General features: G+C 67.4%; 50 protein-coding genes (1 of these 50 only partly in view). 24 read left to right on the forward strand and 26 right to left on the reverse strand.

The features are described from left to right. Both MRBLWO12_RS06430 and zapE read right to left on the reverse strand, forming a co-directional pair. Nucleotides 1–79 carry the 5' portion of an ammonium transporter gene (locus tag MRBLWO12_RS06430; RefSeq protein WP_363553788.1) on the reverse strand. It extends 1,160 nt beyond the left edge of the window, so the window shows 79 of its 1,239 coding nt (coding positions 1–79); its start codon is at nt 77–79; its stop codon lies beyond the left edge, outside the window. Between the two features lie 134 nt (nt 80–213). Continuing rightward, nucleotides 214–1,251 (reverse strand): cell division protein ZapE, encoded by a 1,038-nt coding sequence (gene zapE / locus MRBLWO12_RS06435; RefSeq protein WP_363553790.1) that lies wholly within the window; start codon nt 1,249–1,251, stop codon nt 214–216. Nucleotides 1,252–1,396: 145 nt separating this feature from the next. Here zapE and MRBLWO12_RS06440 point away from each other — a divergent pair, with 145 nt between their 5' ends. After that, the gene (locus tag MRBLWO12_RS06440) at nt 1,397–2,290 is read left to right on the forward strand and encodes a sulfurtransferase (protein WP_363553792.1); all 894 of its coding nucleotides are present in this window, start codon (nt 1,397–1,399) and stop codon (nt 2,288–2,290) included. An 18-nt stretch (nt 2,291–2,308) separates the two neighbouring features. Continuing rightward, complete coding sequence (locus MRBLWO12_RS06445) at nt 2,309–2,740, forward strand: SufE family protein (protein WP_363553794.1); 432 nt, start codon at nt 2,309–2,311, stop codon at nt 2,738–2,740. Here the strand turns inward: MRBLWO12_RS06445 and MRBLWO12_RS06450 are convergent. After that, nucleotides 2,724–3,878, reverse strand: coding sequence for an alpha/beta hydrolase family protein (locus MRBLWO12_RS06450; protein WP_363553796.1), 1,155 nt, complete (start codon nt 3,876–3,878; stop codon nt 2,724–2,726). The genes MRBLWO12_RS06445 and MRBLWO12_RS06450 overlap by 17 nt on opposite strands. Before the next feature lie 25 nt (nt 3,879–3,903). On the opposite strand from MRBLWO12_RS06450, the gene MRBLWO12_RS06455 reads away from it, so the two are divergent. The 4 genes from MRBLWO12_RS06455 (at nt 3,904) to MRBLWO12_RS06470 (ending at nt 9,100) form a co-directional block, all read left to right on the forward strand. Then, the gene (locus MRBLWO12_RS06455) at nt 3,904–4,485 is read left to right on the forward strand and encodes a DUF3000 domain-containing protein (RefSeq protein ID WP_363553798.1); all 582 of its coding nucleotides are present in this window, start codon (nt 3,904–3,906) and stop codon (nt 4,483–4,485) included. Next, nucleotides 4,478–5,671, forward strand: a complete 1,194-nt coding sequence (locus tag MRBLWO12_RS06460; protein WP_363553800.1) for a ribonuclease D — start codon at nt 4,478–4,480, stop codon at nt 5,669–5,671. The genes MRBLWO12_RS06455 and MRBLWO12_RS06460 overlap by 8 nt, the downstream gene beginning before the upstream one ends. 73 nt (nt 5,672–5,744) lie before the next feature. Beyond that, nucleotides 5,745–6,947: a thiolase family protein gene (locus MRBLWO12_RS06465; RefSeq protein ID WP_363553802.1), complete on the forward strand. Its 1,203-nt coding sequence runs from the start codon at nt 5,745–5,747 to the stop codon at nt 6,945–6,947. Between the two features lie 8 nt (nt 6,948–6,955). Next, entirely contained in the window at nt 6,956–9,100 is a 2,145-nt protein-coding gene (locus MRBLWO12_RS06470) for a 3-hydroxyacyl-CoA dehydrogenase NAD-binding domain-containing protein (protein WP_363558548.1), read from the forward strand. 66 nt (nt 9,101–9,166) lie between these two features. Here MRBLWO12_RS06470 and MRBLWO12_RS06475 read toward each other — a convergent pair whose 3' ends face one another. The 3 genes from MRBLWO12_RS06475 to MRBLWO12_RS06485 are packed head-to-tail and all read right to left on the reverse strand — an operon-like array spanning nt 9,167 to nt 13,338. Continuing rightward, nucleotides 9,167–10,798, reverse strand: coding sequence for a GMC family oxidoreductase (locus MRBLWO12_RS06475; RefSeq protein WP_363553804.1), 1,632 nt, complete (start codon nt 10,796–10,798; stop codon nt 9,167–9,169). Next, entirely contained in the window at nt 10,782–11,702 is a 921-nt protein-coding gene (locus MRBLWO12_RS06480; protein WP_363553806.1) for a YegS/Rv2252/BmrU family lipid kinase, read from the reverse strand. Before MRBLWO12_RS06480 ends, MRBLWO12_RS06475 begins: the two co-directional genes overlap by 17 nt. Nucleotide 11,703: 1 nt before the next feature. After that, nucleotides 11,704–13,338, reverse strand: a complete 1,635-nt coding sequence (locus tag MRBLWO12_RS06485; protein WP_363553808.1) for an FAD-binding oxidoreductase — start codon at nt 13,336–13,338, stop codon at nt 11,704–11,706. Nucleotides 13,339–13,358: 20 nt separating this feature from the next. On the opposite strand from MRBLWO12_RS06485, the gene MRBLWO12_RS06490 reads away from it, so the two are divergent. The 6 genes from MRBLWO12_RS06490 (at nt 13,359) to MRBLWO12_RS06515 (ending at nt 18,030) form a co-directional block, all read left to right on the forward strand. Then, entirely contained in the window at nt 13,359–13,955 is a 597-nt protein-coding gene (locus MRBLWO12_RS06490) for a TetR/AcrR family transcriptional regulator (RefSeq protein ID WP_363553810.1), read from the forward strand. Beyond that, a complete protein-coding gene (locus MRBLWO12_RS06495; protein WP_363553812.1) occupies nt 13,952–15,424 on the forward strand; it encodes a glycerol-3-phosphate dehydrogenase/oxidase in 1,473 nt (490 codons plus the stop codon). Before MRBLWO12_RS06490 ends, MRBLWO12_RS06495 begins: the two co-directional genes overlap by 4 nt. Before the next feature lie 91 nt (nt 15,425–15,515). Continuing rightward, the gene (locus MRBLWO12_RS06500; RefSeq protein WP_363553814.1) at nt 15,516–16,211 is read left to right on the forward strand and encodes an SPFH domain-containing protein; all 696 of its coding nucleotides are present in this window, start codon (nt 15,516–15,518) and stop codon (nt 16,209–16,211) included. A 45-nt stretch (nt 16,212–16,256) separates the two neighbouring features. Continuing rightward, nucleotides 16,257–16,931 (forward strand): TetR/AcrR family transcriptional regulator, encoded by a 675-nt coding sequence (locus MRBLWO12_RS06505; protein ID WP_363553816.1) that lies wholly within the window; start codon nt 16,257–16,259, stop codon nt 16,929–16,931. Further along, complete coding sequence (locus MRBLWO12_RS06510; RefSeq protein WP_363553818.1) at nt 16,928–17,539, forward strand: hypothetical protein; 612 nt, start codon at nt 16,928–16,930, stop codon at nt 17,537–17,539. The genes MRBLWO12_RS06505 and MRBLWO12_RS06510 overlap by 4 nt, the downstream gene beginning before the upstream one ends. Further along, nucleotides 17,539–18,030: a hypothetical protein gene (locus tag MRBLWO12_RS06515; RefSeq protein WP_363553820.1), complete on the forward strand. Its 492-nt coding sequence runs from the start codon at nt 17,539–17,541 to the stop codon at nt 18,028–18,030. Before MRBLWO12_RS06510 ends, MRBLWO12_RS06515 begins: the two co-directional genes overlap by 1 nt. 6 nt (nt 18,031–18,036) lie before the next feature. On the opposite strand, the gene dxs is transcribed toward MRBLWO12_RS06515, so the two are convergent. The 5 genes from dxs to dut all read right to left on the reverse strand — a co-directional run bounded on the left by dxs (nt 18,037) and on the right by dut (nt 24,885). Beyond that, nucleotides 18,037–19,977 carry a 1-deoxy-D-xylulose-5-phosphate synthase gene (dxs, locus tag MRBLWO12_RS06520; RefSeq protein WP_363553822.1) on the reverse strand — a complete coding sequence of 647 codons (1,941 nt, stop codon included), beginning with the start codon at nt 19,975–19,977 and terminating at the stop codon, nt 18,037–18,039. A gap of 156 nt (nt 19,978–20,133) precedes the next feature. Further along, the gene (locus MRBLWO12_RS06525; protein ID WP_363553824.1) at nt 20,134–22,968 is read right to left on the reverse strand and encodes an aconitate hydratase; all 2,835 of its coding nucleotides are present in this window, start codon (nt 22,966–22,968) and stop codon (nt 20,134–20,136) included. A 153-nt stretch (nt 22,969–23,121) separates the two neighbouring features. Next, nucleotides 23,122–23,856, reverse strand: coding sequence for a DUF3159 domain-containing protein (locus tag MRBLWO12_RS06530; protein ID WP_363553826.1), 735 nt, complete (start codon nt 23,854–23,856; stop codon nt 23,122–23,124). Further along, on the reverse strand, nt 23,853–24,440 hold the full coding sequence (locus MRBLWO12_RS06535) for a DUF3710 domain-containing protein (RefSeq protein ID WP_363553828.1): 588 nt from the start codon (nt 24,438–24,440) through the stop codon (nt 23,853–23,855). Before MRBLWO12_RS06535 ends, MRBLWO12_RS06530 begins: the two co-directional genes overlap by 4 nt. Further along, complete coding sequence (gene dut, locus MRBLWO12_RS06540) at nt 24,433–24,885, reverse strand: dUTP diphosphatase (RefSeq protein WP_363553830.1); 453 nt, start codon at nt 24,883–24,885, stop codon at nt 24,433–24,435. The genes MRBLWO12_RS06535 and dut overlap by 8 nt, the downstream gene beginning before the upstream one ends. A gap of 12 nt (nt 24,886–24,897) precedes the next feature. On the opposite strand from dut, the gene MRBLWO12_RS06545 reads away from it, so the two are divergent. Next, the gene (locus tag MRBLWO12_RS06545; protein WP_363553832.1) at nt 24,898–25,362 is read left to right on the forward strand and encodes a DUF3093 domain-containing protein; all 465 of its coding nucleotides are present in this window, start codon (nt 24,898–24,900) and stop codon (nt 25,360–25,362) included. A 102-nt stretch (nt 25,363–25,464) separates the two neighbouring features. On the opposite strand, the gene MRBLWO12_RS06550 is transcribed toward MRBLWO12_RS06545, so the two are convergent. After that, entirely contained in the window at nt 25,465–25,758 is a 294-nt protein-coding gene (locus MRBLWO12_RS06550) for a DUF4193 domain-containing protein (RefSeq protein ID WP_141871913.1), read from the reverse strand. Between the two features lie 198 nt (nt 25,759–25,956). Between MRBLWO12_RS06550 and sepH the strand changes: the two genes are divergently transcribed. Further along, nucleotides 25,957–27,006: a septation protein SepH gene (sepH, locus tag MRBLWO12_RS06555; protein WP_363553834.1), complete on the forward strand. Its 1,050-nt coding sequence runs from the start codon at nt 25,957–25,959 to the stop codon at nt 27,004–27,006. A gap of 24 nt (nt 27,007–27,030) precedes the next feature. On the opposite strand, the gene MRBLWO12_RS06560 is transcribed toward sepH, so the two are convergent. Next, nucleotides 27,031–28,152, reverse strand: coding sequence for an alkaline phosphatase family protein (locus MRBLWO12_RS06560; protein WP_363553836.1), 1,122 nt, complete (start codon nt 28,150–28,152; stop codon nt 27,031–27,033). Between the two features lie 44 nt (nt 28,153–28,196). On the opposite strand from MRBLWO12_RS06560, the gene MRBLWO12_RS06565 reads away from it, so the two are divergent. Then, on the forward strand, nt 28,197–30,638 hold the full coding sequence (locus MRBLWO12_RS06565; protein WP_363553838.1) for a DNA gyrase/topoisomerase IV subunit A: 2,442 nt from the start codon (nt 28,197–28,199) through the stop codon (nt 30,636–30,638). A 68-nt stretch (nt 30,639–30,706) separates the two neighbouring features. Here MRBLWO12_RS06565 and MRBLWO12_RS06570 read toward each other — a convergent pair whose 3' ends face one another. Then, nucleotides 30,707–32,785 (reverse strand): DNA gyrase/topoisomerase IV subunit B, encoded by a 2,079-nt coding sequence (locus tag MRBLWO12_RS06570; protein ID WP_363553840.1) that lies wholly within the window; start codon nt 32,783–32,785, stop codon nt 30,707–30,709. Between the two features lie 181 nt (nt 32,786–32,966). On the opposite strand from MRBLWO12_RS06570, the gene MRBLWO12_RS06575 reads away from it, so the two are divergent. Beyond that, nucleotides 32,967–33,185, forward strand: a complete 219-nt coding sequence (locus MRBLWO12_RS06575) for a DUF7455 domain-containing protein (protein ID WP_141871909.1) — start codon at nt 32,967–32,969, stop codon at nt 33,183–33,185. A 71-nt stretch (nt 33,186–33,256) separates the two neighbouring features. Here MRBLWO12_RS06575 and MRBLWO12_RS06580 read toward each other — a convergent pair whose 3' ends face one another. Together MRBLWO12_RS06580 and MRBLWO12_RS06585 are read right to left on the reverse strand one after the other, a co-directional pair. Beyond that, complete coding sequence (locus tag MRBLWO12_RS06580; RefSeq protein ID WP_363553842.1) at nt 33,257–34,297, reverse strand: alanine racemase; 1,041 nt, start codon at nt 34,295–34,297, stop codon at nt 33,257–33,259. Further along, a complete protein-coding gene (locus MRBLWO12_RS06585) occupies nt 34,294–34,998 on the reverse strand; it encodes an alanine racemase (protein WP_363553844.1) in 705 nt (234 codons plus the stop codon). Before MRBLWO12_RS06585 ends, MRBLWO12_RS06580 begins: the two co-directional genes overlap by 4 nt. A gap of 83 nt (nt 34,999–35,081) precedes the next feature. Between MRBLWO12_RS06585 and MRBLWO12_RS06590 the strand changes: the two genes are divergently transcribed. Continuing rightward, nucleotides 35,082–36,098 carry a sugar-transfer associated ATP-grasp domain-containing protein gene (locus MRBLWO12_RS06590; RefSeq protein ID WP_363553846.1) on the forward strand — a complete coding sequence of 339 codons (1,017 nt, stop codon included), beginning with the start codon at nt 35,082–35,084 and terminating at the stop codon, nt 36,096–36,098. Between the two features lie 63 nt (nt 36,099–36,161). On the opposite strand, the gene MRBLWO12_RS06595 is transcribed toward MRBLWO12_RS06590, so the two are convergent. The 3 genes from MRBLWO12_RS06595 to MRBLWO12_RS06605 all read right to left on the reverse strand — a co-directional run bounded on the left by MRBLWO12_RS06595 (nt 36,162) and on the right by MRBLWO12_RS06605 (nt 39,203). Then, entirely contained in the window at nt 36,162–36,854 is a 693-nt protein-coding gene (locus tag MRBLWO12_RS06595) for a coenzyme F420-0:L-glutamate ligase (RefSeq protein WP_363553848.1), read from the reverse strand. Further along, nucleotides 36,854–38,095 (reverse strand): RNA polymerase sigma factor, encoded by a 1,242-nt coding sequence (locus MRBLWO12_RS06600; protein WP_363553850.1) that lies wholly within the window; start codon nt 38,093–38,095, stop codon nt 36,854–36,856. The genes MRBLWO12_RS06595 and MRBLWO12_RS06600 overlap by 1 nt, the downstream gene beginning before the upstream one ends. Before the next feature lie 166 nt (nt 38,096–38,261). Then, complete coding sequence (locus tag MRBLWO12_RS06605; protein WP_363553852.1) at nt 38,262–39,203, reverse strand: proteasome assembly chaperone family protein; 942 nt, start codon at nt 39,201–39,203, stop codon at nt 38,262–38,264. Nucleotides 39,204–39,316: 113 nt separating this feature from the next. On the opposite strand from MRBLWO12_RS06605, the gene MRBLWO12_RS06610 reads away from it, so the two are divergent. From MRBLWO12_RS06610 to sucB, 3 genes are all read left to right on the forward strand, one after another. Next, on the forward strand, nt 39,317–40,789 hold the full coding sequence (locus MRBLWO12_RS06610) for a leucyl aminopeptidase (protein WP_363553854.1): 1,473 nt from the start codon (nt 39,317–39,319) through the stop codon (nt 40,787–40,789). Between the two features lie 3 nt (nt 40,790–40,792). After that, nucleotides 40,793–42,166: a dihydrolipoyl dehydrogenase gene (gene lpdA, locus MRBLWO12_RS06615; RefSeq protein ID WP_363553856.1), complete on the forward strand. Its 1,374-nt coding sequence runs from the start codon at nt 40,793–40,795 to the stop codon at nt 42,164–42,166. A gap of 67 nt (nt 42,167–42,233) precedes the next feature. After that, nucleotides 42,234–43,949: a 2-oxoglutarate dehydrogenase, E2 component, dihydrolipoamide succinyltransferase gene (gene sucB, locus MRBLWO12_RS06620; RefSeq protein ID WP_363553858.1), complete on the forward strand. Its 1,716-nt coding sequence runs from the start codon at nt 42,234–42,236 to the stop codon at nt 43,947–43,949. A gap of 9 nt (nt 43,950–43,958) precedes the next feature. On the opposite strand, the gene MRBLWO12_RS06625 is transcribed toward sucB, so the two are convergent. After that, nucleotides 43,959–45,488, reverse strand: a complete 1,530-nt coding sequence (locus MRBLWO12_RS06625; RefSeq protein ID WP_363553860.1) for a hypothetical protein — start codon at nt 45,486–45,488, stop codon at nt 43,959–43,961. A 173-nt stretch (nt 45,489–45,661) separates the two neighbouring features. Between MRBLWO12_RS06625 and MRBLWO12_RS06630 the strand changes: the two genes are divergently transcribed. Then, nucleotides 45,662–46,372, forward strand: a complete 711-nt coding sequence (locus MRBLWO12_RS06630; protein ID WP_363553862.1) for a DUF4191 family protein — start codon at nt 45,662–45,664, stop codon at nt 46,370–46,372. A gap of 62 nt (nt 46,373–46,434) precedes the next feature. On the opposite strand, the gene MRBLWO12_RS06635 is transcribed toward MRBLWO12_RS06630, so the two are convergent. Next, nucleotides 46,435–47,622 (reverse strand): RimK family alpha-L-glutamate ligase, encoded by a 1,188-nt coding sequence (locus MRBLWO12_RS06635; protein ID WP_363553864.1) that lies wholly within the window; start codon nt 47,620–47,622, stop codon nt 46,435–46,437. A 25-nt stretch (nt 47,623–47,647) separates the two neighbouring features. Between MRBLWO12_RS06635 and MRBLWO12_RS06640 the strand changes: the two genes are divergently transcribed. Then, nucleotides 47,648–48,127 carry an ATP-dependent zinc protease gene (locus MRBLWO12_RS06640; protein ID WP_363553866.1) on the forward strand — a complete coding sequence of 160 codons (480 nt, stop codon included), beginning with the start codon at nt 47,648–47,650 and terminating at the stop codon, nt 48,125–48,127. A 13-nt stretch (nt 48,128–48,140) separates the two neighbouring features. Here MRBLWO12_RS06640 and MRBLWO12_RS06645 read toward each other — a convergent pair whose 3' ends face one another. Next, nucleotides 48,141–48,551, reverse strand: a complete 411-nt coding sequence (locus MRBLWO12_RS06645; RefSeq protein ID WP_414685511.1) for an RDD family protein — start codon at nt 48,549–48,551, stop codon at nt 48,141–48,143. A gap of 147 nt (nt 48,552–48,698) precedes the next feature. Here MRBLWO12_RS06645 and glnA point away from each other — a divergent pair, with 147 nt between their 5' ends. Next, the gene (gene glnA / locus MRBLWO12_RS06650) at nt 48,699–50,123 is read left to right on the forward strand and encodes a type I glutamate--ammonia ligase (RefSeq protein WP_363553870.1); all 1,425 of its coding nucleotides are present in this window, start codon (nt 48,699–48,701) and stop codon (nt 50,121–50,123) included. A 252-nt stretch (nt 50,124–50,375) separates the two neighbouring features. On the opposite strand, the gene MRBLWO12_RS06655 is transcribed toward glnA, so the two are convergent. Next, a complete protein-coding gene (locus MRBLWO12_RS06655; protein WP_363553872.1) occupies nt 50,376–50,804 on the reverse strand; it encodes a DUF6855 family protein in 429 nt (142 codons plus the stop codon). 154 nt (nt 50,805–50,958) lie between these two features. On the opposite strand from MRBLWO12_RS06655, the gene MRBLWO12_RS06660 reads away from it, so the two are divergent. Next, entirely contained in the window at nt 50,959–51,930 is a 972-nt protein-coding gene (locus MRBLWO12_RS06660; protein WP_363552899.1) for an IS481 family transposase, read from the forward strand. Nucleotides 51,931–52,043: 113 nt separating this feature from the next. Here the strand turns inward: MRBLWO12_RS06660 and MRBLWO12_RS06665 are convergent, their stop codons facing one another. The 3 genes from MRBLWO12_RS06665 to MRBLWO12_RS06675 are packed head-to-tail and all read right to left on the reverse strand — an operon-like array spanning nt 52,044 to nt 56,160. Further along, nucleotides 52,044–53,825: a SulP family inorganic anion transporter gene (locus tag MRBLWO12_RS06665; protein WP_363553874.1), complete on the reverse strand. Its 1,782-nt coding sequence runs from the start codon at nt 53,823–53,825 to the stop codon at nt 52,044–52,046. Further along, nucleotides 53,822–55,213: a hypothetical protein gene (locus MRBLWO12_RS06670; RefSeq protein ID WP_363553876.1), complete on the reverse strand. Its 1,392-nt coding sequence runs from the start codon at nt 55,211–55,213 to the stop codon at nt 53,822–53,824. The genes MRBLWO12_RS06665 and MRBLWO12_RS06670 overlap by 4 nt, the downstream gene beginning before the upstream one ends. A 5-nt stretch (nt 55,214–55,218) precedes the next feature. After that, complete coding sequence (locus MRBLWO12_RS06675; protein WP_363553878.1) at nt 55,219–56,160, reverse strand: DUF1214 domain-containing protein; 942 nt, start codon at nt 56,158–56,160, stop codon at nt 55,219–55,221. Nucleotides 56,161–56,179: the final 19 nt, after the last annotated feature.

Here is a 56,179-nt window from a genome sequence, read left to right on the forward strand (position 1 = left end):
AGAAGGCGACGCCAGGCGTCATGAGCAGAACCAGCGCTGTCGCGGTGATCGCCCACGAGATGTTGCCGGGAGCATCCATAGGAAAACCTCACATCCGAAGTAATTGAGAGCTTCAGTGTGACCACGCGCGGTTTCGTCAATGCGTGAAGTTTGTTTCTTCCCTGTTACAGCCTGCCCCTGGGTGTGAACATCGCGTTACAGGGGCCTTCGCGGTTACGCAGAATGCGTGAGGGCGTTCAATCGGGAGATGGCGCGGAGGTACTTCTTGCGGTATCCGCCGGACAGCATCTCATCGGAGAAAACGGTGTCCAGACCGGCTCCGGTGGCGATCACCGGGATCTGCGCGTCGTACACCCGGTCGACGAAAGCGACCAGCCGCAGAGCCTCGGACTGGTCCACCAGCTGGTGGACGCCACGCAGGCCGACCACATCGATTCCGGTCAGCAGACGGATGTATCGAGAGGGGTGCACCTGCGCGAGATGGCGGATCAGATCGTCGAATGCATCGTCGGAGGCGCGCTTCGCCGCACCGGCCTCCTCGAGCGCCTCACCGTACTGCGCGTCATCGAGCACCACGGCATGGCCGTCGAGGGCGCGCTGACGGAAGTCGACGCCGTCGATGCGCAGCGTCTGGAAGCTGTCGGACATCGCGTGGATCTCGCGGAGGAAATCCTGCGCGGCGAAGCGTCCCTCGCCCAGTGCGTTCGGCGGAGTGTTCGAGGTGGCGGCCAGCCGGGTTCCGGTGGGGACGAGCTCTCCGAGGAGCCGCGTCATCACCATGGTGTCACCCGGATCATCGAGTTCGAACTCGTCGATGCAGAGCAGATCGGCGCCCTTGAGCAGGTCGACGGTGTTCTTGTAGCCGAGCGCGCCCACCAGGGCGGTGTACTCGATGAACGAGCCGAAGTACTTCCGGCGAGCCGGCATGGCGTGGTATATAGACGCCAGCAGGTGGGTCTTGCCGACGCCGAAACCGCCGTCGAGGTAGACGCCCGGCTTCAGCTCGGGCTCCTTCTTGGCCCGGCTGAAGAACCCTCCGCGTTTCACAGGGGCGCCCCGACCGGCGAAGCGCATCAGCGTCTCCTTGGCCTCCTCCTGAGAGGGGTACGCGGCATCCGCTCGATAGCTCTCGAAGGTCGCGGTGTCGAACTGCGGCGGCGGCACCAGGCTCGCCAACATCTCGGGACCGCTGACGGTGGGCTGGCGCTCGGTGAGGTGCACGATGCCGGTGCGGCTCGTCGTATCGGTCATCACGGTCCTGTATCGGTGCTGGCCTGTGTCGAAGTCTTACGAATCCGGCGCAGGGCGCACAGCGGGGATCTATCGTCGTAGGGGACGGGACAACTTTACGCCGTCCGCACAGCCACATCGTCCGCTCACCGCTTTGGAGATCCCTATGGCCATCGAGTTCGATTCCTCCTCCCCCAAGTTCGCCGAGTATTCGGAACCGGGACGGCTGGTGACGACCGAGTGGCTTGCGGCTCGCCTGGACACTCCTGGGCTGGTGGTCGTCGAGTCCGACGAGGACGTGCTGCTGTACGAGACGGGGCACATCCCCGGCGCGGTGAAAGTCGACTGGCACACCGAGCTCAACGACCCGGTCGTGCGCGACTACGTCGATGGTGAGGGATTCGCCGAGCTGCTGAGCCGCAAGGGCATCGCGCGCGACGACACGGTCGTGATCTACGGCGACAAGAACAACTGGTGGGCCGCCTACGCGCTCTGGGTCTTCTCCCTGTTCGGCCACGAAGACGTCCGGCTGCTCGACGGCGGCCGTGACCGCTGGATCTCGGAGGGTCGCGAGCTGACCCGCGAGGCGACCGTCCGCCCGGCGACCGAGTACCCGATCGTGGAGCGCGACGACTCCGTGATCCGCGCCTACAAAGAGGATGTCCTCTCCCACATCGGCAACCCGCTGATCGACGTCCGCTCTCCCGAGGAGTACAGCGGTGAGCGCACGACGGCCCCCGCGTACCCGGAAGAGGGAACGCTGCGCGCCGGCCACATCCCCACGGCACAGAGCGTGCCGTGGGCGAAGGCTGTGGCGGAAGACGGCGGATTCAAGCCGCGTGCAGAGCTCGATGCGATCTACCGCGACGGCGCGGGTCTCGCCGATGGCGACGATGTCGTGGCGTACTGCCGCATCGGTGAGCGCTCCAGCCACACCTGGTTCGTGCTCAAGCACCTGCTCGGCTTCGAGAACGTGCGCAACTACGACGGCTCGTGGACCGAGTGGGGCAGCGCGGTCCGCGTGCCGATCGTCACCGGCAGCGAGCCCGGTTCCCTCTGATCGTGTGAGAATTCAGGGATGAGCACCACCGACGTCCCCGACATCCTCGCCGAGATCCGCGACGGCTTCCTCGAGACACCGGAGGCCGATCGTCTGCTGCTCCTGCTGGAGTTCGCGGACGAACTTCCTCCGGTGTCCGACGAGGTGGCGAACCATCCGGAGATGTGCGAGCGGGTGGCGGAGTGCCAGTCCCCCGTCTACATCTACGTCGAGGTCATCGATGGAGTCGTGACCATGCACGCCACCGCGCCGCCGGAGGCGCCGACCACGCGCGGCTTCGCGAGCATCCTGGTGCAGGGCATCACGGGCCTCACCCCCGACGAGGTGCTGGCGATCCCCGACGACTACCCGCAGTCGATCGGACTCACCAAGGCCGTGTCTCCGCTGCGCATCGGCGGCATGACCGGCATGCTGATGCGGGCGAAGAAGCAGGTCAGGCAGAAGCGCTGAACCCCTGCGCCTGCAGCCACTCGGTGATCGCCGCGTTCCACCCCGTCTGGTCGTAGTTCCACAGCTTCGTATGACGTGCGACGGTGAATCGCGGCATCGTCACCAGGTCCGGACGCGCGTCATGGAGCGCATGCGAGGCATCGGCGGGAACGAAGCCGTCGTCCTCGCTGTGCAGGATGAGGATCGGCACCGAGAGTTCCTGCGCACGGGCGACCATGTCGAGCCGGTCGAACGGGATCGCGTCGTCGGCGCCGCTCAGCCGGGCCGTGATCGGCATCGACAGCGCCCCCATCGCGAGATCGGGCAACGGCGCGTGCATTCCGGCGGCGTGAGCCTGGAACCGCAGCACGGTACGCCAGTCCACGACGGGAGAATCGAGGATGAGGCCCACGATCCGATCGCGATTCCCCGAGGAGACCGCAGCCTGCAGGGCCACCGCCCCACCCATCGACCACCCCATGAGGATCACACGGTCGGCGCCGTGACGCAGCGCATAGGCGATCGCGGCGTCGACATCGCGCCATTCCGAAGCGCCGAGCGCGTAGGCGCCACCCCGGCTGCGAGGTGCTTCACCGTCGTTCCGGTAGGAGACGACGAGGGTGGGCATCCCCGCCGCGTGCAGCACCGGCACCGCGCGAAGGCACTCGGCACGCATGGCACCGCGTCCATGCACCTGGATGACCCAGGTCCGGGATTCGCCCGGGAAGAACCAGGCAGGGCATGGTCCCGCCGGTGACCCGATGAGGACGTTCTGGCTCGGCAGGTGGAGCTCGCTCGGAGACGCGTAGTACCAGCCGCTGAAGCGCGCATCGCGATCGACCTGCGCGCCCGGTTCGATCTGCGTCAGCAGTTTGCGGCGCACACTGGTGGCATCCGCGCTCAGCACGGCGCCCAGCTTCACGTACCCGTACGTCCCGGAGGTGAACAGACCGTACCGTCCGGGCAGCTCTGTGTCGAGCGTCCGCCGCAGCTCGATGGTCTGCGCACCGGTGTCGACCGCGATGATCTCGGCATCCGGCGCACGACGCGCCGGAGTGACCACTCGACGGGCGACCCGGAACACGATGATCGACAGCACACCCCCGAGTGCGAGCAACGCGGGGACAAGGAGTGCAACGGCGTGCCTGAGACTCTTCATCGCCTCCTGACTCTAGCCTGTTGCCGTGACCGCACACCCCGACGCCGGGTCGCTCTTCGACAACGCCATAGCTGAACTGCGCGAGACCGCGTTCCGCGACGACATCGTCGTTCGCGAGATCGGCACCCCGCAAGGGCTCGCACCGTTCGCCATCGCGCTCGCCGCCGACGTGCGGCCGGGGGACGACGGCGAGTCCGTGTACGGCACCGGACGGTTCGTGCTGCTGCACGATCCCGAAGCGCCGGACGCCTGGGGCGGAGCCTGGCGCATCATCATCTTCGCCCAGGCGCCGCTGGAGACGGAGATCGGAACGGACCCACTGCTGGCCGACGTCACCTGGTCGTGGCTCGTCGACGCCCTCGACTCGCGCGACGCGGTCTATCACGCCGCATCAGGCACCTCGACGAAGACGCTCTCGAAGGGATTCGGAGGTCTCGCCGTCGAAGGCGACGGCGCCCAGATAGAATTGCGGGCGTCCTGGACTCCGGAAGGCCCGTTCCGACCCCACGTCGAAGCATGGGCCGAACTGGTCGGAATGCTGGCGGGTCTTCCGCCTGGTTCCGAGGGCATCGCCGTTCTCGGCGCGCGAAAGGCTGTACGTGACTGAATACTCCGTGATCTCGGATGCCGAAGAGTTCCGTGCGGCCTGCGCCGCACTCGCCGACGGCACAGGTCCGGTCGCGGTGGATGTCGAGCGCGCATCCGGATTCCGCTACTCCCAGCGCGCCTACCTCGTGCAGGTCTTCCGCCGCGGCGCCGGTGTCTTCCTGTTCGACCCGCCCGCGATCGGCGACTTCGCACCGTTGCAGGACGCCATCGGTTCGGTCGAGTGGGTCCTCCATGCAGCCAGCCAAGACCTTCCTTCGCTACGCGAGCTCCACCTCGAGCCGCCGACGATCTTCGACACCGAGCTCGCCTCACGCCTGCTCGGACTCGAGCGGGTCGGACTCGCCGCGGTCGTCGAGCACACCCTCGGCATCACGCTGAAGAAGGAGCACTCGGCGGCGGACTGGTCCACCCGCCCCCTGCCCGATTCGTGGCTCGACTACGCCGCGCTGGATGTGCTGCACCTCGTCGACGTGCGCGACGCACTCGCGGAAGAGCTGGACGAGCAGGACAAGACCTCGTTCGCAGAAGAGGAGTTCGCTGCCACTCTCGCCCGGGCGCCCAAGCCGCCGCGAGAGGACCCGTGGCGCCGTCTCAGCGGACTCCACCAGGTGCGCGGCGCGCGCAACCTCGCCGTGGCCCGCGCCCTCTGGCAGGCGCGCGAATCCTTCGCTCAGGAGCAGGACGTCTCCCCCGGCCGGCTGGTGCCGGACCGGTCGCTGGTCGCCGCGGTCATGGCGAACCCCCAGAGCAAGCAGGCGCTCGCCGGCACCAAGGAGTTCCAGGGACGCGCGAGCCGCACGCAGCTGGACCGCTGGTGGCAGGCGTTCGTCGACGGCCGCGCGACCGAAGAGCTTCCGCGCGAGCGCGTGCCGAGCGACACTCTTCCGCCCCCGCGTGCCTGGGTGGATCGGAATCCCGAGGCCGATGCCCGCCTCAAGGCCGCACGACCCGTGGTCGAGGCCATCGCCGAAGAGCTGTCGATGCCGACGGAGAACCTTCTGACGCCGGAGTTCCTGCGCCGCATCGCCTGGGACCTCCCCGGCGAGAACGCGGAGGACATCGGCAACGCACTCGCGGCTCTCGGAGCACGCTCCTGGCAGATTGAACAGACTGCACAGAAGATCGCAGACGCCTTTGTAGAAGCCGGTCAAACGCCGGACGAGGCCCCCACTCCGGCTTCGTAGGTTCGATCCAACCGATTCCTCCCGGTTTCTGGGCCTCCATAGACTGAGGCCACCGCACAAACTTGGAGGCAGAGTGGCCGAGATCTCGGACGTCTTCTTCGTCGATGGAGTGCGCACCCCTTTCGGGCGCGCCGGCGAAAAAGGCATGTACTGGAACACCCGCGCAGATGACCTCGCCGTCAAGGCGACCATCGGCCTGTTGGAGCGGAACGCGGCCGTGCCGGCCGACCGCATCGATGACGTCGCGATCGCTGCGACGTCGCAGACAGGAGATCAGGGCCTCACGCTCGGCCGCTCTGTGGCGATCCTCGCCGGCCTGCCGCAGACGGTCCCCGGTCTCGCCGTCGAGCGCATGTGCGCCGGCGCCATGACGAGCGTCACGACCATGGGCGCCTCGATCGGCGTGGGCATGTACGACTTCGCCCTCGCCGGTGGCGTCGAGCACATGGGCCACCACCCGATCGGCGGCAACGCCGACCCGAACCCCCGCTTCGTGGCCGAGAAGATGGTCGACCCCGGCGCGCTCAACATGGGCGTGACGGCGGAGCGCATCTTCGACCGGTTCCCCCACCTCACCAAGGAGCGCTCCGACCGCTACGGCATGCTCAGCCAGCACAAGGTGCAGGCGGCCTACGACGCCGGGAAGATCCAGCCGGACCTCGTGTCCGTGGCGATCAAGGACGCGGACGGCGCCTGGGGCCTCGCGTCCGAGGATGAGGGTCGGCGCCCGCAGACCACGATGGAGGATCTCGCGGCTCTCAAGACGCCGTTCCGTCCGCATGGTCGCGTCACCGCAGGCACCTCGTCCCCGCTCACCGACGGTGCGACCATGTCGCTCCTCGCCGGTGGCGGCGCCGTCAAGGAGTTCGGGCTGACCCCGAAGATGCGCATGGTGTCGTTCGCCTTCGCGGGCGTGCAGCCCGAGATCATGGGAATCGGCCCGATCCCCTCGACGGAGAAGGCGCTCAAGAAGGCCGGGCTGACCATCGACGACATCGGTCTGTTCGAGCTCAACGAGGCCTTCGCGATCCAGGTGATCTCCCTTCTCGACCACTTCGGCATCGCGGATGACGACCCCCGGGTGAATCAGTGGGGCGGCGCGATCGCGCTCGGCCACCCGCTGGCCGCGTCGGGTGTGCGACTGATGATCCAGCTCGCGGCGCAGTTCGCCGAACGCCCCGACGTGCGCTACGGCCTGACGGCGATGTGCGTCGGTCTCGGCCAGGGCGGCTCCGTCATCTGGGAGAACCCGCACTACAACGGCAAGAAGAAGTGAGCGCGAACGTGACGAACTACGAAGCCATCGACTTCTCCCCGATCCAGGCGCTCACCGAGGGCGAGGTCATCACGCACTCCCCTGTGCGCGACATCCGTCTCGCCTCCGGCAAGGTGCTCGCGCTCATCACGCTCGACAACGGCCGCGACCACACCCGCCCGAACACGCTCGGACCCGCCACGCTCACCCAACTCGGCGAGACTCTCGACGCGCTGAAGGAGCGCGCGGCATCCGGCGAGATCCAGGCCGTCGGCATCACGGGAAAGCAGTACATCCTCGCCGCCGGTGCCGACCTGTCAGACATCAGCAAGGTCGGCTCGCGCGACAACGCCCGACTGATCGCGCAGTTGGGGCACAAGGTGCTCGGCAAGTTCTCCGAGCTCGGCGTTCCCTCGTTCGCATTCGTCAATGGGCTCGCGCTCGGCGGCGGGCTCGAGATCGCCCTGAACTCCACGTACCGCACAGTCGACGCGTCGGCAGCAGCTGTCGCTCTCCCCGAGGTCTTCCTCGGGATCATTCCCGGCTGGGGCGGCGCGTACCTGCTTCCGAACCTGATCGGCATCGAGAACGCCCTCGAAGTCGTCATCTCGAACCCGCTCAAGCAGAATCGCATGCTCAAGCCGCAGCAGGCGTTCGACCTCGGGATCTTCGACGCGATCTTCCCTGCCGCGAACTACCTCGAGAACTCGCTGACGTGGGCCGACGCGGTTCTGGGCGGCAAGAAGGTCGAGCGCAAGAACGAGCCGGGCAAGATCGAGCGACTCACCAAGTGGCCGATCGCGATCAAGATGGCGCGCGGCATGCTCGAATCGAAGATCGGCACGGTTCCGAAGTCTCCGTACGCGGCACTGGAACTGCTCGACAAGGCGAAGAGCGGCAGCAAGGCCGAGGGCTTCGCCCGTGAAGACGAGGCGCTCGCCGAGCTCGTCACCGGCGACCAGTTCGCCGCATCGATGTACGCGTTCGATCTGGTGCAGAAGCGTGCCAAGCGGCCGGTCGGAGCCCCCGACAAGGCGCTCGCGAAGAAGGTCACCAAGGTCGGCATCATCGGTGCGGGGCTCATGGCCAGCCAATTCGCGCTGCTGTTCGTGCGCAAGCTCCAGGTCCCGGTGCTGATCACCGACCTCGACCAGGCCCGCGTCGACAAGGGCGTGGCATACATCCATGAGGAGATCGGCAAGCTCGAGGCCAAGGGACGGCTCGATTCCGACTCCGCCAACAAACTGCGTGCTCTCGTCACCGGCACCACGGACAAGAGCCTTTACGCGGACTGCGATTTCGTGATCGAGGCCGTGTTCGAAGAGGTCGGCGTCAAGCAGCAGGTGTTCGGGGAGATCGAGAAGATCATCGCCGAAGATGCGATCCTGGCGACGAACACCTCGTCGCTGTCGGTCGAGGAGATCGGCTCGAAGCTCGCACACCCGGAGCGACTGGTCGGGTTCCACTTCTTCAACCCCGTTGCCGTGATGCCGCTGATCGAGATCGTCCGCACTCCGACCACGTCGGATGCCGCGCTCTCCACGGCATTCGTCGTGGCGCGGAGCCTGGGCAAGAGCGCGGTGCTCACCGCCGACGCCCCCGGTTTCGTGGTGAACCGTCTGCTCGCCAAGGTCATGGGCGAGGCCGCACGTGCGGTGTACGAGGGTACCCCGATCGCCGACGTCGAGAAGGCGTTCGGTCCACTCGGGCTGCCGATGGGACCGTTCCAGCTGATCGATCTGGTCGGGTGGAAGGTCGCCGCTCACGTGCAGGACACGATGGTGCACGCGTTCCCCGACCGCTTCTATGCGAACGAGAACTTCCATGCGCTGGCCGCGCTGGACGCCGTCGTCGAGAAGGACAAGGGCGGCCGAGTGACCGGCTGGACCAAGCAGGCCGAGAAACTGCTGAAGCCGGCGGTGGGCTCCGCGCCCGCTTCGGCCAGCACGATCCTCGGGCGCGTGCAGGACGGCCTCGCGCAGGAGATCAAGCTCATGCTCGACGAGGGCGTGGTCCCGGAGGTCGAGGACATCGATCTCTGCCTGATCCTCGGTGCCGGCTGGCCATTCATCGACGGTGGCGCTTCGCCCTACCTCGACCGTGAGGGCGCGTCCGAGCGCGCGTTCGGCGGATCGTTCCACACTCCGCAGATCCGCGGCGTCGAGAACCGCTGACCACAGCAGCAGAGAGGAGCCGGAGGGTGCGCGTCATGACGGGCGCCCTCCGGCTCTTTCGTGCGGTCAGAGCGACTCCTGCGCAGGCCGCTGATCCTCCGCACCGGCGTGCGGCCAGTGCGAGAGCGCGCGCTCTGCGAGTGCGGTGATCGTCAGCGACGGATTCACCCCGGGATTCGCGGGGACCGCGGCGCCGTCGACGACGTGCAGGCCGGGGTGACCCCACACCCGGTGATAGCGGTCGATCACGCCGGTCCGCGGTGAGGACGAGATCACGGCGCCGCCCAGGAAGTGAGCGGTCAACGGGATCCCGAACACCTCGGGCCATGACCCTCTGGCTGCCGAGGAAACCCCTCCGTCCGCCTGCATCCGTGCCGCGATCGCTGCGGCCGCGCGATGCGCCTGTGGCAGATGGCCCGGATTGGGCTCCCCGTGTCCCTGCGCACTGGTGAGACTCAGCCGTCCGAACCGACGGCGCAGCGACAGCGTGAGCGAATTGTCGGCCGTCTGCATCACGAGGGCGATGATGCCGCGTTCGCTCCAGCGTCGGAGCGTGCCGAGCCGCAGCTGTCGGATCGGCGCCCGCAGCGTCTGGGCGATCACGCTGCCCAGCCGTCGCCACAGTCCGCGGTCGCCGGGCACCATCACGGTCGCGAGTGCGCCCATCAGGTTCGAACCGGGACCGTAGCGGACGTTCTCGACGTGCGTCCGCTCGTCGATGTGGAACGACGTCGTGATCGCCACACCGCGCGCCAGCTCCAACGATTCCGGCACCGCGGTCGCGACGGCACCGTCCAGCGCCTCGGAGTTGGTACGCGTGAGTCGGCCGAGCGTCTCGGACACCCGCGGCAGGAGGCCTTCGTGCTTCATCCGATGCAGCAGCTGCTGAGTGCCCCACGTGCCTGCGGCCAGGACGACCTCTCGCGCCGTCACGGTTCTCTGATCGTGGCGCAGCCACGCTCCGCTGCGGCGAGTCGTGATCGCGAAGCCGCCGTCACGGAGTTCGCGGACCTCGGTCACGGTGCGGAGCGCTTCGATCACCACGCCGCGCTTCTCAGCCAAGGGGAGATAGTTCTTCATGAGCGTGTTCTTCGCGCCGACCCGGCAGCCGACCATGCAGTTCCCGCACAGCGTGCACCCCGTGCGATCGGGCCCCTCCCCGCCGAAGAACGGGTCTGCGACGCGCTCCCCCGGCTTGCCGAACCAGACACCGACCGGTGCATGCCGGAACGTCGCGCCGACACCGAGATCATCGGCGGCGCCCGCCATGATGCGTTCGACAGGTCCGGTGTGCGGGTAGTGCTCGACGACGCCGAGCATCCGCTTGGCCGTCGCATAGTGAGGTGCGAGCTCCTTCTCCCATTCCGCGATCGTGCGCCACTGCGGGTCTTCGAAGAACGCAGCTCCCGGCTGGTAGAGCGTATTGGCGTAGTTGAGCGATCCGCCGCCGACACCGGCGCCCGCCAGGATCATGACGTGCGGGAGACGGTGGATGCGCTGCACGCCGAAGCAACCCAGCGCTGGAGCCCACAGGTAGCGGCGCACATTCCAGCTCGTCGTGGCGAAGTCCTCGTCGGCGAACCGGCGCCCGGCCTCGTACACCCGCACGCGATAGCCTTTCTCGCGCAGCCGGAGCGCCGCGACCGAGCCGCCGAAACCGGACCCCACGATCACGACATCCTCATCGAAATCCGTCATCGCCCACTCCTTCCCCTGGCACCATCACCGCGAGAGCGCCCACGCGGAGCTCGATCGTGCACGGCCCCGTCCCCACTCGCTCGCCGTCGGCGTAGACGACCAGCTCCGGTGCCGCGACCTGGACGTGTCGCGCGCGTCGATGACTCACCTCTGGCCGTGCGAGATGTCGTCCCTGCAGCAGCAGGGGGAACAGCCGGATCAACCGCGACCGGGTCAGCGGTTGCACATGCACGATGTCGAGCATCCCGTCATCCGCGGCCGCTCCTGCACAGACAGGCATGCCGCCGCCGTAGCTCGCCGTGTTGCCGACTGCGATCAACGTGCCAGGGGCGTCGTGCAATGTCTCGCCGTCCACCGACACCTGAAAGGCGACAGGGCGGAGGCGGAAGAGCTCGATCACGAGTGCGAGGTAGTAGCGCAGGACGCCGCGCGGCCATCGCAGCCGATTGGTGCGGTCGCTCACCTTCGCGTCGAAACCGAGCGCGGCGACCGTGAGGAACAGTCGGGAACCGAGCTCGCTGCGCACCTCCCCGACGTCCACCACCCGCGGCTTTCCGTGCAGGGCGAGCGCCGCGGCCTCACCTGGATCGTCGCGCGGCAGCTGCAGTGCCCTCGCCAGGTCATTGCCCGTGCCGGCCGCAACCAGCACGACCGGAACGGGCTGCGCCACCACGGCAGGGAGGATGCCCGACAGCGTGCCGTCGCCACCGACGACGACGAGCACGGCAGGATCATCGCGGAGGGCCTGCGCCGCCAGCTGCGCCGTCTGGACGGCGGAGGTCCCCGCATAGCAGCGAACCTCAGCCCCTTCGTGGCGGAGCCTGGCGATGGCGATCTCCGCCGCATGGTCACCGCGCCCCTTGCCGGCGAAGGGGTTCGACAGCACGGCGATGTGCGTCCCCACGTCAGTCCGTTCGTCCGGTGCGCTCGATCGCGACCACCGCGCCCGGGTTGAGGATGCCATGCGGGTCGAGCTCCCGCTTGATCGCCGAGAGGATGCGCACACCCGTCTCGCCGATCTCCTGTGCCAGCCACGGGGCGTGATCACGTCCGACCGCATGGTGATGGCTGATCGTGCCGCCCGCCTCGAGGATGGCATCGTTCACCCTGGCTTTGACCTTCTCCCAGGCCGCGAGCTGATCGCCGCGCACGCCGGCGAGGATCGTGAAGTACAGCGAGGCGCCCGTGGGATACACGTGCGAGATGTGGCACATCACGTAGGACCTGGCGCCGGCCTCTGCGGCGAAACCCTCCCTGATCGCGCTCGTCACCGCATCACGCAAGCTGGAGAGCGCCGACCACACCGTCGCCGTCTCGAGGGTCTCGCAGAAGACACCGGCGTCGAGAAGCGAGTCGCGCAGGTATGGTCCGTCGAATCGCCCTTCGAGCCAGGCCTCCGCGTCGCTCTCGCCCGATGACGTCCCGCCGACCGCACGGAGGATCTCCGCCGTGCGCGAGCGTCGGTGCTCGATGTCATCGCCCTCATACACCGTGACGATACTCGCGCCCTTCGCCAGCACCTTGCCGATCTTGCCGAGCTGCGCCAGACTCACCGCGGTCTCCGCCTCATCCGAGAGACGGATCACGGTCGGACCGGCCGCGCTCTGCGCGACCCTCCGCAGCGCATCAGCGCCGGTCGTGAAGTCGGGGACAGACCAGGATTCGAGAATCCGCCGCTGCGGTACGGGGTGCACGCGGACTCTGACTTCTGTGATCACGCCGAAGATGCCCTCCGAGCCGAGGAACACGCGGATCAGGTCAGGCCCGGCTGCCGATCCGGGAGAACGTCCGAGTTCGAGGTCACCGGTCGGCGTGGCGATACGGATGCCGGTGACCATCGTGTCGAAACGGCCGTACCCTGCGGAGTTCTGTCCCGATGACCGGGCGGCGGCGAATCCGCCGATCGTGGCGTACCGGAAGCTCTGCGGGTAGTGCCCGAGCTCGAAGCCCTCCGCGTTGAGAAGAGCCTCGGCCTCCGGGCCTGTGGTGCCCGCGGCGAGCACGGCGTCTCCGCTCACCGGGTCGAGGGCGATCAATCCCGACAACCGGCCCAGATCGAGGCTCACGACCGCACGGTGCGCCCCCCTGTCCGGATCGAGTGCACCGACGACGCTCGTCCCTCCGCCGAACGGGATGACGGCGACGTCGAGTTCCACGGCGGCCGCGAGCACGGCGCTCACCTCATCGTGCGTGCCAGGGCGCAGCACGGCATCCGGTACCCGCTGCTCAGGAGCACGCCGACGGAGAAGGTCCGGGGTGGATCGGCCGCCGGCGTGGCGGATGCGCGCCTCGTGCGTCACATCCACATGCTCGGGGCCCACCGTGCGTCCGAAGGCCGCCAGATCTTCTGCGGTGAGCGTGGACGGAGCGACGATCACGTCCATGAGCTCGACGGCGTCGGCGGGGCGTCTCGTCCTGCCGAGCAGGAGCGGCAACAGCGCGCGAACGGCCAGTGGAAGATCCTTCGCGTGTGCGGGGTCTCCCCAGCCGTTCCATCTCATCGGCCGATCGCCATCGATCCTGCCGCTTTCTCGATCCATGCGTTACAGTGTGACACATCATGGAAGAACGTCAACTGGTCGAGACTCCGTTCGGACAGCCCGACGCCACGCGGGAGAAAATCCTGGATGCGGCTGACGTCCTCATCCGGCGTCGAGGGATTCATGGCGTGACGATCGCCGAGCTCGCCAGACGCTCAGCCCTCAGCCGCCCCACGATCTACCGCAACTGGAGCGATGCCGACGACGTCGTCAGGTCCGCGCTCCTGCGCCGGGTGTCACGGATCCTGGAGGCCTTCCCCGATCCCGCGCAGACGCGCTCCCGCTTGGTCGACGACGTGCTGCGGTTCACCGCACTCTTCCGCACCGATGCCGTCTACGCCCGACTGCTCGATGACGAACCTGAGGCATTCACGCGCTACACGCTGCAACGCGTCGGATCCAGTCAGCGCCTGATACTCCGATGGCTCGAAGCGGCGATCAGCGCCGCGCAGGGAGACGATTCGGTCCGCCCCGGCGATCCTGCACACATGTCGGTCATGCTGCTCCTGGTCGCACAGTCCGCGGTGCTCTCGCACGGCACCGTCGCCGAGCTGATCGACGACGATGCGTGGGAACACGAGCTCCGCGCAGCAATCGACGGACTGCTCCGGCCATGATCGCCCCGGGAGCCGCGCTCAATGCCGAGCGGCGGCGCGTCGAGATCGCACGGTCGGCCGAAGAGACCGTCGACGTGCTCGTCGTGGGAGGAGGGATCACCGGCGCCGGGGTCGTGCTCGACGCCGCCGCACGCGGTCTACGGGTCACTCTGATCGAGGCGGAGGATCTCGCCTTCGGCACCAGTCGGTTCAGCTCGAAGCTCGTGCACGGCGGTCTGCGCTACCTCGCGACGGGAGACTTCGCCACCGCACGCGAGAGTGCGATCGAGCGCCATCATCTGATGAGCACGATCGCTCCTCATCTCATCCATCCGCTGGCACAGGTTCTCCCCTTCAGCCCGAGCGTGAGCATCCGGCAACGGGCTGCGGGCGCCGTCGGCATGACGATGGGCGACCTGCTCCGCATGCATGCCCGCACGCGCCGCAGCGTGCTTCCTGGGCCACGACCCGTATCGCCCCGCACCGTCCTCCGCCTCACCCCCGCGGTGGCTCCTCGAGGGCTCCGTGGCGGCATGCTCTCGTTCGACGGCCAGCTCATCGACGACGCGCGTCTCGTGGTGGCGGTCGCGAGAACCGCGGCGGGCCTGGGCGCCCGCATCCTGACACGCGTGCGCGCCCTCGCGCTCCGATCGGACGGCGCCTCTGTCGAAGACGCGATCACGGGCGAGCGATGGGAGCTGCGGGCGCGCAGTGTCGTGAACGCGACGGGCGTGTGGGCCGGCACCCTCGACCCGTCGATCACGGTGCGACCCAGCCGAGGCACGCACATCGTGCTGGATGCCGCCCAGTTGGGCAACCCGCGAGCGGCGCTCACGATCCCGCTGGAAGGGTCGATCAGCCGTTACATCTTCGCCCTGCCGCAGCAGCTCGGCCGTGTGATCGTCGGGCTCACGGATGAAGACGCGCCCGGCCCGATCCCGCGCGTCGCCGAGCCGTCGGAGGGCGAGATCTCGTTCCTGCTCGCGAACGTGAACCGCGTCCTCGCGAACCCGGTCCGGCGCGACCAGGTGCGGGGCGCCTTCGCCGGCCTGCGCCCCTTGGTCGACAGCGATACCGCGTCGACGGCCGACGTGTCTCGCCGTCATCTCGTCGCCACGTCGGAGGCGGGGTTCGTGACCGTGCTGGGCGGCAAGCTCACGACTTATCGACGCATGGCCGAGGACGCAGTCGATCGTGTGCTGACCGCTCGCGGAATCTCGGCCCCTCCGAGCCGCACCACGACGCTCCCGCTGGTACGCGACGGCGATGTCGACACCCGATCCCCGCATGCCGACGCGCGCGCTCTCGTGGCGGACGGAATCCCCGTGACCCGCGCGGCCGTGGAGTTCGCGGTGCGCGAGGAACTCGCGCTGACGGCGGAGGACGTGCTGGATCGGCGCACCCGGATCGGCCTGGTCCCGGCCGACCGGGCGCGGGCCGCGCCTGTCATCGAGGAGATCGTGGCGGAGACACTCGACGGGCTTCTCTGACGTTCCTCAGGAACCACGCACGAAATCCGGGTGAACATCCGGTGCGAAGCGCCTCTACAGCGCCTCGGTGCCGCCCTCAGCGGTGCAGAGTATGAGCGTGGACGCGATCTTCAGCATGTTCGGCGGCGGGGCGATGGGCGGTCTGGTCAAGACGGGGACGGCAGTGCTCACCGTCCTGCTGGTCATACCGGCACTTCTGAAACTCTTCATCATCACGGTGGACGAGGGGTGGGCGGCGATCCGCACCCGCAACGGCAAACCGATCATCCGCCGCGCCCGTCTCGGCAAGCCCGGCGCCCCCGGCGTCGGCGAGGTCGTGGTGCTCGCGCCCGGATCCCACGGCGCCTTCCCGCTCTTCTACTGGTACAAGCTCATCGACGTACGTTGCCGGGCGACCGACCTCCCAGCCCGTCAGCTCACGGGCGCCAGCGGTCACCAGCACCTCGTGCACGCCTCGTTCGAGTGGCGGCCGCTCGCGTCGGGACGCGACCTCCGGGTGTTCGAGCTCGACGTCGTCAACGTCACCGAGCGGGCCGCGAACATCATCTCGGCATCGCTACGCGACGTCATCCGCTCGTTGGACGGAGCAGAACTCCCCCACAATGACGTGCTCAGCGTGCAGGTTCTCGCCGCGTGCAACGAGAAGGTCATCGCGGCATGCGGCGTCGAAGTGGTCAACGTGATGATCACCGGCGACGCGCTGACCGACGGATACCTGCTGTCCCAGGCACTGCTGGCCGCGGACTCTGCTCCCCAGGCGGTCGCCGCTCTGCACGCACTCAACTGATCTGCGGCCTGCCGCGCCACGTCGCGCGGGTGTAGTGTTTTGAACATGTTCGAAAATGACGCTCCCGAGTCGAAGAGCACCCGAACCCGCAACCGGATCAGCGCTGCTGCCATCGAGTCGTTCATCGAACGCGGCTACGCCGACACGACCATGCGGCTCATCGCCGAGAAGGCCGACGTCTCGGTCGGGAACGCCTACTACTACTTCCCCTCGAAGAATCACCTCGTCCAAGACCTCTACGTGCGCGTGCAGCGCGAACACGCCGAGACCGCACACGGTCTCCTCGCCGAACAGCGCGGCCTCGTCGATCGACTGCGAATCGTGTTCGAGACCGGCCTGGCCGCGTTGATCCCCTACCAGAGCAGTGCCCCTGGATTCCTCAGCGCGATGATCGCGCCCGACTCGCCCATCAACCCGTTGTCCGCCGAGTCCGAGCCGGCACGAGACATGACGGTCGCGTTGTTCCGCGAGGCCGTCGAAGGTGCTCAGCATCGCCTTCCCGCCGACATCGCCGAGTTGCTTCCCCAGGCGCTGTTCGTGTCCTACCTCGCACTGGTTCTGCGCTGGACCTACGACGGGTCACCGGACCAGGAGAAGACCACGCAGATGCTGGATGCCGGACTCCGCCTGCTCGCCATCGCCCTCCCGTTCGTGCGGATGCCGGGGGTCCACGGCACCATGCGGGAACTCCTGCGTCTCGTCACCGAGGTGCGCTCATGAGCGGCTTCGCATCCTCGCCAGTGCGGAGCACCGAGAAGCCCATGGCGTTCACGAATGACGAGTTCCTGCGCGGCGGCATCACCGCCTGGCTGGTGTTCATGGCGCTGCTGGTCTGCGGCGAGGCCGTGCATCTGAACTTGATGATGGCACCGGGGTCGGGTTTCTCCGTGCCAGAGCACGCTATGGCACTTCTGCTCAGCGTGTTCGGGGTTGCACTGATCGCGGCCTTCGTCTCCGGGGTCGCGCTGCCGGTCGGACTCGCCCTCGTGCTGCCCGTCGCGCGCGCCATGTCCAGGGTGCGCTCCATCGCCGTGCATCTCGCGCTCTACGTCGCACTCGGTCTCGCCGTTGCGGGGGCGTACGTCGCGGCATGCACCCGCGGTCAACTCTCCCTCTCCTTCCCCCTCTCCGCATGGGACTACTTCCTCATCATTCCTGCTGCGTCCGCACTGTCGGCCATCCCGATCGCCTGGTGGTGGACGGCCCGACGTGCGCTTCGGATCGATGCCGGCCTCATCGCGCCCCGACGGCGCCGAGCAGACCCGGATGCCGCCTACGAGGACCGCGTTGCAGCGACCGACCAGAGCGACGTCTCGGGGGAATCGTGATGTCCGATCCCGTGGTGGCAGCGACACGCCAGCCCCGCATGCGCTTCACCCGCCGGGAGTTTTGGCGCGGAGCCTGGAGCGCGTGGGTGATCTTCCTGATGTTCCTCACTGGTGCGCTGGTCACCACAGGCATCATCCAGTCGGGGTATCCCTGGGGCAGCGCACTCTCGTCGGTGCTGCTGTACCTCGTATACGGCATCCCGTTCGGCGGAGCGGTGTCACTGCTCGTGATGCTGGCAGGCTCACCGCTCGCGTGGGGGCTTGGCCGCCTGCTCGCGCCCACGGATCACGTCGCCGCCCACCTGCTCGCCTTCGCCGGGTTGGGCGCCACCATCGGGGCGGCGGTCTCGGCAACGGGCATCATCGGGCAGCCACCCGCGACATACGTCGCCGTGGTCGTCGCCGCCTGCGCACTCTCCGTCACAGGCGGCTGGTACTGGACGTTCTGGCGCTCCAGGCGCGAGGAGTGGCCTCCCCGCCCCACCGCATGACGCGGTTCAGCTGCGCTCGTGGAGCGGCAGGTCGATCGCCCCGGTCTCCCCCGCATTCCGCGCGAACGGGATGCGTGTGCCCAGCACCTGGGCCACGATGTCCTGGGCGATCTTCGACGCCGTCAGACCCGCGTCCTCCAGGATCTGCTCGCGCGACGCGTGATCGATGAACTCATCCGGCAGGCCGAGCTCGTCCACGGCGGTGTCGATGCCCGCTTCACGGAGCACCTGACGCACGCGCGTGCCGATTCCGCCGACGCGGATACCGTCCTCGAGTGTGATCACCAGTCGGTGCCGTGCAGCCAGCGCGGAGACGGATGGCTGCACAGGGATCGCCCACCGCGGGTCGATTACCGTCGCGCCGATGCCCTGTGCCCGCAGGCGCTCTGCCACGTCCATGGCCAACGTCGCGAACGGTCCGATGGCGACGATCAGCACGTCCTCGGACTCGCCGCGCGCGAGCACGTCCACGCCATCGTGAAGCCGTTCGATCGCGGGAAGGTCCTCCGCGACGCTGCCCTTGGGGAAGCGGATCACAGTCGGTGCATTGTCCACCGCGACGGCTTCATCCAGCGCTTCGGTCAATCGGGCGCCGTCACGCGGAGCAGCGATGCGGATGTGCGGAACGATCTGCAGCATCGCGAGATCCCACATGCCGTGGTGGCTCGGGCCGTCCGGCCCGGTCACCCCCGCACGATCCAGTACGAAGGTCACGCCCGCGCGGTGCAGAGCGACATCCATCAGCACCTGGTCGAACGCGCGGCCCATGAACGTGGCATAGACCGCGACAACGGGGTGCAGCCCGCCGAACGCGAGACCTGCCGCTGAGGCCACCGCATGCTGTTCGGCGATACCCACGTCATACACACGGTCGGGGAAACGCTCAGCGAAACGCGCGAGACCGGTCGGCCGGAGCATGGCCGCCGTCATCGCGATCACGTCATCGCGGCGTCCGCCCACGTCGACGAGCGCATCGGAGAACACGTCGGTCCATCCACGGCCGCCGGAGGACAGCGTCTCTCCCGTGACCGGGTCGATGCGTCCGACGGCATGGAACTGATCCGCGTCATCGTCACGAGCCGGCTGGTAGCCGCGGCCCTTCTCCGTGATCGCGTGCACGATCACAGGTGCCCCGTAGGACTTCGCGAGTTCGAGCGTCTCGAGGAGCGCGGGGAGATCGTGTCCGTCGACCGGGCCGAGGTACTTGATGTCGAGGTTGGAGTACAGCGCTTCATTGTTCGTGAAACGCGAGAGGAAGCCGTGCGTGCCGCCACGTACACCGCGGAAGACCGCACGCCCCACGGGGCCGAACGCGCGGAACAGCCGGTCGGACTTGTGGTGCAGATCCTTGTAGGCGGCAGCCGTTCGCACCCGGTTCAGGTACCGGGACATGCCGCCGATCGTCGGCGCGTAGGAGCGACCGTTGTCGTTCACGACGATGACGAGGTTGCGGTCGTTATCGTCGGAGATGTTGTTCAGCGCCTCCCACGTCATGCCGCCGGTGAGTGCGCCGTCGCCCACGACGGCGACCACATGACGATCCGCTCGCCCCGTGGCGGTGAGTGCGCGGGAGACGCCATCCGCCCAGCTCAGGGAGCTGGAGGCGTGGGACGACTCGACCACGTCGTGAGGGCTCTCGCGCCGCTGCGGGTAGCCGGCGAGACCACCGCGTACGCGCAGGTCGGAGAAGTCCTGCCTACCCGTCAGGAGCTTGTGCACGTACGACTGGTGCCCGGTGTCGAAGATGAACGGATCATCCGGAGAGGAGAAGACACGGTGCAGCGCGATCGTGAGCTCGACGACGCCGAGGTTGGGGCCCAGATGCCCGCCGGTGCGGGACACATTCTCGACCAGGAACTCACGGATCTCTGCGGCGAGTTCGACCAGTTGATCTGCGGACAACGCGTCCAGATCTCTGGGTCCTGAGATGCTCGGAAGAATGGGCATCTGCGCCTCCTCACAGGCTCCGTGGAAGCGCTCGCGCGGGGTGCGAACGCCGTCACGATCCTATCGCGCTCCCCCGTGAATCCTCGGAGAGGACGGCACCCTTGACACGACGAAAGGGGCCCGGGATTATGTCCCGGACCCCTTTCGAGCGATGCGTCAGACCAGCGAACGCAGCACGTACTGCAGGATGCCGCCGTTGCGGTAGTAGTCCGCCTCGCCGGGGGTGTCGATGCGGACGACCGCGTCGAACTCCACGACCTGCTTGCCCTCTGGCGAGTTCTCGCTCGGGGTGGCGGTCACGCGGACCGTCTTCGGCGTGACACCGTTGTTGAGCTCCTCGAGGCCCGAGATCGAGACGATCTCCGTGCCGTCGAGACCCAGCGACTCCCAGCTCTGTCCTGCGGGGAACTGCAGCGGGACGACGCCCATTCCGATCAGGTTCGAGCGGTGGATCCGCTCGAAGCTCTCGGTGATGACCGCCTTGACGCCCAGAAGGCTCGTGCCCTTGGCCGCCCAGTCGCGCGACGAGCCGGAGCCGTACTCCTTGCCACCGAAGATGACGAGGGGCGTGCCCTGCTCCTGGTAGTTCATGCTCGCGTCGTAGATGTACGACTGCGGACCGCCGGGAAGGGTGAAGTCGCGCGTGAAGCCACCCTCGATGACCTGGCCGTCGTTGACCGCCGAGACCATGACGTTCTTCAGACGGATGTTCGCGAACGTGCCGCGGATCATCACCTCGTGGTTGCCACGACGCGAGCCGAAGGAGTTGAAGTCCTTGCGGTCCACACCGTGCTCGGTGAGGTACTGGGCCGCGGGCGTGCCCGGCTTGATGTTTCCGGCCGGCGAGATGTGGTCGGTGGTGACCGAGTCGCCGAGCGTCGCCATCACACGGGCACCCTGGATGTCGCGCACCGGGGTGAGCTCCATCGTCATGCCGTCGAAGTACGGCGCCTTGCGCACGTAGGTCGAGTTCTCGTCCCACTGGAAGATCGCGTCATCCGGGGTCGGCAGGCTCTTCCAGCGCTCGTCACCGTCGAAGACGGTCGCGTACTGCTTGATGAACTGCTCACGGGAGATCGAGGAATCGACCAGCTCCTGCACCTCGGCCGGGGTGGGCCAGATGTCCTTCAGGAACACGTCCTCGCCATCGGTGCCCTTGCCCAGCGCGTCGTTCTCGAAGTCGAAGTGCATCGACCCGGCCAGCGCGTAGGCGATGACCAGCGGCGGGCTGGCGAGGTAGTTCATCTTCACGTCGGGGCTGATACGACCCTCGAAGTTGCGGTTTCCGGAGAGGACGGCGGTGACCGCGAGGTCGTGCGAGTTGATCGCCTCCGACACCTCTTCGATCAGCGGACCCGAGTTGCCGATGCAGATCGTGCAGCCGTAGCCGACCGTGTAGAACCCGAGACCCTCGAGGTCCTTGTCGAGCCCTGACTTCTCGTAGTAGTCGGTGACGACCTTCGAGCCGGGGCCGAGCGTGGTCTTGACCCACGGCTTCTGCTTCAGGCCCTTCTGCAGCGCCTTGCGTGCCACGAGACCGGCGGCGATCATCACCGACGGGTTCGAGGTGTTGGTGCACGAGGTGATCGCAGCGAGCGTGACAGCACCGTTGTCGAGGATGTAGTTCTCCCCCGACGGCGTGGTCACCGGCACGGGCTTGGACGCGTTCGCCGGAGCACCGCTGTTGATGTGCACGGGACGCGTGGTCGGCTCCTCGTCGCCGGGCGCCTGACCAGGGTCGGATGCGGGGAACGAGTGCTTCGACTCGAGGTCGACGATCGAATCCGAGGTGGACGGCGAGGCATAGCTCAGGATGTCCTGCTCGAACTGCGACTTCGCCTCGGAGAGGAGGATACGGTCCTGCGGACGCTTCGGGCCGGCGATCGACGGAACGACGGTGCCGAGGTCGAGCTCGAGGTACTCGCTGAACGTGGGCTCGTGGGCGGCGTCGTGCCAGAGCTTCTGCTCCTTGGCGTACGCCTCGACGAGCGCGACGGCCTCTTCGCTGCGACCGGTGAGGCGCAGGTAGTCGAGCGTGACGTCGTCGATCGGGAAGATCGCTGCCGTCGACCCGAACTCGGGGCTCATGTTGCCGATCGTGGCACGGTTCGCGAGCGGCACCGATGCCACGCCCTCGCCGTAGAACTCGACGAACTTGCCGACGACGCCGTGCTTGCGCAGCAGGTCGGTGATCGTGAGCACGACGTCGGTCGCCGTGACGCCGGCGGGAATCTCGCCGCTCAGCTTGAAGCCGACGACGCGCGGGATGAGCATCGACACGGGCTGGCCGAGCATCGCGGCCTCAGCCTCGATACCGCCGACGCCCCAGCCCAGCACGCCGAGACCGTTGACCATGGTGGTGTGCGAGTCGGTGCCGACGCAGGTGTCGGGGTAGGCGCGCAGCACACCGTTCACGTCGCGGTCGTAGATGACCTTGGCGAGGTGCTCGATGTTCACCTGGTGCACGATGCCGGTTCCCGGAGGAACGACCTTGAAGTCGCTGAACGCGGTCTGGCCCCAACGCAGGAACTGGTACCGCTCCCCGTTGCGCTCGTACTCGATCTCGACGTTGCGCTCGAGAGCATTCTCCGAGCCGAAGAGGTCGGCGATCACCGAGTGGTCGATGACCATCTCGGCGGGCGAGAGCGGGTTGATCTTGTTCGCATCGCCACCGAGAGCGGTGACGGCCTCGCGCATGGTGGCGAGGTCGACGATGCAGGGCACACCGGTGAAGTCCTGCATGACCACGCGCGCCGGCGTGAACTGGATCTCGGTGTTCGGCTCCGCCGACGCATCCCAAGAGCCCAGGGCCTCGATCTGCGCCTTCGTCACATTCGCGCCGTCCTCGGTGCGAAGGAGATTCTCCAGCAGCACCTTGAGGCTGAAGGGAAGCTTTTCGAAACCGGGCACCGTGTCGATGCGGAAGATCTCATAGTCGGTGCTGCCGACTGTCAGGGTGCTCTGGGCACCGAAGCTGTTCACCGTGGACACGATTCCGTCTCCTTCTGATCTGATGGAAGCGACAGGCGATTCCATCTTGCTCGCCGCGAAGGTCCTGCGGCTAGCAAGGCGGACCTAACCAGTCTGCGCCTTTCCGGCCCGCGGCAGAAGCCTGCGATTTATCTTGATATCAAGATAAATCTATCACGCCGCAGGTGCATCCTCGCGCGCAGGCGCGCGGGGGTACAGCGCGCGAACGACCAACCAGGTCACCGCGATCAGCGGCGCGAACAGCGGCAGCCCCATGATCAGCTTCAACGTGCCGAGTGCGGTGACGTCACCGGCCAGATACAGCGGGAACTGCACGGCGAGGCGTGCGAAGAACAGTGCGGCCCAGGCGATCCCGAGCCAGAAGAATGCCCGGCGCTTGCGCCGGTCTTGCCTCCAGGCGGTGCCCTCCCCCATCAGGAAGCCTGCGGCCAGACCGATCAGGGACCAGCCGATCAGGGCGGAGACGAGCAATGCCGAGCCGTAGACGGCGTTCGTCACGAGTCCGGGGACGAAGTTGTCTTCGCCGCGTCCGGTCCACAGTGCCAGTCCGGCAGCGGCGGCAGCGGCGACCAATCCCCCCAGGGCGGCCGACGGCGGGGACTTCTGGATCAGGCGGATGATCGTGAAGACCGCAGCGAGTCCCACCGAGACCCCGAGCGCGAGGATGAGGGGCTTCGGCTGCAGCGTGAACAGCACCACGAACGCGAGGCTCGGCAGGACGGACTCGAGAATTCCGCGCCACCCGCCGATCGCCGACCAGACGACCTTGTGCGTGCGTCCCTCATCTGCGGGATCCAGCCCCGCACGCCGTGCTGCCCCGCCGAGCGCCGCACCGAAGATCTCGGAAGCGCTCTGCTCTCGTTCGGCGCCGGGCTCGGGAGCGCTCACGCGGATCCCGGCGTGGCCGGCATCTTCAAGGGGATCAGATCGCGCGGAGGCATCGGAGAGCCGCCGCGAACCACGACGATGGAGCGGAACAGGTCCTCGACCTTCTCAGCCGCGTCGGGATCGGACGCCGCCGCGCCGCCGATCACGCCGCGCAGGAACCAGCGGGGACCGTCGATGCCGATGAACCGCGCCAGACGCAGCCCTGAGCCCTCGCTCGCCGTAGCGGGCACTTCGGCCAGCAGCTCCTTGCCGAGCGTGCCTTCGCGCTCTTCGACACGGCCGCCCTGGGCCCGCACCTGGTCGCGCAGCTGCACGCGGGTCTCGTCCCACAGCCCGCCGGACCGCGGAGCGGCGAACGGCTGGACCTGGAGCGATGAGTCGGCGTAGTCGAGGCCGACCGCCACGATGCGCTTGGACTGCTCCTCGACTTCGAGGCGCAGATTGAGCCCCTCACGCGGAAGGATCTTGATACCGCCGAGGTCGATGTAGGGGCGGACAGGGTTCGCTTCGGAATCGTCGAAGGGGCCCTCGGTCGCGCGGTTCAGCGGTGCGGACTTCGGGGGGTTGGGGGTGTTGTCAGTCATTGTTCTTCCCTGCCTGATAGCCGGTCGATCCGAATCCGCCTTCGCCGCGCACGCTCTCCGGCAGCTCCTCGACCGGGATGAACGTGGCACGTGTCACGGGCATGACGATCAGCTGCGCGATGCGATCGCCGACGGCCACATCGTACGCGCTATGGATGTCGGTGTTGATCAGACTCACTTTGATCTCGCCGCGATAGCCGGCATCGACGGTCCCTGGCGAGTTGACGATCGAGATGCCGTGCTTCGCCGCGAGACCACTACGGGGTACCACGAAGGCGGCGTATCCCTCCGGCAGCGCGATGCGTACGCCGGTCGCGACCAACGCCCGTTCACCCGGGGCCAGATGCACGGCCTCCGCCGCCACCAGGTCGGCGCCGGCGTCGCCCGGGTGGGCGTATCCGGGGACCACAGAGGCGATAATGGGGACATCAACGGAATCGGTCACCCCATGAGGCTAATGCAGAACCCCACGACAGACGCACGTACGCACTATCGCGAACGACTCGCCCCGAGCCTGCGGCTCCTGGTCACCGTCGCCCTGGCGGGGCCGATGGTGTCGCTGATCTTCGTCCCCGTCGGATCCACCGTCGCGCTCGTGGTCGGCGCCGCGGTCTCGGCGGTCCTGGTCACCCTCTTCGTCATCGCGACCCCGGTGGTGTCCGTCGAGGGGTCGGTCCTGCGCGCGGGCCGGGCGCACATCCATACGAAGCACCTCGGAGAGCCCGTCACGCTGACCGCAGAGGAGGCGCGCGAGGCCAGAGGGCCCGGGCTTCCCGCACGCGGATGGCATCTCATCCGCGGAGGCATCGACGGAGTCGTGGTCGTGCCGAACATCGACCAGGCGGACCCCGTGGTCAGCTGGACGATCTCCTCGCGGACGCCCGACCGCCTCGCCGCCGCGATCCGCGCGTCCCAGTCCTGACGCCCGACCCAGGGACAGCGCGCGCCACGCGATCGACGCCGGAAATGACGACGCGCCCCTGACCGGATGGTCGGGGGCGCGTTGCGGTTCGCTTGCGCGTGCTCAGGCAGCGCACTCCTTGCAGATGGGGCCGGAAGCGTCTTCGTGGTCGAGCTGCGAGCGGTGCTTCACGAGGAAGCAACTCATGCAGGTGAACTCGTCCTGCTGCGCGGGCAGCACGACGACATCAAGCTCGAGGTCGGACAGATCGGCACCCGGGAGGTCGAAGCTCGACGGGTTGTCGGAATCCTCGTCCCCGCTTGAGCCGGAGAGCTTGTCCGGCACACGCTCCTTGAGCGCTTCGATCGACTCGGAGTCGTCTTCACTCTTTCGGGGAGCGTCGTAATCGGTTGCCATGCGGTAGATCTCCACTTTCATGGTGCGAGTGGGTGGTTCGCCGTCGGGTATTCGGCGGCCATAGTTTGCACGACCTCAGAGCAATAAGCAAATGCCGGGGTGTGCGACAGAGCAAACTCGCGGCACGCCCAGAGTATTCCCGGCTGTGACGGCAGTCGCATGACACCATGAACGCACACCCATCAGAGGGGCATTCGCATGGAAAACGTCACCATCGTCGGCACAGAATCAGGAGTCCTCGTACTCGCGACCGAGTCGGGCGAGCGGTTCGCGCTGCCCATCGACGATGTCCTGCAGCGGGAGATCCGTCGCGCCACCCGCCAGGCCGAGCCGACCGCACAGCGCCTGGCCGCCAGCCCTCGTGACATCCAGGCGCAGATCCGTGCCGGACTCACCGCCGTCGAGGTCTCCGAACTGCTCGGCATCAGCGTCGACGATGTCGCCCGCTTCGAGGGCCCGGTCCTCGCGGAGCGCGAGCACGTCATCGGCCAGGCACTGGCCGTCCCCGTGCTGATCGGCAGCGAGGTCGAGCCCGACGCGCAACCGACCTTCGGAGCCGCGGTTCGCGCCAAGCTCGCCGACGTCGAAGCCTCGGAGGAACGCTGGGCGAGCTGGAAGGACGAGACCGGGTGGATCGTCAAGCTCGAGTTCACCGCCAGCGACGTCGAGCATGACGCCAGGTGGAGCTTCGACCCGCGCCGCAGCGCGCTGTCTCCACTCAACGCCGACGCCACACAGCTCTCCCGACAGGGCTCGCTCCCCGAGGGTCTCATCCCCCGCCTCCGCGCAGTCGATGCGGAGCGCGCAGGGTCGCCCTACAAGGATGAGAGCCGATTCGACTCCGGCGCCTTCGGGCCCCGCCTGCTGCCGACCCCCGAGGCCGACATCGAGGAGCCGTCGCTTCCGGAGAGGTCCAACGCCGCAGCGCAGGAGGCTGCGACCAAACGTGCGCCCGAGTCATCCACGACGAGTCCGGAGACCGCCGATCTGCTCGAAGCGCTCCGCCGCCGCCGAGGTCAGCGGGAGACCGCTCCACTGATCGACGATGTCGAGGATCAGCACTCCGAGCCGAATCCGATCGCCCTGTTCGACGCAGCCTTCGAGCCGGAGACGGACGAGCCGGAGCCGACCAAGACAGAGCCGCCGACCAACTCGAGCGAATCGTCCGACAGCGGCGCCCGCCGACGTCGCCGCAACGCCATGCCTTCGTGGGATGAGATCGTGTTCGGAGCACGCACCGACGAGTGACGACGGTGCCGGCGCCACCTGCGATCAGCGGGAGAAGGCGCCGAGTCTGAGCAACGGAACGGTTCGCTCCTCTGCGGTCAGCCCGCCGTGCTGACCGATCATGCCGCGACCACGCTGGTCGGCCGCCGTTCCGTCGTATACCGCCCACACACCGCGAGCGATGACGAGAAGGTCCCCGATCCGGGAACGCGCGTCATCAGTGACGAGCGGTCCGAAGAGTCCGGCGGTGATCGCCTCGTCGCGCGTGAGTACATCGGCGATGCCGTCGAGGTCCGCACGCCAACGGGCGAGAACGTCTTCGGCCACGGCATCCGGCTCGAGATGAACGTGCAGCATCCGCGGCTCTCCCCCGACATGGCGGACACCGGACAGATGCGAGCTCTCGAGCACGGCCTGGCGCCGCGAAGGCACGTCGACCATGCCGTGATCAGAGGTGACGAGTACACCGACCCCTGAGGGGACCCGCACCGCGAGCGCGGCATCGATATCCTCGAGCGCCGCCACCCACTCGGCGGACGCCACCCCGTGCTTGTGCCCTGCCTTGTCGACCTCAGGGAGGTAGCAGTAGACGAGGGCTCCGGGATTCTGCTCGGCCAGTCCGTAGGCGGCCTCCACCCGCTCGGCAGGCGTGTTCGCCGCCACGAACTCGGCGCCGCGCAGAGTGGCTCGGGTGAATCCGCTGTGCTCATATGCGGCGACTCCGACGGCGAACGACGGTCTCGCCGCGGTGACGGCCTGCTCGAAGATGGTCGGCACCGGCTGCCAGGTGAGCGGGTCGAGTCCCTCCGATTCCCACCCGGTGAGCTGATTCACCAGCACATCGCGCCGGGCATCGAGAACCCGATAACCGACCAGACCGTGCTCGCCCGGCCATACCCCGGTGAGGATGCTCGTCAATGCGGCAGCCGTGGTCGAAGGGAAGACCGATTGCGCAGTGTCGCGCTTCGTCATCCCGGCCGTCAGCGATCTGGCATGGCCGGTGTGGCCGCGGAGACTGATGGCGCCGAGCCCGTCGATCACCACGAGAATGACGGACTGCGCGGGAGGGAGTGCAGCAGACTCACCGCGCAAGGACGCGAAGAGGTCGCCCGCCACCCCGACGATGCTCCGGGCTGACGGCGACTCGGACGGTAGCATGAGGGACATCCGAGCCAGTCTGACACAGGCTCCCGCACGCCCTCAGGAAGCCCATGCCGAAAACTCCGCCGCCCGAGCCCGTCGAGGAGCGCATCCAGGACATCGACCTGTCCGCCGAGATGCAGGGCTCGTTCCTCGAGTACGCGTATTCGGTGATCTACTCGCGCGCACTGCCCGACGCACGCGATGGCCTCAAGCCGGTGCAGCGACGCATCCTCTACCAGATGGCGGAGATGGGTCTTCGGCCCGACCGCGGTCATGTGAAGAGCGCCCGCGTCGTCGGTGAGGTGATGGGAAAGCTCCACCCCCACGGCGACACCGCCATCTATGACGCTCTCGTGCGTCTGGCGCAGGAGTGGGCGCTGCGCGTGCCCCTGGTCGACGGCCACGGCAACTTCGGGTCGCTCGACGACGGCCCCGCTGCCGCGCGATACACCGAGGCCCGCCTCGCGGCCGCTGCGCTCGCACTGACGGAGAACCTCGACGAGGACGTCGTCGACTTCATCCCGAACTACGACGGGCAGTTCCAGCAGCCTGCCGTGCTGCCCGCCGCGTTCCCGAACCTGCTCGTCAACGGCGCGAGCGGAATCGCCGTCGGCATGGCGACCAACATGGCGCCGCACAATCTCATCGAGGTCGTCGCCGCTGCCACACACCTGCTCGAGAACCCGGACGCGACCACAGAAGACCTCATGGAGTTCGTGCCGGGCCCGGACTTCCCGGCCGGCGGCGTGATCATGGGCCTCGACGGAGTCAAGGACGCCTACGCCAACGGTCGCGGCGCCCTCAAGGTGCGCGGCAAGGTCTCGATCGAGCCGCTCGGACCACGCCGCACCGGGATCGTGGTCTCCGAGCTGCCGTACATGGTCGGTCCCGAACGCCTGATCGAGAAGATCCGTGACGCGGTGCAGTCCAAGAAGCTCCAGGGCATCAGCGACGTCACCGATCTCACGGACCGCAATCACGGACTGCGCGTCGCGATCGGAATCAAGACCGGCTTCGACCCGAACGCCGTGCTGGAGCAGCTGTACCGGCTGACACCGCTGGAGGACTCCTTCAGCATCAACAACGTCGCCCTTGTCGACGGCCAGCCCCGCACGCTGGGCCTCAAGGAGATGCTGAGCGTCTACGTGGCGCACCGCCTCGAGGTCATCACTCGCCGCAGCCGGTACCGCCTCGCCCGGCGCGAGGAGCGCCTGCATCTCGTCGAGGGACTGCTCATCGCGATCCTCGACATCGACGAGGTCATCCAGGTCATCCGCTCCTCGGACGACTCCGAACAGGCGCGCTCGCGCCTGCGCTCCGTCTTCGATCTCAGCGAGCTGCAGGCCGAGTACATCCTCGAGCTGCGCCTGCGCCGCCTGACGAAGTTCTCACGGATCGAGCTCGAGGCGGAGCGCGATGCCCTGCAGGCCGAGATCGCCGCACTCCGTGAACTGCTCGGCAGTCCGGTGCTGCTCCGCGCCGCGGTCGCCACCGAACTCGACGCCGCCGCCGACGCCTACGGCACCCCGCGTCGCACGCTGCTGATGAACGCTGCGCCGCCCAAGCCGCGCGCAACGAAGGGCGCCGTCGATCTGCAGATCGCCGATGCCCCGACCGTGCTCGTCCTCTCCACCACAGGACGCGCCGTACGCGTCGATCTGAGCGAGGCGCAGGAACTCACGGTTCCTGCACGCCGCAGCAAGCACGATGCGATCCTGACGACGCTCGAGGTCACGGTCCGTGCCGAGCTAGGAGCACTCACGAGTGCGGGCCGTGTCGTTCGCTTCTCCCCGGTCGACCTGCCTTCCGTCCCATCGACCTCGGTGCAGCTCGCCGCGGGCACGCCGCTCAAGGACTATCTGGGCATCACGACACGAGGCGAACGGATCCTCGGCTTCGTGCGTTTCGACAGCGACACCCCGATCGCGCTCGGTACCGCCCAGGGAACCGTGAAGAGGATCGTCCCCTCCGCCATCCCCGTGCGCCCCGAGATCGAGGTCATCGCGATGAAGCACGGCGACTCCGTCGTCGGAGCGGCAGAGGCGCCGGACGACGCCGAACTCGTGTTCGTCACGACCGACGCGCAGCTTCTCCACTTCTCCGCCTCCACGGTTCGCCCGCAAGGTGCTCCCGCAGGCGGCATGGCCGGTATCAAGCTCGGGTCGGGCGCCGCCGTGCTGTTCTTCGGAGCGGTGGAGGCAGACGCAGATGCCGTGGTCGCAACCGTCTCCGGCACCGAGGGCATCCTCCCCGGCACCGAGCCGGGTCGCGCCAAGGTCACCGCCTTCTCGGAGTATCCGGCGAAGGGGCGTGCCACGGGCGGAGTGCGCGCACACGCCTTCCTGAAGGGCGAGGATCGCCTCACGGTCGCGTGGGTCGGCCCGAACCCGGCACAGGCTGTCGACCCGACAGGGGCCGTCCGCAAGCTCCCTGAGCCCGGCGCACGCCGCGACGCCTCCGGTCAGCCGATCGACGGCGTGATCGGCAGCATCGGCCGCACCATCGTCTGACTTCGCAAAGAGGTGGGCTTCCCTCGGACTCGCCGAGGAAAGCCCACCTCCTCTGCTGAGGACGACGCTCAGGCGTCGATGGACTCGCGGGACAGACGGTCGGACGAGTCGATGATGAACTCGCGACGCGGAGCGACCTCGTTACCCATCAGCAGTTCGAAGACTCGACCGGCAGCTTCGGCGTCTTCCATGCGCACGCGTCGCAGCAGTCGTCCTGAGCGGTCCATCGTGGTCGTCGCGAGCTGCTCGGCATCCATCTCGCCGAGACCCTTGTAGCGCTGGATCGGCTCGTGCCAGCGCTTGCCTGCCTTGCGGAGCTTGGTGAGCAGCGCGTGCATCTCCTGCTCGCTGTACGTGTAGATCGTCTCGTTCGGCTTCGAGCCGGGGTTCATCACGATCACCCGGTGCAGCGGAGGAACGGCGGCGAACACGCGGCCGTGCTCGATCAGCGGACGCATGTAACGGAAGAACAGGGTGAGGAGCAGCGTGCGGATGTGGGCGCCGTCGACGTCGGCGTCGCTCATCAGGATCACCTTGCCGTACCGGGCCGCATCGATGTCGAACGAGCGGCCGGACCCGGCGCCGATCACCTGGATGATCGAGGCGCATTCGGCGTTCGACAGCATGTCGCCGATCGACGCCTTCTGCACGTTGAGGATCTTGCCTCGGATGGGCAGCAGCGCCTGGAACTCGCTGTTGCGCGCGTTCTTCGCGGTGCCGAGCGCCGAGTCTCCCTCGACGATGAACAGCTCGCTGCGCTCCACCTCGTTCGTGCGGCAGTCGACGAGCTTCGTGGGAAGTGTGGACGACTCGAGCGCGTTCTTCCGGCGCTGGGTCTCCTTGTGCGCACGAGCCGAGACACGAGCCTTCATCTCCGCGACGATCTTGTCGAGCAGCTGCGTGGCCTGGTTCTTGTCGTCGCGTTTGGTCGAGCTGAAGCGCAGCCCGAGATCCTTGCGGATGACCTGGGCGACGATCTGGCGCACCGCCGGCGTGCCGAGCACTTCCTTGGTCTGGCCCTCGAACTGCGGTTCGGGGACGTTCACGGTGAGCACGGCGGTGAGCCCGGCGAGAACGTCGTCCTTCTCGAGCTTGTCGTTTCCGACCTTCAGGCGACGCGCGTTCTGCTCGACCTGCGCGCGCAGAACCTTGAGCATCTCCTGCTCGAAACCCTGCTGGTGTGTTCCACCTTTGGGGGTCGCGATGATGTTGACGAAGGAGCGCATGGTCGTCTCGTAGCCGGTCCCCCAACGCAGGGCGATATCGACCTGGCAGACGCGCTCGACCTCGGTGGCGATCATGTGCCCGTCGGCCTGCAGGACCGGGACGGTCTCCTTGAAGGTGCCCTCGCCCTGGATGCGCCAGCTATCGGTCACGGGCGGGTCGTTCGCGAGGTAGTCGACGAACTCGGAGATGCCGCCTTCATAGCGGTACGAGGTCTCGATCGACTCCTCCGCACGGTTGTCACGGATGACTATCTCGAGCCCGGGCACGAGGAAAGCAGTCTGACGTGCACGGTTCTCGAGCTCGCCGAGCTGGAACGCGGCATCCTTCGTGAAGATCTGCCGATCGGCCCAGTAGCGCACCCGCGTTCCGGTCACACCCCGCGGCGCCTTGCCGGCGACCCGGAGCTCGCTGCCGTCCTCGAAGGGCGTGAAGGGCGCATCAGGGCGCTTCTCCCCCGAATCGGCGAAGCGGCCGGGCTCCCCACGGTGGAAGGACATCGCGTAGGTCTTGCCGCCGCGGTCGACCTCGACGTCGAGACGCTCGGAGAGGGCGTTCACGACGGAGGCACCCACACCGTGCAGTCCACCGGATGCGGCGTAGGACCCGCCACCGAACTTTCCACCGGCGTGCAGCTTGGTGAACACCACCTCGACACCGGTCAGCCCGGTACGCGGTTCGACGTCGACGGGGATGCCGCGACCGAGGTCGTGCACCTCCACGCTGCCGTCAGAGTGCAGGATGATGTCGATCTTCTTGCCGTTGCCGGCGACCGCCTCGTCGACGGCGTTATCGATGATCTCCCAGAGGCAGTGCATGAGCCCGGGCGATCCGTTCGACCCGATGTACATACCGGGGCGCTTGCGGACCGCTTCGAGTCCTTCGAGCACCTGGAGATGATGGGCGGAATACTCGGCGGTCACAATGTCCGAGTCTATTCTCGTGCGGCCTCCGCACCCCGCAGACACTCCCCGAGAACCCCCCATCGAGTCGCATCCCGTACGCGCTGAGCGAAACACGCCGTGATCCGGGCATGTGCCCAGCATCCGCGTGGTTGTATTGAGCACGCTCCACAGCGAACCCGACACCCGAGGAGGCACCGAGATGAACGCAACAACCGAACGTGAGACCTCTACCGTCGAGTTCCGCTTGACCGCAGCAGACCGTTGCGACTCCTGCGGCGCTCAGGCGTACATCGCAGCCGAGGTCAACGGTTCCGAGCTCCTCTTCTGCGCCCACCACGGCCGCAAGTACGAAGAGAAGCTCCGCACCATCGCGACCAGCTGGCACGACGAGACCGCTCGACTGGTCGACGCGGTCTGAGGTCCGATCCGCTCAACGGATCCCTCCGACGCCATCCGTCACGGATGACCGACGACGGGTCGCCGCCTGACTCAGTCGACGACGACCCGTCGCACACGGACACTGAGTCGCGTGAGGATCTCCTCACCGACCGTGTCGATGCGTTCCGCGAGAGTGGTCGCGCTGACCTCTCCGCGGTCACCGGCCCCGAACAGGTGGACTTCATCGCCGATGGCCATTCCCGGCCATCCCTGCACGACCGAGGTCGTGTGATCGATCTGACGCAGCTCACGGGCACCAGCCGATGTTCCCACCGGAGCCCCCGCGAGGGTCGAGGGCAGTCCGTCGAAGCTGCCGATGTCGATGACCGCCTCCCCCTCGACGATCCCGCTCACCGACGCGACCAGCGATGCGATGGGACGGATGCCGTCAAGCTCCGGACCGTCCGCAGACCGCACGCCGTAGCAGAAGGCTCCGATCCGCGACAGCGTGCCGCGCAGTTCGGGACGCCACCACGATGCCGCTGACGCCGTGAGGTGCTGCAGCGCGGGAGCTGATCCGCTGAGCTCCACCACGCGCACCGCGTCGAGGAAGACCGCCTGCGCCTCGTCATCCTCGGCGTCGCTCGCTTCGGCGATGTGGCTCCAGACGCCGACGAGCTCCAGCAGTCCTGCCGCCTCGGCGGCGCGGGCCTCTGCCACGACGTCATCCCAGTCCTCGCGGAGCACGCCGTTGCGATGAAGGCCGGTGTCGATCTTGAGGTGCACCCTGGCCACGACCCCGAGCGCGTCAGCACGCGCGATGATCCGACGCAGGTACTCCGCGGTGCCGACACCCAGGTCGACGCTCTGCACGAGCGCGTCGTCGATCTCGATGTCCGTCGACGTGGCCCAGGCGAACACCCGCACGGCACCGCCGCCGACACGACGCACATCGAGCGCACTGCGCACGTCGTAACTGCCGAACCATTCGACTCCAGCGGCATCCGCCGCCTCCACGACCCACGGGAGCCCATGCCCGTACGCGTCGTCCTTGACGACCAGCATGAGCGCGGATGGGGCGATCCGCTCCCTGACCGCCGCGATGTTCGCGCGGAACAGAGGCGCGCTGATGCGCAGCTCTGGGCGACTCATGCTTCCCACTCCCTGACGGCATGCGCGCCGGCGACCGTGATGAGCTCCGCAGCGGAGAGCCCGGTGACCTCGGCCCAGTGCGACAGGTTGCGCACGGCCGGACCCTCCCCGCCGAAGAAGGTGACCTCGGTGCCGACCGGAACGTCGGTGCCTTCGAGATCCACCACGCACACGTCCATCGCGACACGGCCGATGATCGGTCGCTCCGCGCCGCCGATCTCGACGCGCGCACGATTGCCCAGCGCGCGGACGATCCCCTGTGCGTATCCGCCGGTGACGAGCGCGACGTTCGTATCCACCGGAGCACGGTGGGTGTAGCCGTAGGAGACCGCATCGCCGGCGCGCAGGCGCTTCGTCGAGAGGACACGCCCGACGAGCCTCATGACGGGTCGAGGAGCGGAGGAGTTGCTGCCGGCGGGCAGCCCGTAGAGCAGGACCGGGTCGATGTCGGCGACGCCTTCGGTGGTTCCGACGATGCCTTCGAGACCGAGCGCGTCGATCTCTCCTGCGGAGTCGACCAGCACACGGCTCGCGCCGGCGGCGATGACGGCGTGAGCGACGGACAACACCCCGTGACCCCAGGCATCACGACGAAGATCGGCGACCTTTCCTCCGTTCTGCACGGCGGAATCTGCTGCCGCCGCCAGTGCGGAGCGTGAGATCACCGCGTGCGTTCGGGCGCTGGAAGTCGTGTCGGACACGTCTTCCACCCTAGCTTCCGTGCGCTCAGGTTCCCTCCGAAGCCACCCGTAGACTGGATGGGACCCCCAACCTTCGGAGCACAATGTCACGTCTTTCCCTCGCGCCCCGCGTTCGCTATCTGATCGGACGCGCACGTCGCATCGACGTCGGATCGGTCGTGGAGCGCGCCAAAGAGGCCTCCGAGCAGCACCACAAAGCGGTGCCCGCGATCGTCGTCGACATGCTGTGGTCCGCCGCGCGACACAACGTCGGATTCCAGGACTACATCGACTACGACTTCGCGATGCTCACCCGCGCCGAGCGCGAGACCTATATGACCCACCCTGTCTCCAACCAGCTCTCGCAGCGCTACGATCACCCGGACTTCCGCTGGATCTTCCAGGACAAGGTGGAGTTCGACAAGCAGTTCTCGGTGCACCTCCACCGCGAGTGGATGGTCGTCGAGGAGGGCAACGCTGAGGCCGTGCGCGAGTTCGCACAGCGGCTCGGCACGATCGTGACCAAAGAGCCGGTCGGCCAGGCCGGAACCGGCGTACACCGCTACCACGCGGCGGACGTCGACGACTGGGCCGAGTTCCACCGCGGGCTCCTCGCCCGCGGTGAGCTGCTGATCGAAGAGGTCATCCGGCAGCACGACGCCCTCGCCGCGGTCTGCCCTGGGACGGTGAACACGACGCGCATCACCGCTTTCTTCGACGGTGAGAAGGCGCACATCCTGGCGATGGCGCAGAAGTTCGGGCGCGGCGCGGTCAGCGACCAGATGACCTTCGGCGGCTTCTACACGATGCTCGACGAGAACGGTCGCTCAGTGGGCGCCGGGTACGACTCGCACGGTCACGTGCACGAGAAGCACCCCGATACCGGGTTCCCGATCGCCGACTTCCAGCTCCCCTACATGGACGAGGTCCGCGCCTTCATCGATCAGGTCGCGCGGGTCGTTCCCCAGGTGCAGTACGTGGGATGGGACATCGTCGTCTCCCCTGACGGTCCGGTACTGGTCGAGGGCAACTGGGGCGCAGGCGTGTATGAGAACAAGCCGAGCGTCACCGGCATCCGCACGGGACACAAGCCGCGCTACCGCGAGGTCATCGGCTTCTGAGACTCCTACGAAGAAGGCCCCGGATGCCGAGCATCCAGGGCCTTCTTCTGTGCGGTGAACGGGTCAGATCGCGCGGACGATGCCGAGCGGCGTGGACTCGAGGCCCTGGCCGAGCGGGTTGTCGCCGAGGATCTTGACGAGACGACGCTCGCCGTCCTTGTCGAGCGTCGATCCGAGGATGTTACCGCCGAGGTCGTTGATGTCGACCACTGCCACCTCGGCCTGGCCGCCGATCAGCGTCTTCAGACGTGCGGCGACACCGTCGGGGTCCTTCGGTCCGAGCACGACCGCCTCGTTGTACGGAGGGATGGTGTGCTTGGTCGGACCGTCGATGGCGCGCGCCTTGTCACCAGCGATGCGGTAGAAGTCGCCACGACGACCGAACGCCTTGGTCACCGCCGCGACGGCGGACGCGAACAGGATGCGCGGCGTGCCGCACTCCCGCAACGCCATCTCCATCGTCTCCGGCATGCCGAGCCCGATGCCGTAGGGCGTGCGGGTGACGTACTTGGAGAGGAACAGAGCGAGCTTGCGCGGCTTGATCTCGTCGAGACGGTACGACCGCCCCTGAGTGATCGCCACGATCTTCTCGGTCACGAACAGCAGGTCACCCGGCTGCACGGCGTCCTTCGCATACTCGGTGATGACCGCATCGAGGTCGTCATCCGGCATCACGACACGCGTGCGCAGCGGAATCCGCGCGTAGTTCTTCCCGTCGACGCTGGTCTCGAGCGCCTTGCCCTCGTTCGCCTGCATCACTCGAGGTAGTCCCGCAGCGACTGCGAACGGCTCGGGTGCCGCAGCTTGGCCATGGTCTTCGACTCGATCTGACGGATCCGCTCGCGGGTCACGCCGAACGTGTCGCCGATCTGGTCGAGCGTCTTGGGCTGACCGTCACCGAGGCCGAAGCGCATGCGGATCACGCCGGCCTCGCGCTCGGAGAGCGAGTCGAGCAGCTGCTCGAGCTGACGCTGCAGCATCGTGAAGCCCACGGCATCGGCCGGGACGACCGCCTCGGTGTCCTCGATGAGGTCACCGAATTCGCTGTCTCCGTCTTCACCGAGCGGGGTGTGCAGCGAGATCGGCTCGCGGCCGTACTTCTGCACCTCGACGACCTTCTCGGGCGTCATGTCGAGTTCACGGCTGAGCTCTTCCGGCGTGGGTTCGCGACCCAGGTCCTGGAGCATCTGACGCTGCACGCGGGCGAGCTTGTTGATGACCTCGACCATGTGCACCGGGATGCGGATGGTGCGGGCCTGGTCGGCCATCGCACGCGTGATCGCCTGACGGATCCACCACGTCGCGTAGGTCGAGAACTTGAATCCCTTGGTGTAGTCGAACTTCTCGACCGCACGGATGAGACCCAGGTTTCCCTCCTGGATGAGGTCGAGGAACTGCATGCCGCGACCCGTGTAGCGCTTCGCGAGCGACACGACCAGACGGAGGTTCGCTCCGAGCAGGTGGCTCTTCGCGCGCTGCCCGTCACGGGCGACCCACTGCAGATCGAGTCCGAGCTGGCCGGCCTTCTCGGCGGCGGTCATCGTCGACAGCTTCTCCTCGGCGAAAAGCCCCGCCTCGATACGCATCGCGAGCTCGACCTCTTCGGCCGCGTTCAGCAGAGCGACCTTTCCGATCTGCTTCAGATAGTCCTTGACCGGGTCGGCGGTGGCGCCAGTGATCTGCGAGGAGTAGACGGGGACGTCGTCCTCATCGCTCGAGGTGATGACGATCGCACCGGTGGGAAGCGGCTCGGTGAACTTCGGCTTGCTGTCTTCGTCGTCCTCGTCGACCGCGTCGGCGGCGGGCGCCTCATCGTCTTCGACGATGTCGTCGGCCTTCTTCTTCTTCGCGGGCGCACGCTTGGCAGCTGCGCGCTTCGCTGCGCTCAGCGGCGCAGGCTTCTCAGCCGCATCCTTCGTCTCAACCGGAGCCTCGGTCGCGGTCTCGTCAGCGGCCTTCTTCGTCGTCCGGGATTTGTTTGTCGTGGCAGGAGTCACGTTTCGCCTTTCACGGGGCTGCGGACCGCCCCGGGACATTTCGGACACTAGTAAGACCCTTGTCAAGTCCGCTCCGGGAAAGGAACGATTGACAACGGGTCAGAGTCCTAGTATCGCACACGTGTGGCGATGCGGGCGCATTCCGGCGAAGTTCGCCCGAATCGAGTCACGCCCTCCCCGGTTTGTCCTCGTCACCCGTGGGCCGGGAAGCAAGGTAGCGCTCCAGCTCTGCAGCCAGTTCGTCGGCGCTGGGAAGATCGCGTTCGCTGAACCCGCCCTCGTCATACGAACCGTCGTCGGGATTGCGGCCGGCCATGTAGGCGTCGTAGCGACGCTCCAGGTTGAGCACCATCTGCTGAAGCTCGTCATTGCCGAGCACCTGCTCATCGACACGCGCGAGGTAGTCGTCACGTCGTTCCTGGACAGCGTCGAGCACCAGCACGAGCCCCGTCGAGGCCATGAGGCGCTCAGCAGCGGTGATCACAGCATCGGGGTTCTCGGTCTCGGCGAGGTAGTGCGGAACCAGCAGTACAAAGCCCACCGCGCGGTCGCCGCGCTCTGCGAAGCGGAACTCGAGGAGGTGACCGGCCGTTGCCGGCACCTGCGTGCGTGGACGCCAGACGGAGTGCGCGACGTTCAGTTCGCGGCGGTTCCCGCTGACCGTCGTGCCGATCGGACGAGTGTGCGGGACCGGCATCGCGATCGAGTGCACCCAGTTGAGGCCCGAGACCTCGAACTCGGTGGCGAGTTCCAGCACCGTGGCCGCGAAGGCGTTCCAGGCGAAGTCCGGCTCGTAGCCGGCAAGCAGGAGGAAGGGCTGTCCGAGAGCATCGGTGGCGAGCGACAGTTCGAGCCGCTGCGGGCGGAACTCCGTCAGGTGATCCTGATCGAAGGAGATCACCGGACGGCGGGCGCGGTAGTCGAGGAGCACATCGTTGTCGAACACGACGACGGCCTGCGGCGAGGTCGTCTCGCGCAGGTGATCGATGAGGCCGGAGACGGCACTGCCCGCATCGGTGAACCCGGTCAGCAGCACCACCAGGGGCAACCCGCGCGGCACGGCCGGTGCGTTCGCGACTCGTTCATGGATGGGTCCGGAGAAGGGCATGTGTCCATGCTACGAGCCACTCCCGCCACGAGGGTTGGCGGCGTCATGCTGAGAGCGAACACGCGGAGGACGGCTCGTGCCCGGGGCACCGCCGCGATCCCTAGGATGGAAGCATGACGCTTCCCGTGCTCTCGCACACCATCGATCAGTTCCCCGGAAGCGCTGCAGATGCCGCAGTGCTCGTCGTCCCCGACATCTCGGAGTCCGCTTCGGCGCTCGACGGCTATCCCGGTCTCGCTGACATCCTCGCGGGAATCGGATTCACCGGGTCCGCGTCCGCATTCGCACGAGTGCACGCCCCGGAGGTATCGCCCGTTCCCTTCGCTGTCGTCGGCGCAGGCTCCTCTCCCACGGCTGTCTCCGTTCGCAACGCGGCCGGATCCGCACTGCGGGTGTTCACCGGCTTCGACACCATCGCCCTCGCGCTCGCGCCGGGGCTCGAGTCGTTCGCGGATGCTGCAGCGGAAGGTGCCGTCCTCGGCGGACACCGCTTCGAGGGCTACCGCTCGGACAAGGGCAAGAAGCGCGCGTCCGCGGTGATCCTGCACGCGCAGATCGACGACGCGACCGCCGCGCATGCCCAGGCCGTCGGCGATGCTGTTGCCCTCATCAAGGACCTCGTGCAGGTCCCCGCCGAATGGCAGAGCCCCGCGCAGCTGGCGCAGAGCGCGGCCGACAGTGTGGCCGATCTGGACGTCACGGTCGAGATCCTCGACGAGGTCGCCCTCGCAGAGCAGGGCTTCGGCGGCATCCTGGGCGTCGGCCAGGGATCGGACCGCCCGCCGCGCCTGGTGCGCCTCGACTACTCCCCTGCCGAGGCCACGCGCCACATCGCACTTGTCGGCAAGGGCATCACCTTCGACACGGGCGGACTGTCGCTCAAGCCGGCCGCGTCCATGGTCGGAATGAAGTTCGACATGGCGGGTGCGGCGACCAGCCTCGCCGCGCTGCGCGCCATCGCGACGCTGGGACTACCCGTGCGCGTCACGGCCTGGCTCTGCATCGCGGACAACATGCCGTCAGGACGTGCGACCCGGCCGGGCGATGTGCTGCGCATGCTCGACGGCACCACGGTCGAGGTCCTCAACACCGATGCGGAGGGTCGCCTGGTGCTCGCAGACGGGCTCGTCGCCGCGAGCCGCGAACACCCGGACGTGATCATCGACGTCGCCACCCTGACCGGAGCGATCATCCTGGCGCTCGGCCACCGCCACACCGGCGTGATGGGCGACGACGAGGCCGTCGCCCAATTCCTGGCCGCGGCGGAATCGGCCGATGAACTCGCCTGGCACATGCCGCTGCCCGAGTACATGGAAGACACGCTCGACTCGCCGATCGCGGACCTCATCAACGCGAACATGGGCGACCGCGCGGGTGGCGCATCCTTCGCCGGGCTCTTCCTCCGGCGTTTCATCGGACGGGTATCGGATGCGGATGGCGCACCGCGCATCCCCTGGATCCACCTCGACATCGCCGGTTCCGGCGAGCACGGAAGCGCACCCTACGGCTTCACCGAAAAGGGCCCGACCGGGGCGATGGTTCGATCGATCGTCGCCTTCGCCCACGCATCCCACACGGAGGCATGACCCATGACCACACACACCTTCGACATCGTCGTCCTCGGTGGCGGCAGCGGCGGGTACGCCGCGGCGCTCCGGGCCAGTGAGCTCGGCAAGTCCGTCGCCCTGATCGAGAAGGACAAGGTCGGCGGCACCTGCCTGCACCGCGGCTGCATCCCGACGAAGGCGCTGTTGCACGCGGCGGAGGTCGCCGACCACGTGCGCGATGCCGCATCGGTCGGCGTCACCGCCGCTCTCACCGGGATCGATCCCGTCGGCGTGCGCACGTACCGCGAGGGAATCGTCGCCAAGAAGTTCAAGGGCCTCGAGGGCCTGGTCAAGGCGCGCGGCATCACCACCGTGGCCGGCACGGGACGCCTCAACGCCGACCGCACGGTGAGCGTCGACGACGACATCTACGCGGGGACGGACGTCGTGCTGGCGACGGGGTCGTACAGCCGCACGCTCCCCGGCCTCGAGATCGGCGGACGGATCATCACGAGTGAGCAGGCACTCGCACTCGACGTCATCCCTGAGCGCGTGCTCATCCTCGGCGGCGGTGTGATCGGCGTCGAGTTCGCCAGCGTCTGGCGTTCCTTCGGCTCCGAGGTCACGATCATCGAGGCGCTTCCGCACCTCGTCCCCAACGAGGACATCGCTCTCAGCAAGGGCCTCGAGCGCGCGTTCCGCCGCCGCGGCATCCAGTACTCGCTCGGCATCCGCTTCCAGAGCGCGGTCCAGGACGACTCCTCAGTGACCGTCACGCTCGAGGACGGCAAGGAGTTCTCGGCGGACTACCTGCTGGTCGCGGTGGGACGCGGACCGGTCACCGCTGACCTCGGTTTCGAAGAGGCCGGCGTGAAGCTCGACCGCGGTTTCGTGACCGTGGACGATGAGCTGCGCACCGGAGTTCCCGGCCTCTGGGCCGTCGGTGACATCGTTCCCGGTCTGCAGCTCGCACACCGCGGTTTCCAGCAGGGCATCGCCGTTGCGGAGCGGATCGCGGGCCTCACCCCCGTGAACATCCCTGACCTGCAGATCCCCAAGGTGACATACTCCAGCCCCGAGGTCGCGTCCGTCGGGGTGACAGAGGCCGCGGCGATCGCCGAGCACGGTGCCGACGCCGTCTCGGCGTACGAGTACAACCTCGCCGGCAACGGCAAGAGCGAGATCATCGGAACCGCCGGCCTCGTGAAGGTCGTTCGCCTCAAGGACGGCCCAGTGATCGGTGTCCACCTGTTGGGCGATCGGGTCGGGGAACTCATCACCGAGGGGCAGCTCGCAGTCGCGTGGGAGGCTCACCCCGAGGACATCGCGCCGCTGATCCACGCGCATCCCACGCAGAGCGAAGCTCTCGGCGAGGCCTTCCTCGCCCTGGCCGGAAAGCCGCTGCACGCCCTCTGAGCACCAACCGGTGCCTGAGTCACTAAGCTAGACAAGCGTCAACACACTTCCTGAAGGAGACTCCGTCATGAGCACATCCGTCATCCTCCCCGCTCTCGGTGAGAGCGTCACAGAGGGTACGGTCACCCGCTGGCTCAAGCAGGTGGGCGACACCGTACAGGCGGACGAGGGCCTGCTGGAGATCTCGACCGACAAGGTCGACACCGAGATCCCCTCCCCCGTCAGCGGCGTGATCGAGGAGATCCTCGTCGCCGAGGACGAAACCGTCGAGGTCGGCGCTCTGCTCGCCCGCATCGGCGATGGTAGCGCTGCGGCACCTGCTGCGGATGCTCCGGCGGCTGCCGAGCCCGCGCCTGAGACCGCACCCGCGCCCGCCGCGGAACCTGCCCCCGCCCCCGAAGCCGCTCCGGCAGCCGACTCTGCTCCCGCAGCCGCACCGGCCGGCGATGCGACCGACATCGTTCTGCCCGAACTCGGCGAGAGCGTGACCGAGGGCACCGTGACCCGCTGGCTGAAGCAGATCGGCGACACTGTCGCCGTCGACGAGGCACTCCTCGAGATCTCGACCGACAAGGTCGACACCGAGATCCCGTCGCCGGTCGCCGGTGTGCTGCAAGAGATCGTCGCCGCGGAAGACGAGACCGTCTCCGTCGGCGCCGTGCTGGCGCGTGTCGGCTCGGGTGCCGCCCCGGCGAGCCCCGCCCCCGCGGCCGAGGCCCCTGCTGCGGCTCCTGCCGCTGCTGCCCCGGCACCGGCTCCCGCCGCTGCTGCCCCGGCACCGGCTCCCGCCGCTGCACCGGCTCCTGCCGCTGCCCCGGCTCCTGCCGCTGCCCCGGCTCCTGCTGCTCCGGCACTGGCGCTGCCGACCGAGAGCGACAACCTGTATGTGACCCCGCTGGTGCGTCGTCTCGCTTCGCAGCAGGGTGTCGACCTGGCATCGGTCACCGGCACCGGCGTTGGTGGACGCATCCGCAAGGAGGACGTGCTGAAGGCTGCTGAGTCGGCCGCGGCCGCCCCTGCGGCAGGTGCACCCGCTGCTCCGGCTCCTGCTCCGCTCGAGGTCTCGCCTCTGCGCGGCACGACCCAGCCGATGTCCCGCCTGCGCAAGGTACTCGCCGAGCGTGCGGTCGCCTCGATGCAGCAGACGGCTCAGCTGACCACGGTGGTCGAGGTCGATGTCACGGATCTCGCGAACTACCGCGACAGCGTGAAGGCGTCGTTCTTGGAGAAGACGGGCGACAAGCTCTCCTTCCTCCCGTTCTTCGCGCTCGCGACAGCGGAGGCGCTGCAGGCCTTCCCGATCGTCAACGCGACGGTGAAGGACGACCAGATCGTCTACCCGGCCTCCGAGAACGTGTCGATCGCGGTCGACACCGAGCGCGGTCTGCTCACGCCCGTGCTGCGCGATGCCGCATCGAAGAACATCGCCCAGATCGCGCACGAGATCGCCGACCTGGCTGCCCGCACGCGTGACAACAAGCTGAAGCCCGACGAGCTCGCGGGCGGCACGTTCACGCTGACCAACACGGGTTCGCGTGGCGCGCTGTTCGACACTCCTGTGGTGTTCCTGCCCCAGTCGGCGATCCTCGGCACCGGCACGGTAGTCAAGCGTCCCGGCCTCGTGAAGGTCGGCGGCTCCGACGCGATCGCGATCCGTTCGTACGTGTACCTCGCACTCTCGTACGACCACCGGATCATCGACGGTGCCGACGCAGCTCGCTTCCTCGGCGCGGTCAAGGCCCGCCTCGAGGCCGCTCAGTTCTCCGCACAGCTCGGCGCCTGATCCGCCGCATCACTCTGGCTGGTCCGCGACGTCATACACGTCGCGGACCAGCCATTTTTCGTCGACGCGAACGAGCACCAGCATCCGTACGACGCCCGATTCCCCGCTGTCCATAGAATCCGGGTGCCCCGTCTCCGCCCGTGTCGCCCGAACGACGGCGGCATCTCCGTACTCGTCGACGATCTCCACATCCGAGTACTCCGTCGCTCCATCAGCAAGCGACGCGATCACCGCAGTCGAGCCATCTGCGACCGCCGATGCGCAGACGGCGTCGCCGGTATCCGCGCACCTTCCGATCTCCTCCAGCAACCAGGAAGCCGCGTCCGCGGGGCTCTCTGCCTCCGGTGCCGAGTTCGGCGCGCCCGGTGGCGAGGGCTCGGTCGAAGGTTGCGCGTCGGGAGTCACCCCGCGAGAGCCTGCCGCAGGTGGCGGGTCTGCCGCGCCTTCCTGGTCAGTATCCGATGTCTGCGACCAGTCGACAGAGTCGGCAGGCTTGTCCGCGCCGTCCGCGGCCCCGCTCGTCACCTCACTCGGCCACAGGAGCCCGGTCAGCAGCACTGTGATCGCAGCCCCTGTCGCCACCAGGAGCGATCGACGACGGGACCGGAGCGCATCTCGCCGTGGCGCGGCCGATCGCTCCGTGCGTGCGGAGCCGACCGGAGCACGCGGGCTCCTGGTGCGCCCTCGCGCCCATCGAAGCGCACCTGCCAACACTTCAGCGAGCCGCATGTCAGGCGATCGACGTCGGGCATGATCGCCCGCTGTGCGACGCTGCCGGTGCTCGCCGCGTGCGGCATGGCCCGCGCGACGAGACACCGGCGGCGAGGATTCCCACTGCAGCGCCGCGCTGGCGGCCATCGCCGCACTCTCCGGAGCGAACGCCTTCCGACGAAGCGCCCGCGGTGCCGCGACCTCGAGCACCTCGCCCTCCCACTTCTCGAGCAGCAGCGGCGGCACACGTCGCTGCTGCTGCTCGAGGTTCGTGCGCAGCCCCTCCTGCACCACGTCCAGCAGACGCCCCAGCGTCTTGTCCGCACAACTCTCCCCGAGCTGCGCGACGAGCACCGCGACGCCGGTGCGCGCCTCCTCCCCCTCGCCGAGAACGAACACCGGCCTCCCATCGTCGGTCAGCCACCAGGTGCCCGACGCGTCCACCACGGCTTCCACGCGTCCGAGTTCCTCCAGCGCCCGGAACAGGCTCACCAGCAACGTGCTGCACTCTCCCGATGACAGCCCCTCGCTCATGGCCGTCCGACGCCCGACGAACGTCGACACCCGCTCCGTGCACCACGGAAGCAGCGCGTCATGCCCCTGCGCCCGCCGCACGATGTCGAGAGGCCCGACCACGTGCTCCGAACCTCCGAACCTCCACCCGTCCCACCCGGCCAGCTCCGCAGCGTCGACCCGGACGGCCACGGCGTCCCCCCGCGTGACCAGCACCCCGGCAAAAGGTCCCTCGTGCGACTCGATCGCCCGGATCACCCGATGCGCTCCCGGAAGGAGAGCTGGCGTGGGGACATCGGTCGCAGCGGCTGGCATGACTCCATCAGACCCGAACCGGACGCCGTGCGGAGGCGATCGGAGGCGATGTGGACCGATCCCTCACGATCGTCCACCTGTGCAGGAGTTGTCGGCGCCCCGGTGCTCCTCTGTCGCTCCGCTTGACGCGAACGCCGTCAACGAGGACCTCCGGACTCGGTAGGCTGGTGCGCATGGCAAAGCGTGCTCCCGAACCCGAAAAGCGTCCTGGGTTCTTCTCCCAGATCAAGTCCCTCTTCCGGTTCACCCGTGAGGCCTGCGCCTGGCTTCCGTGGGCACAGGTCGGGATCCTTATCGGCGGTGTCCTCCTCGGACTCATCGCCGGCTACCTCATCCCCCCGTTCCAGATCTGGACGCTCGTTCTCTGGGGCATCAGCGGACTGATGTTCGGTGTGCTCGGCGCCATGTTCCTCATGACCCGGCTCTCCACGTCGGCCATGTACGCGAAGATCGACGGCATGCCCGGGGCGACCGGCCACGTGCTCAGCACCAGCCTCGGTCGGCGCTGGCAGGCATCCGAGACGCCCGTCGGGATCAACCCGAAGACGCAGGAGGCGGTCTACCGCACCGTCGGCCGTGGTGGCGTCGTGATCGTGGGAGAAGGCGCGCGCGGTCGTCTCACGCGTCTCGTCAACGAAGAGCGCAGCAAGGTCCAGCGGGTCGCCAACGGCGTGCCTGTGACGGTGCTCTACGTCGGTCACGGCGACGACGAAGTGACCATCGCGAACCTTGCCAAGACCATCAAGAAGCTCCCCAAGGCGATCGACAAGGCCACTCTCGCCGCCGTCATCCGGCGCATCGAGTCGGTTTCGCAGTCGCTCTCGTCCTTGCCGATCCCCAAGGGCATCGACCCGACGAAGGTGCGCGCGCAGCGTCCGCGCTGACCTGCACCCTCCACAGACGACGAAGCGCGGCCCCTCCTCCGAGGGGCCGCGCTTCTGTCATGTCACTCCGAGAGCGGCTGACGCGGCAGGCGTCGCACCTTCGCGCGACGACGTCGGCGCTCAGGGACCATCGACCGCATCTCGTCGAGCTTTCCGAAGCAGAACAGGCGATCCTCGGCTTCGAGCACGACATGCTTGCGCGGGTTCGGAATCACGCTGGCTCCCCGATGCAGGGTGAGAACCGTGATATCGCGCTCCCAGAGCCCGGCCTCGCCCAGGGTCTTCCCCACGAGGTCCACCGCTCCGTGCACCATGAGCTCTGCGACGCCGTATCCCGTGGAGACGGTCAAGCGCTGTCGCACGTCGATCTCCGGGAACGCCACCTGTCCGGCGATGTAATCGATGATGGCGCCGGCGACGTCGAGCTTGGTCGCGGTCTCGATGCCCTGCAGTCCCGGTGAGGAGTTGACCTCCATCACGAGCGGTCCGTCGTCGCCTTCGAGCATGTCGACGCCGGCGACACGCAGGCCCATGATCTGGGCGGAGCGGACGGCCGCCCGCTCGTAGACCGGGTCCAGCTCGATCGCCTGCACAGAGCCCCCTCGATGCACGTTCGAGCGGAACTCGTCACCCGCCGCCGAGCGGCGCATCGCTGCGACCACACGATCGCCGACGACCAGCGCGCGGATATCGCGTCCTCGGCTCTCCGAGATGAACTTCTGGATGAGCACGTTCTGCTTGGTCGAGTGCAGTGTCTCGATGATCGCCTCCGCGACCTTCACTTGAGGAGCGAGGATCACCCCGATCCCCTGGGTGCCCTCCAGAAGCTTGATGACGACCGGGGCACCGCCCACCCGCTCGATCGCGGGGCGCACGTCAGCACGGTTGCGCACGAATGCGGTCGGCGGCATCGCGATGTTGTGCCGAGACAGGATCTGGTTGGCACGGAGCTTGTCGCGCGCGCTGGAGATGCCGTTCGCCGTGTTCGGCGTGTAGACGTCCATCTGCTCGAACTGGCGTACGACGGCCGTGCCGAAGTAGGTGATCGAGTTGCCGATGCGCGGCAGGATCGCGTCGTAGTCGCTGAGCTGCCGACCTCGGTAGTGCAGGTCCGGTTCGTCTGCGGTGAGATCGATCGCGAAGCGCAGCGTATTCAGCACCTTGACGTTGTGGCCGCGCTGGAGCGCAGCCGCACGCAGTCGTTGGGTGGAGTACGCCTGAGGCGCACGGGAGAGCACTGCGATCTTCACAAAGAATTCCTGCCAGGATGGTCGGGTGACTAAGACATCCCATTCAAACACTCTTACAGGGTGGCGAGAATGGGTTGCGCTGCCCGATCTCGGCGTCGACTGGATCAAAGCCAAGATCGACACCGGCGCGCGCACCTCTTCGCTGCACGCATTCGACATCCAGGAGTTCGACCGCGAGGGCGAGTCCTGGGTGCGGTTCCGCCTCAAGCCGTGGCAGGACAGCCAGGAGGACACGGTCGTCGTCGAGACCCCCGTGCACGATCGGCGGGCCGTACGCAGCTCGTCAGGCCATGCACAGGAGCGTCTGGTCGTCATGCTGCTGATTCGCCTGGTGGACCGTGAGGTGCTGGCAGAGGTCACGCTGAGCAACCGCGACGAGATGGGCTTCCGCATGCTCATCGGCCGCGAGGCGCTGCGACGCGGCTACATCGTGGACCCTGCACGCTCGTTCCTGGGCGGACGTGCGCCGCGCGAGGCCCGCCGTCGCAACCGCGGCAGGGAGTGAGTCGCGGAGAGCGTCAGGCGCGGATCAGGACGGTGCCGACCGCTTTGTCGTGCAGGCCGCGCTGGTCGACATCCCAGATCACTGCGGGGATCACGACGATCAGCAGCAGCGTGCGCACGATGGGGCGCCACACTCCGATCCATCCGCCGTCCATGCGCACCAGACGCAAGCCGACGATGCGGTGGCCGGGGCTGCCGCCGACGACCGGGATGAAGATGATCTGCAGCAGAGCGAAGACGAACAGCGGGGCGAACTGCGTGAGTCCGGCTTCGGTCGGGAGCGCGAACTGATTGAAGCCCAGGAAGCCGGTCGCGATGATCGATGCGGCCGCGTAGTCGATCAGGAGTGCGCCGATCCGACGGCCGATCCGGCCAATGCTTCGGGATCCTGAGTCCGGGAGTCCGAGTCGCTCACCGGGGTACATGTTCGCCGCATCCGTCACCTCTCCAGCCTACCGATGCGCTCAGGGCGCTGTAACAAGCCTGAAACAAAGCGGACACCCTGGAGAAATCCCTCAGCCGTACTGTGCAGAATGGCCGTAAGCCATCGATCCGCTACACAGGAGTCGTACATGTTCAAAGATTCGTCCGAGGTGCTGAGCTACATCAAGGAGAACGACGTCAAGTTCCTTGACATCCGTTTCACCGATCTCCCGGGTGTGCAGCAGCACTTCAACATTCCTGCGTCCACGGTCGACGAGGCATTCTTCACGGAGGGACAGCTGTTCGACGGCTCCTCGATCCGTGGTTTCGCCAGCATCCACGAGTCCGACATGCAGCTGATCCCGGACGTGACGACGGCCTACGTCGACCCGTTCCGCGAGGCGAGCACGCTCGTGATGATCTTCGACATCTACAACCCGCGCACCGGCGAGATCTATTCGAAGGACCCGCGTCAGGTCGCCAAGAAGGCGGAGAAGTACCTCACGTCGACCGGCATCGCCGACACCGCGTTCTTCGCCCCTGAGGCCGAGTTCTACATCTTCGACGACGTCCGCTACTCGGTCACCTCGAACTCCAGCTTCTACAGCGTCGACTCGGAAGAGGGCGCCTGGAACACCGGCCGCGAGGAAGAGGGCGGAAACCTCGCCAACAAGACCCCGTACAAGGGTGGATACTTCCCGGTGAGCCCCGTCGACAAGACGGCGGACCTCCGCGACGACATCACCCTGAAGCTGATCGACGCCGGGTTCATCCTCGAGCGCTCGCACCACGAGGTCGGCACCGGCGGCCAGCAGGAGATCAACTACCGCTTCGACACCATGGTGCACGCGGCCGACGACATCCTGAAGTTCAAGTACATCGTCAAGAACACCGCTGAAGAGTGGGGCAAGGTCGCGACCTTCATGCCGAAGCCGCTCTACGGCGACAACGGCTCCGGAATGCACACGCACCAGTCGCTGTGGAGCGACGGCAAGCCGCTGTTCTACGACGAGGCCGGCTACGGCCAGCTCAGCGACATCGCGCGTTGGTACATCGGTGGCATCCTGGCGCATGCACCGGCGTTGCTGGCCTTCACCAACCCGACCCTGAACAGCTACCACCGTCTGGTCAAGGGCTTCGAGGCTCCGGTCAACCTGGTCTACTCGGCCGGCAACCGCTCCGCCGCGATCCGCATCCCGATCACGGGCTCGAACCCGAAGGCCAAGCGCATCGAGTTCCGTGCGCCCGACGCCTCCGGCAACCCGTACCTCGCCTTCGCCGCGCAGCTCATGGCAGGCCTCGACGGGATCAAGAACCGCACCGAGCCGCACGAGCCGGTCGACAAGGACCTCTACGAGCTTCCCCCCGAGGAGGCCAAGGACATCCCGCAGGTTCCGAACTCCCTGCTGGACTCGCTCGACGCTCTCGCGGCCGACCACCAGTTCCTCCTCGAGGGCGGCGTGTTCACCAAGGAGCTCATCGAGACCTGGATCTCCTACAAGTACGAGAACGAGATCCTGCCGATGGCCCAGCGCCCGCACCCGTTCGAGTACGAGCTGTACTTCGGCGTCTGAGCTGACCCCGCCGACGCCCTGCCGCTGATGTGCAGGTAGTCCGCTGAATCGAAAGAGCCCGTCACGGTCAGCCGTGATGGGCTCTTTTGCCGTATGGGGGCGCGGCATCCTCCCTGTGCGCACCCTCCTCGGCTCAGGGAGCGGCAGCGGTCACGAATCTGTGCCTGCGCGGTCGTGAACGGAAGCTTCGGATGCGTGGAGGCGACCATCTACGACCTCCCGAGGGATGGTCGACAGGTCCGGGCGATCATCTCACTCGAGTGTGATCGCCCTGACGCGGTTGTTGCGTGGATTGTGCTCGAGTTCGACGAGTCCCAAGGCCTCGAGAAGCGGGGGAACATACATCCCGAAACGGCCTCGGTACCCATTGCGCTGGCCGTACCAGCCTCCGACCGGATTGTCCGAGGATCGCGCCCACGCCTCGACCGAGTCGGGCGTCGGTTCCTTCTTCTCATCTGAGGCGCCCAGCAGAACCCAGTCCCCTCGCCGAACGAGCTCCGCATGCAGATCGTCGATCGCACGGGCGAGATAGGTGAGCCGGGTGGCGCCGACCTGGCACACCAGGAGAGTCGGATCGCTGTCATCGTCGCGGTGGATCGTGTACTCGGATGACAGGGGCGCCATCATCAGGACCCACGGGTCCTCCGGAGTCCCCACGCCCGACCAGTGCTCTTCGACCATCGTCGTACTCCGTCCATCGCGATCCGCCTGAGCTTCGCTCTGCGGCGAGCATACGCGCTAGGTGTACTGACCCGGATCGTTGTTGACGTAGGAGAGACCTTCGGTGTCGAGTGGGAGCTGTCTAGGTTCCGGTTCGATCACACGAAGGTCTCTCATGTCCCACGCTAATGCCCGGTTGGCTCCGGCCGGCAGATTGATCATGGTCCAGCGCATCCAGTCCGGGCGTGCGGTCGCGCATGTGGCGGCGGAGATGGGGGTCTCCCGCACGACCGCGTGGCGGTGGTGGCGCAGGTTCCGGGAGGAAGGGCGGGCGGGTCTGATTGACCGGTCCAGTGTCGCCAGGTCGCATCCCGCTCGGACGGGCCCGTGTCGGGAGACACGGGTGCGGATCATGCGACATCTCACCCGTCGCGGTCCGGTGTTCATCGCGGCGAAGCTGGGGATGCATTCCTCGACCGTCGGACGGGTATTGGTCCGGCACCACACCCCGCTGTTGCGAGAGACGGACCCGGTCACCGGGACCGTGATCCGCGCAGTGCGGCGTTCCGCCCGCCGTTACGAGCACGACCATCCCGGCTCGTTGATCCATATTGACGTGAAGAAGCTCGGACGCATCCCAGACGGAGGCGGATGGCGCGCGCACGGCCGCAGCGAGAAAGTCCGCAGCCGTGGGATCGGCTACGACTACATCCATGCCGTGATCGATGACCACTCCCGCCTCGCTTACGCCGAGATCCACGACGACGAGAAGGGCACCACCGCAGCCGGAGTCCTCGAACGCGCAATTGCGTTCTATGCCGCCCTCGGCGTCACCGTCGAGCGGGTCATCAGCGACAACGCCTTCGCCTACCGGCACTCGGCCGCGTTCCGCGCGGTCCTCGACGCCCACGGCATCACCCAGAAGTTCATCAAACCGCACTGCCCCTGGACCAATGGGAAAGTCGAAAGACTCAACCGCACCCTCGCCACCGAATGGGCCTACGCCCGCGCCTATACCTCGAACGCCGAACGCACAGCTGCCTTGCCCATCTGGCTCGACTACTACAACCTAGACAGAGCCCACCTCGGCATCGACGGCAAAACCCCCATCGACCGAATCAACAACGGTCGAGGTCAATACAGCTAGGCGCCCGCTCGCGACAGCACGACAGAGCCCTGGGCGTGATCGCTCGGGCGCAGGAGCGAGATCTCGCAGATCGGGGACGCTGCGCAGGGGCAGGCGCCTGTCGACCGGCAGGTTCATCTGGTCCTCTCCTCATCGGTGGTGGTGCGTGCGGACCCGTCGAACGCGGCGATCGCGACGTCGAGGTCGCTGTAGATGTGCGCGGGATCGATGCGCGACATCAGCGCGTACCGGCGCAGCGTCTCGAGCAACGCGGGCTCGGGGCGCGCAAGCACGACATGGATATCGCGCGCATGGAGTGACGTGATCAGATCTGCGAGGCTCTGACCTGCGGAGTAGTCCACGTCGGCGATCCCCGCGCAGTCCAGGATCACCCAGTGGACACGATCAGGCGCGGCGGCGATGACCTTCTCCAGGCGATCGGAATACCCGGTGGAGTTCGCGAAGAACAGCTGACTGTCGAAGCGGTAGACGATCAGCCCTGGACTCGACTGGACGCCGGGCACTGCGGGGAGATAGTCGTAGTCGCTGGTCCCCACGGCGAGCACGAAAGCCGGCGCGGTGTACTGACGCGAGATGACATCGAGCAGCGAGAGAGCGATGGCGAGGACGATGCCCTCGATGATCCCGACCGCGAATACCGCGAACATGGTGAGCAGCGCCACGAAGAACTCCGCCCGACGCCGGCGGGCGATCCGCCAGAGTCCTCGCGCATCGACGAGTCCCACCGCGATGACGAAGACGACTCCTCCGAGGACCGCGAGCGGGAGCTCGGCGAGCAGGTCGGTGAGGAACAGCAGCACCACGAGCGTGATCGCAACCACCACCAGGTTCGCCACCTGCGTGCGCCCCTTGGCATCATCCAATATCTGTGTCTTCGTCGGCGAACCGTTCACCACGACGGTGCCGCTGACACCCGCCGCGATGTTCGCCACGGCCAGCCCCAGGATGTCGCGATTCACGTCGACGCGGTCGCCGTGCTTCATCGCGAAGCTGCGCGAGGTCGCTGCGCTCTGCGCGATCACGATGAAGAAACAGGACAGCGCAGTGGAGGCGACCGCTCCGACCTCGGCGATCGTGATGCCGTCAGGCAGCCCCAGGTGAGGAAGGCCGCCCTCGATGGGTCCGACGACGGGCACTCCCCTGCCCGCGGCATCGGTGAGCGTGGCAAGCACCAGCAACCAGACGATCGCGAGCATCGCCCCTGGCACTCTCGGGATGACGACCTTGCAGAACACGATGATGCCGACGGTGCCGAGTCCGTAGGCGAGCGTCGGCAGCGACACGTCGCCCAGCGCGGACATCCACGCCCACTGCTTCTCGAACCAGTTCCCCGCGCCCTTCTCGACGCCGAGGATGTCAGGGATCTGGTCGGTGGCGACCTTGATGCCGATTCCGCTCAGGAAACCGATCAGGACGGATGCCGAGAGGAAATCGCCGAGGAACCCCAACCGGAACAGTCGGGCCAGGAGCAGCAGCACCCCCGTGAGCAATGCGGTCAGCGCGCACAGGGCGACCCAGCGACTCGATCCGGCGACGACGCCGGGAACCGCGGCCACGACGAGCCCCGCAGCGAGGATGGCCGCGGCCGCGGAGTCTCCGCCGACCACGAGCAGCCGGGACGATCCGATCAGGATGAACGCGACCAGAGGAAGCAGGAGCGTATAGAGACCCGTGACGATCGGCGTCTGCGTGATCGACGTGTACCCCATCACCTCGGGGATCGCCACGGCGGACAACGTGAGACCGGCGATGATGTCCGGCCCCAGCCAGGCGAGTCGATAGCCGCGCAGGGATACGGGGACCAGCGACTTCAGCGCGCGAGACGCCGAGCGCGCGCGGGCATCCGGGCCCGTCCACGCGAGGCTTCGCCCCTGCCGCTCCGACTCCCGGGTCATCCGACCGGGCTCTCGACCCGAGACGCTTCCACCGTGTCCGTGTCCGTCGGCGTCTGTGGACGGGACGCCAGCTCGAGCACACCGATGACGAGGAGTCCGACCAGCGCGGTCCAGACGATCGTGCTCGAAGACAGCGGCCGCGACAGAAGCAGGACGACGAAGCAGCCCAGCCCGACGACGATGCGCAGCGGTATGCGCCACCGGTGCAGCTGCTCACCGACGGCGCCGGTGGTGACGCCGCGCTGCTCCGCCGCGTGACGGAGCGCCGCGAAGGCCGCAGCGGCGTACCCCCGAAGCGTCCGCGCCCATCGCCAGGGCCCGGCGAACGCGGTGACGATCAGCACCGTCGTAGCGAGGACCGCCACCACCAGCACGATGCTCGACACGAAACCGAGGATGCCCGAGTACAGCGCGACCGCCGCATCCTGCGGGATGCTGTCGGCGACTGCGAGGGCGAAGGCGCCTCTCCCCACGCCGATCCCCGCGCCCACGAGCATCATCGTGAGCAGCACCGCACCGGAGGTCCAGATCAGGGCGACGGCGCGCCTGCGGGCGATGAGCACGCCGGCAGCCAGGAACAGGAACGACAACCACGGCAGCCAGATACCCAGCGCCACGACCAACTGGTAGATCGTCAGGTAGATGCCGACCGAACTGGATTCGGCGATCACGATCGACCGGTCGATCTCCGGGATCTCCGCGGCGAGGGTGAAGCCCTCCGCGACCAGCTGCTCCTTGACCGCCGTGATGATGGGACCCAGCTGCAGGCTGACCTGCTGGTTCTGCCCGACCGTCACAGCGGCATCGCTCTGCCCCGTGGCGGTGTTCACGAGCTGCCGGTGGGTGACGGTCAGAGCATCCTTCCAGATGACAGCGAAGACGTCCGAGCGCACGAACCCGGTCACCGTGTTCTCGATGAGGCCCTTCACTCCGGCGACCGCGGGCGCCTTCAGCAGCCCGAGTGCGTCGCTGGCACGCGGAGTGAGCTCCAAGCCCTCGAGCCCCGCGAAGAGGTCATCGGCGATGCGGTCGATGTCGATCGCCGACTCGATGGCGGCGACGCTCTGTCCGGCAACGAAGTCCTGCACCGCAGGATCTTCCGCGAGCGGCGCGAACGTCGCGACGAAGTAGGACGTGTCGGTGAGTTCGCGGTGGGCCCAGGTGGAGACGATCGCCACCGGCGTGAGCACAGCGCCGATCGTCACGAGCGCCGTGCTGAGGATCGTCCAGCCCCATGCGCGGCGCTTGCGTCGGGCGACGGTCGACTCCGGCGCGGCTGCGGCTTCGTCGACCTCGCGCACGGCCGCCAGCCTGCGGGTGAGCTCATCGTTCTCGGCCGTGACCCGTGCGAGTTCGGCGCGGAGCTGTTCTGAAGTCTGTTGCGACATCGGCGTCAGATCTTCTCCGGGCGTGGTGCATGCCACGTCCCGTCGAGGATCGGCCGTCGAGGACGGTACAGCCGGAGCGTGTAGTTCCACCCCGCCATGATGGGCAGTGTGTTCGGTGCGCCCTCCGGATGCGCGCTGAAGCGCACGGTCACGCTGCCGTCGGCGTCGGGCACCGCGGTGAGGCTGTTGATGCTGTTCACGCCGAGCTCATTGGGCTCGAAATAGCCCGCCGCGTTGTAGAGCGACACCGACCAGAACGCATCGACGGGGACATCCCGCAGACGCAGTCGGTAGTCGGCGACCGGCAACCCCTCGTCGACGCTCATGTAGGTGGCCTCGTACTCGGGGAGACCGCCCCAGCCGCCCGCGGTGCCGAGCAGGTGCATCACCGGATCGACCTCGGCGCGTGTGCCGAAGGCGTGATCGTAGGTCGACACGCCCCGCCCGAGCGTGAGGAGCGCGTCGCGCGTCTCGGCCTGCGAGGACTGGTCGTACTCGGGAAGCGGGAAGGTTCCGGAGCCGCCACCGGAGAGGAGGAGAGCGTCCTGCAGTCGATTCACCGCCGTCACATCGCCCGCGTCGTTCGGGTCGACCAGTATCCGCACGAGGACCGCGGCGTGATCGGTGCCGACCAGCTCGCGGGTGATGATGTGCTCACCCGGTTCGTTGAGGATGACGGCGGTGTAGTGATCCTGGTTGATCACGTGAGCCGAGAGGTAGCGCTCGCCGGTGTCCGGCAGGCTGAGCGTGACGCCCTCACGGACGTCGATGATCGCACTGCTGTACAGGGTGTCGCGGTTCTGACGGATCACCGGCTGGTCATCGAGGCCCTTCAGGCCTCTGGTGTGATTCCATTCCCCGACCCCCGTCGCGGCGCTGAGCCGCGAGAACATCAGGTCGGACTCCGCGCGCGCGAAGTTGAGGAAGGTGACTTTCGTTGCAGACATGGGGTTCCTTGGGGTCTGG

It is taken from the genome of Microbacterium sp. LWO12-1.2, from assembly GCF_040675875.1.
In the GTDB taxonomy this organism is placed as follows: Bacteria; Actinomycetota; Actinomycetes; order Actinomycetales; family Microbacteriaceae; genus Microbacterium.

Bases quoted from the DNA above. Each gene is read 5' to 3' on its own strand.
- MRBLWO12_RS06655 (WP_363553872.1), bottom strand. From the start codon at position 50,804: ATGGTCGAAGAGCACTGGTCGGGCGTGGGGACTCCGGAGGACCCGTGG.
- MRBLWO12_RS06660 (WP_363552899.1), top strand. From the start codon at position 50,959: ATGTCCCACGCTAATGCCCGGTTGGCTCCGGCCGGCAGATTGATCATG.
- MRBLWO12_RS06580 (WP_363553842.1), bottom strand. From the start codon at position 34,297: ATGAGTCGCCCAGAGCTGCGCATCAGCGCGCCTCTGTTCCGCGCGAAC.
- MRBLWO12_RS06505 (WP_363553816.1), top strand. From the start codon at position 16,257: ATGTTCGAAAATGACGCTCCCGAGTCGAAGAGCACCCGAACCCGCAAC.
- MRBLWO12_RS06625 (WP_363553860.1), bottom strand. From the start codon at position 45,488: ATGCCAGCCGCTGCGACCGATGTCCCCACGCCAGCTCTCCTTCCGGGA.
- MRBLWO12_RS06645 (WP_414685511.1), bottom strand. From the start codon at position 48,551: ATGTACCCCGGTGAGCGACTCGGACTCCCGGACTCAGGATCCCGAAGC.
- MRBLWO12_RS06535 (WP_363553828.1), bottom strand. From the start codon at position 24,440: ATGACTGACAACACCCCCAACCCCCCGAAGTCCGCACCGCTGAACCGC.
- MRBLWO12_RS06605 (WP_363553852.1), bottom strand. From the start codon at position 39,203: ATGCCCTTCTCCGGACCCATCCATGAACGAGTCGCGAACGCACCGGCC.
- MRBLWO12_RS06545 (WP_363553832.1), top strand. From the start codon at position 24,898: ATGCAGAACCCCACGACAGACGCACGTACGCACTATCGCGAACGACTC.
- MRBLWO12_RS06595 (WP_363553848.1), bottom strand. From the start codon at position 36,854: ATGCAGGCGAACGAGGGCAAGGCGCTCGAGACCAGCGTCGACGGGAAG.
- MRBLWO12_RS06610 (WP_363553854.1), top strand. From the start codon at position 39,317: ATGACGCTTCCCGTGCTCTCGCACACCATCGATCAGTTCCCCGGAAGC.
- MRBLWO12_RS06485 (WP_363553808.1), bottom strand. From the start codon at position 13,338: ATGGATCGAGAAAGCGGCAGGATCGATGGCGATCGGCCGATGAGATGG.
- lpdA (WP_363553856.1), top strand. From the start codon at position 40,793: ATGACCACACACACCTTCGACATCGTCGTCCTCGGTGGCGGCAGCGGC.
- MRBLWO12_RS06675 (WP_363553878.1), bottom strand. From the start codon at position 56,160: ATGTCTGCAACGAAAGTCACCTTCCTCAACTTCGCGCGCGCGGAGTCC.
- MRBLWO12_RS06670 (WP_363553876.1), bottom strand. From the start codon at position 55,213: ATGTCGCAACAGACTTCAGAACAGCTCCGCGCCGAACTCGCACGGGTC.
- MRBLWO12_RS06475 (WP_363553804.1), bottom strand. From the start codon at position 10,798: ATGACGGATTTCGATGAGGATGTCGTGATCGTGGGGTCCGGTTTCGGC.
- MRBLWO12_RS06630 (WP_363553862.1), top strand. From the start codon at position 45,662: ATGGCAAAGCGTGCTCCCGAACCCGAAAAGCGTCCTGGGTTCTTCTCC.
- MRBLWO12_RS06590 (WP_363553846.1), top strand. From the start codon at position 35,082: ATGTCACGTCTTTCCCTCGCGCCCCGCGTTCGCTATCTGATCGGACGC.
- MRBLWO12_RS06495 (WP_363553812.1), top strand. From the start codon at position 13,952: ATGATCGCCCCGGGAGCCGCGCTCAATGCCGAGCGGCGGCGCGTCGAG.
- MRBLWO12_RS06490 (WP_363553810.1), top strand. From the start codon at position 13,359: ATGGAAGAACGTCAACTGGTCGAGACTCCGTTCGGACAGCCCGACGCC.
- MRBLWO12_RS06515 (WP_363553820.1), top strand. From the start codon at position 17,539: ATGTCCGATCCCGTGGTGGCAGCGACACGCCAGCCCCGCATGCGCTTC.
- MRBLWO12_RS06450 (WP_363553796.1), bottom strand. From the start codon at position 3,878: ATGAAGAGTCTCAGGCACGCCGTTGCACTCCTTGTCCCCGCGTTGCTC.
- MRBLWO12_RS06510 (WP_363553818.1), top strand. From the start codon at position 16,928: ATGAGCGGCTTCGCATCCTCGCCAGTGCGGAGCACCGAGAAGCCCATG.
- MRBLWO12_RS06665 (WP_363553874.1), bottom strand. From the start codon at position 53,825: ATGACCCGGGAGTCGGAGCGGCAGGGGCGAAGCCTCGCGTGGACGGGC.
- MRBLWO12_RS06445 (WP_363553794.1), top strand. From the start codon at position 2,309: ATGAGCACCACCGACGTCCCCGACATCCTCGCCGAGATCCGCGACGGC.
- sucB (WP_363553858.1), top strand. From the start codon at position 42,234: ATGAGCACATCCGTCATCCTCCCCGCTCTCGGTGAGAGCGTCACAGAG.
- zapE (WP_363553790.1), bottom strand. From the start codon at position 1,251: ATGACCGATACGACGAGCCGCACCGGCATCGTGCACCTCACCGAGCGC.
- glnA (WP_363553870.1), top strand. From the start codon at position 48,699: ATGTTCAAAGATTCGTCCGAGGTGCTGAGCTACATCAAGGAGAACGAC.
- MRBLWO12_RS06500 (WP_363553814.1), top strand. From the start codon at position 15,516: ATGAGCGTGGACGCGATCTTCAGCATGTTCGGCGGCGGGGCGATGGGC.
- MRBLWO12_RS06550 (WP_141871913.1), bottom strand. From the start codon at position 25,758: ATGGCAACCGATTACGACGCTCCCCGAAAGAGTGAAGACGACTCCGAG.
- MRBLWO12_RS06440 (WP_363553792.1), top strand. From the start codon at position 1,397: ATGGCCATCGAGTTCGATTCCTCCTCCCCCAAGTTCGCCGAGTATTCG.
- MRBLWO12_RS06565 (WP_363553838.1), top strand. From the start codon at position 28,197: ATGCCGAAAACTCCGCCGCCCGAGCCCGTCGAGGAGCGCATCCAGGAC.
- MRBLWO12_RS06575 (WP_141871909.1), top strand. From the start codon at position 32,967: ATGAACGCAACAACCGAACGTGAGACCTCTACCGTCGAGTTCCGCTTG.
- MRBLWO12_RS06560 (WP_363553836.1), bottom strand. From the start codon at position 28,152: ATGTCCCTCATGCTACCGTCCGAGTCGCCGTCAGCCCGGAGCATCGTC.
- sepH (WP_363553834.1), top strand. From the start codon at position 25,957: ATGGAAAACGTCACCATCGTCGGCACAGAATCAGGAGTCCTCGTACTC.
- dxs (WP_363553822.1), bottom strand. From the start codon at position 19,977: ATGCCCATTCTTCCGAGCATCTCAGGACCCAGAGATCTGGACGCGTTG.